This window comes from Bacteroides sp. ET489 (assembly GCF_030518095.1).
In the GTDB taxonomy this organism is placed as follows: domain Bacteria; phylum Bacteroidota; class Bacteroidia; order Bacteroidales; family Bacteroidaceae; genus Bacteroides; species Bacteroides ndongoniae.
Genome location: NZ_JAULLJ010000012.1, coordinates 1 through 57,671 on the forward strand (window position 1 = coordinate 1; position 57,671 = coordinate 57,671).

The following is a 57,671-nucleotide window of genomic DNA, read 5'->3' on the forward strand; positions in this document are numbered from 1 at the left end:
CTTAACGACCAGATGATAGCAGCCAAATTGTTTGCAAAAGGATTCACAACATCAGGAGGAAGAATAAAAGATGATTCATATACTCAACCTATTTATGTAGCAGAATCGTTGAATACAGTTTATGATATTCAGCAACTCATTGTCTATACTGATCCTTTGGGCAACCATATAAGATTGAAAGACATTGCTGATGTAAAAAGAGAGTATGCACCATTTGAAAGTTACATAACCAATAATGGTAAAAAATGTATTTTGCTTAGTGTAGAGATGAAGAAGGGGCAAAATATTGTCAAAATGGGTGAGGAGGTAAATCGAACATTGGATGCATATAAAAGTACTTTGCCATCGGATGTTGGCATTTATAGAATAACAGACCAAAGTGAAGTTGTGGATGATAGCGTACAGAATTTCTTGCGCGAACTGTTGATTGCTATCGTGGCTGTTGTCATTGTGGTTATGTTATTGTTGCCTATGAAAGTGGCTTTGGTCGCAGCTTCTACAATACCTATTACCATATTTATCTCGCTTGGGTTGTTTCATGCGTTTGGTGTGGAACTGAATACTGTGACATTGGCAGCCTTGATTGTAACTTTAGGAATGATTGTAGATAATTCTATTGTAATAATCGATAGTTATTTGGAACGTTTGTCCGAGGGTATGTCTCGTTGGCATGCTTCGATAGAGAGTACGATACATTTCTTTAAATCAATTTTATCGGCTACACTTGCTATCAGCATTACATTCTTTCCGTTTCTGATGATAACAGTTGGATTAGTACATGATTTTCTATTAAGCTTTCCTTGGGCTATCTCTTTGATTTTAGCAATATCACTATTGGTTGCGATGCTTTTGGTACCTTTCATGCAATTCTATTTTATTCGTAAGCCGATTGCGAAGAAGCAGGGTACTGAAAAACATTTTTCATTTCTTGATACTTTGCAGTCATTTTATGATAAGGTACTTGCATTATGTTTTGCATATCCCAAAACAGTTGTCGCTATCGGAATAATATCTGTTGTGATAGGAAGTGTTATGCTGGCCAGACAACCACAGAGTATGTTGCCTACAGCCGATCGTAATCAGTTTGCTGTGGAAATTTATATGCCGACAGGCACTTCAATCGAGAAAACCGCTATGGTGGCAGACAGTTTGGAACGTATCATTCGGAAAGATGAGAGGGTAGTATCAGTTACTTCGTTTAAGGGATGTAACTCTCCCCGATTCCATTCATCATATGCTCCTCAGATACCAGGAAGTAATTTCGCTCAATTCATAGTGAATACCAAAGGTGTGAAAGAAACTGTCGAAATATTGGATGAACTGGCTCCTAAATATACAAACTATTTTCCTGAGGCTACTATTAAATTTAAGCAATTGATATACAGTATGGCTACTTATCCTATTGAGATAAGGTTAAGTGGTGAAAACTCAGATTCGTTGAAATATTATGCACAACAGATAGTTGCATTGATGAAAAATATGCCTGAGATGCAACATGTACGTACAGATCGTAACGAACCTCTTGCCTGTACAGAGGTTAGGCTTAAGGAAGACGAAGCTTCGCGTTTGGGCATCAGCAACATGGTATTGGAGGGCACATTGGCATTGCGATATGGTAGTGGATTGCCTTTGGCAAATGTGTGGGAAGGAGATTATAATGTCCCAATCGTCGTGAAAAGTACCAAATCCGATAAGTCAACTAATGTAGACTTGATGAATGAGCAAATTCCGGCTTATGGTGGTATGAGTAATGTTCTCTTAAGGCAAGTGGCAGATATTGTTCCTATCTGGAAGGATGGTCAGATTGTACGTAGGAATGGAGTGGATATAGTTACAATACTTGGTGAGCCCTGTAGGGGATACAATACTTTATCTGTCAATGAAAAAGTAGATAAATTAATTAAAGGTTTGAATTTGCCTTCTACAATTCATGTTGAGTATGGTGGTGAATTGGAAGAGAATCAGGATAACATGCCTACTATCATGGTTGCTCTGCAGATTGCTGCTTTTATGATATTTTTTATCCTGTTAGCTCATTTCCATCGGATAAACATAGCATTATTGATATTTGGCAGTATGGGATTGTGTGTGTTTGGTACTGCTGTCGGATTAAGAATTATGGGGTTGGATTTTGGAGTAACTTGTGTTTTGGGTATCACGAGCCTTATGGGTATTATTGTACGTAATGAAATAATCATGGTCGATTATGCTGAAGAATTAAGAGATAAGGAAGGAATGCGTGTGAAGGATGCCATTTATTATTCAGCATCTCGGCGTATGCGCCCTATTTTTCTGACATCGGCTGCTGCTTCTATGGGAGTTATTCCAATGATTTTGGGAGGAAGTGGACTTTGGATGCCTATGGGGACAGTGATATTTTTCGGAACACTGATTACAATGATATTTCTGTTGACTGTGCTCCCCGTATGCTACTGGATGATATTCAGTGGAAGCAGTGAAAAGAGAAAAAGATTGTTACAGTTTGAAAACCAGTAATATAATGAAATGTTATGTTGGATATGAAAATTAGATTCTTGATATTAAGCATATTGTTTGTTGGAACAGTATCAGAGGTTATTGCACAGGAGAAACGCATTCTTACATTGGAAGAATGTAAGGGAATGGCTTTAAAGAACAATGTAGATATGCAAACTGGCCGGATAGATGTTGCTGCCGCCAAACAGACTCAAAAGGATGCTTTCACAAAATATTTTCCTAAGATTACGGCTGGGGCTGTTTCTTATAAGGCCGATGATAATTTGATTGAAGGTGTCATACCGCCAATTCCCTCTTTAGGATTGGAGACACCAATGGAAGTGGGTGTTTTGGAGGAAGGAAATTTGATAACGGCATCTGCCATACAACCTATTTTTGCAGGAGGGCAGATTGTAAACTCTAATAAATTGGCTAAAACGGCATTGGAGGCGTCACGTTTACAACTTAATATGACGGCCGACAAAGTGGAACTGGAAACAGAGACATACTTTTGGAAAATAGTGTCTTTGAAGGAAGCAGAAAAAACATTAGCCATACTTGATACGCTGTTACAGAATTTGCATAAAGATGTAAGCCTTGCTGTAAAAACAGGCATAACAACTCATAACGATTTGTTGACTGTACAGCTAAAACAGAATGAATTGCAGAGTACACGGTTGCAGGTAGAGAATGGAATGCAGCTTTCTAAAATGGCTTTGTGTCAGTATATAGGCATTCCGCTCGATTCCGCATCATATATTGATGTTCCTGAAATTGATGTTGAGATAAAAAATCCCGCAGAATATTTAGTGGATCATCAGTCCATGTTGCCTTCATTATCTGCTTATAAATTATTAGGTAAGAATGTGGAAGTATATGAGTTGAAACGAAAAATTGTTTTGGGTCAACAATTGCCTACGGTAGGAGTAGGAGTTACTTATGCATACGAAGATTGGATGTTTGATAGAAGCCGCAATCATTTTGTGATGATGGCTACGCTCAGTGTACCAATTTCTGATTGGTGGGGAGGAAGCCATAAGTTTAAGCGTTCAAAGTTAGAGGAAAAGAAGGCACTACAGCAGCAACAGGATGGCGGGGAGAAGTTACAGTTGAAAATGCAGCAGAGCTGGAATTTATTGACTGAGTCATATAAGCAGATTATACTTGCAGAATCAGCTGTCAGCGAATCGGAAGAGAATCTGAGGATGCAGACAAACAATTATCATTCGGGGATATGTTCATTGTCCGAGTTGCTTGATGCACAGGGACTATATCAGAAGAGCCGCAATAGATATACAGATGCTTGTATTGATTATAAGATAAAGGTAACTCAGTATCAGAAAGATACAGGACAATAAAACGGCGTTTGTCTGTTATTGGGCTATATAATTTTACTGTCAGATAATGTTTGAATACTTCAAATATTTATCTGATGGTTTTTATGACGTTTTTGTATTGTTTGCAATTATGAAGTGGAGAGCTGATTATGCGGAACAACCAGCGGTGATAATTATGCGAAAGTAAGATCATTTAAGTTCAAGATGTGGAATTTTATGGGATTGATAAAATATGATATAGTTATGATAAAGCAGACTTTGAGTAAGTACGCAATTTGTCTTGTTCTGTTATGTCTGTGTTTTACGAATGGGCTAATGGCGCAGGGCGAGGTGAGGCCCAAAGTGGGTTTGGTTCTCAGTGGAGGAGGAGCCAAAGGAGTGGCCCATATTGGAGTCCTTAAAGTATTGGAAGAAGCTGAAATACCTATAGATTTTATTAGCGGTACAAGCATGGGAGCAATAATAGGTGGTCTTTATTCCATTGGCTATACTGCCGAAGAGCTTGACAGTATGGTCAGGACACAAGATTGGATGTTCCTTTTAACCGACCAGATAGCACGTCCGTACAGTTCGTTTAATACGAAATATGAAAAAGAGCATTTCCTTGTAAATGTTTCTTTAGGGGCAGATAAAAAGATATCTGCTCCATCTGGCATCATTAAAGGGCAAGGCATACTGAATAAATTTACAGGGTTGACAGCAGGGTATCATCAGATAGAATCATTCGATTCTTTACCTATACCCTTTGCTTGTGTAGCAGGAGACTTGAAAAGTGGAAAAGAAATTGTGATCAGGAAAGGCAATTTGCCTTTGGCAATGCGGACCAGTATGGCAGTGCCCGGTGTTTTCGAGCCGGTATATAGGAATGACATGGTACTGGTGGATGGAGGAATTTTCAATAATTTCCCTGTTGATGTAGCAAAAGAAATGGGGGCTGATATAACTATTGGGATCGATTTAAGTACAGAAGCCTTTGTTGAACCAGACTACGGGAATGTAGTGAGTATTGCCAACAGGATAGCATTTTTATCAGGAGAAGAAAAATACAGGAAAAACAAGAAGGATGTTGACTTGTATATGAATCCGGGACTAAAAGGGTATACATCGGCAGATTTCAAGCAATCGGCTATAGATACAATGATAGCAATGGGCGAGAAAGTTGCTAGAGAGCATTGGGACGATATCATTGCTTTGAAAAAGAAGTTGGGTGATTATATTCCGCTACAAAAGACTGCTTTTAGGAAAAAAGCAAATCAGGTTTATATAAGCTCTATCCGTGTAGAAGGTTTGGAGACGTTGGATGAAATGAGTCTTTATAAGATGTTGAAGATTGATAAAGATATGACTATTTCTGCTGCCGATGCAGAGAGCGTAGTGTGGAGTTTACAGGGATTAGGATTATTTGACCGTGTTTCTTATTTGATAGTTCCAGACAATGGTGCCAATGAAAATACTCTGGTTATATCTGTGCACGAAAAGGGAAAAGGAAATATTGGTATAGGGGTGCATATTGATACGGAAGATATTGCATCGGTACTTCTGAAAGCTCAAGGTGCGATTGGTAAATGGAAGAAACATAATGTAACGGCTACCGCCAAAATCAATAAAAATGCCTGGCTGGATTTAGACTATAATTTCAGAATTAATAATATGAATAAATTGGGAGCTTCATATCGCATTGCATATAAAGACTTTATTTTAAAAATATATGGTGAAGACAAAGAACATTTGTCGTATTTGAATAATCATGTCGAAGTATACATGAAAAACGATTCGCATAGAAGATTCAATTATAAAACAGGTATTCAATATGACTGGTTCAGCAATGCGTCACAGTGGTATTCGGCATACAATGATGCTTTGCATCAGAAAATGGGAAACTATTTCTTATCGGGATATTTTGATGTAGAATATGATAATTTTGATGATAAAGAACTGCCTACCCGTGGCGTCAATGTTCGTCTGATTCCCGAATTGTATGTAGGCAGGATATTTGATGAAAGCCGCTATATGTTTTTCCCTTTTGTGTTTAGAATTAAAGGAGCGTATAGCATAAGCGATAAAATCTGTGTATTGCCGGAATTGTTTGGACGTTTTGTTTTCGGAGATAAAGTCCCCGGATATTATTCCAATTTTGTAGGGGGAGAATGTTATGATCGGTATATGTTTGGACAGCAATCATTTTATGGCATTCACTATACCGAGCATGTAGAGAATAAAGCGATAGGAACTCGGATTGACTTAAGGTTCAAGTTGGCAGAAAAACATTATTTGTCATGTGTGGGCAATTATATGTTGCATGCAGGCCAAATGGATGAAATACTGCATGGAGAAGATATGTGGGGAATGGGTATAAAATATTCTTATAACAGTTTCTGGGGACCTGTCAGTGCTACTATTGATTATTCGGATCGGGTGAAGAAAATAGGCTTTTATGCAAGTATCGGTTATTGCTTTTGATTTTAGAAATATCCTATTGCAACATGTTGGGATGCATGGAAATAGGAGTCGGGTATTTTACGGGAAGGATAAGTTTGCTGCATAATTTGTGGGGAATATATTGTTCGGTATTCAGAAAAATATTATTTTCGTATGTAAAATTCGTGTATACTGTTATGTCCTGTTTATGAAACGCTTGGATATCTTTTTTAGTCTGTTGCTGCTGGGTGTGCTTGTCGGATGTCGCGAGGCCGGCAAGCAGGTGACGCCTGCGTCGGAAACGTATAAGCCGGAAGTCATGACCTCGGAGATAGTCGATACGTTGGCGGCAGAGCCTCTTCCTGTTGAAGAAAAGCTGTTGAGGGCAGACGACATTCACCTGACCAAAGAACTGCTGTACGATAAATATACATTGGATGATACCTATCCTTATAAGGACACGGTGCGTTCGTTCAAGTGGGACGTCATCCGCAACTGCCTGGCCTATATCGAAAACATGCAGCGAGGTCAGGAGCGATGGGTAGTGCTCCAGAACTACAAGAACCTGAACCGCGAGGCTCCTTTGGTGCGCAAGTACGTGCGCAATGCCTACAAGCGGGTGGCCGATACGTTGGGAGTGGAGCGTTATCAGTCCGTGCCGATGTATTTGCCGGGTGATACGCTGGTGCCCGAACGCTATGGGCGCGACGGAACGCTGGCCTACTTGCGGGGGCAGGTAGGCAGTTTCTGCAGGGTCTATCCGGTGACGTGGGAGGAGGAGTGGCTGGTGCCCGAACGCTATCTGAAACAGTTGAGCGACAGTACGATTTTCAATCACGTTGTCTTCGTCGACCGCCTCGACCAGAACATTACAACTCTGGAGCGTACCGCCCCGGGCGAATGGGCCATCCGCAGCATGAATCCGGCAACTACCGGCCGCCATGCCCCGCCTTATGCGCAGGAAACACCCTTGGGCATGTATCTGCTGCAGCAGAAAAAGCAGAAGATGGTGTTTCTGAAAGACGGCTCCTCGGCAACGGGCGGCTATGCACCTTATGCCAGCCGTTTCACAAACGGTGCCTATATCCACGGCGTACCCGTCAACGTGCCACGGACGGCCATGATAGAGTACAGCTGGTCGTTGGGGACCATCCCCCGCTCGCACATGTGTGTGCGCAATGCCACGTCGCATTCGAAGTTTGTCTACGATTGGGCGCCGACCGAGAAATCACTGATTGTTGTCATCGAGTAGAGTTGCATCTGGCTTCCTTCTCAGGCAGGGAAGGGGATGAAATGTATAGCCTTTGGGTGCAATCATCCCGGATGATTCCTACAATCAACGGGGATGATTCATACAATCATCCGGGATGATTGGTGTCTCCCTCCTTATATCGGTGCGGCAAAGGCTGTGAAGAACAGGGGGAAACTTGTATTATTTAACTTTATGCGTAGTGAACGTATGGCAGAAAAGCAGTAATTTTGCGCAGTTTTTTTAGGGTAATCGAAAAGAATCGTATCGTATTGTGTTGAATAATAGGTTATTGTTGTTGATTGTTTTTCTGTGTCTGCCGCATGTGACTTGGGTGGAAGACAGAGAATGCATGCCTTCGCTTTCCGTCTCCGAGGGGATGGGGTGCGCAGCCCTGTATCGTTCGATGGACTTGGAAGGGGTTGTCGGCTGGGAGGCTTTCAGGCAGGCAGTAACCGGATATTATAAGGTGGCAGGACGCAAGCGCGACGTGCTGACGCTGATAGACTTTTCGCAACCATCGACCCGTGAGCGGCTTTTCGTATTCGACATGAAGGAACGTAAGATGCTGTTCTCGTCTCTGGTGGCTCACGGAAAGAATAGCGGAGAGATGTACGCCACTTCTTTTTCGAACGAAAACGGCTCACTGAAAAGTTCCTTAGGATTTTATCTGACCGAATCGACCTATCAGGGCAGCAATGGTTATTCGCTGATTCTGAACGGACTGGAGAAGGGCATCAACGACCACGCCCGCGAGCGTGCCATCGTGATGCACGGTGCCGACTATGCCGACCCTTCCGTCATCAGCGGTGGGCGGCGCCTGGGGCGCAGTTTCGGATGTCCGGCCGTTCCCCGTGCCCTTTCACGCCCCATTATCGACGCTATCAAGGGAGGGAGTGTGATGTTTATATACGCTGAAACGCCCGATTATCTGGCGCAAAGCAGTTTTTTCAGTTGAAAGGAAACCAATATGGCAAGCATTAAAGCAATGACGGAAGGCCGTTCCCTTCCATTGATATTTAATTTTGCTTTACCTCTTCTTTTAGGCAATCTGCTCCAGCAGACTTATTCGCTGGTAGATGCGGCCATTGTCGGACGCTTCTTGGGCATTGATGCGCTGGCATCGGTGGGTGCCAGCACGTCGGTCGTCTTTCTTATTCTGGGTTTTTGCAACGGATGTTGTGGCGGCTTCGGCATCCCCATCGCCCAGAAGTTCGGTGCATGCGACTATACGACGATGCGCCGTTATGTGTTCGTCAGTCTGCAGCTGGCAGCGGTGATGTCGGTCGTGATAGCCGTAGTTACCAGTCTGCTGTGCGGCAATATCCTGCACTGGATGCGTACGCCGGACAATATCTTCGAGGGAGCATATCGCTATCTGCTGTTCACTTTTATCGGTGTGCCCTGTACGTTCTTCTACAATCTGCTGTCCAGCATCATCCGTGCCTTGGGCGACAGTAAGACCCCGTTCTGGTTCCTGTTGCTTTCGACGGTGTTGAACATTGTGCTCGACCTTTTCTGCATCCTCGTCCTGGGGTGGGGAGTAGCCGGCGCGGCCATTGCCACGCTGGTATCGCAGGCAGTTTCGGCTGTCCTTTGCTACTTCTATATGGCGAAGAAGTTCGATATTCTTCGTACGACGCCTGCCGAACGTAAGTACGATGCTTCGTTGGCCCGCCGGCTGATGTATATCGGGGTGCCGATGGGACTTCAGTTCTCGATTACGGCCATTGGCAGTATCATGCTGCAGAGTGCCAACAATGCGTTGGGCACAGCCTGTGTGGCTGCCTTTACGGCTGCCATGCGCATCAAGATGTTCTTCATGTGCCCGTTTGAAAGTCTCGGCATAGCCATGGCTACGTATTCGGGACAGAATTACGGTGCGGGTAAGCCTGAACGTGTCTGGCAAGGGGTGAAGTCGAGTGCGTTGATGATGATGATCTATTGGGCCTTTACCTTCGTGGTACTGATGACCAGTGCACGTACGATTGCCTTGCTGTTTGTCGATGCTTCCGAGACCGAGATTCTGAAGGATACGGCCCTGTTCCTGCATGTTTCGGTATCGTTCTTTCCCGTACTGGGCCTGCTCTGCATCCTGCGCTACACCATTCAGGGAGTCGGATATACCAGTCTGGCCATGCTTTCCGGTGTGTCCGAGATGATAGCCAGAATCCTGGTCAGTGTGTTTGTCGTACCGGTATTCGGTTATCTGGCCGTCTGCTTTGGCGACCCTACGGCATGGGTGTTTGCAGATGCTTTCCTGATTCCTGCATTCATATACGTCTATCGGCGGATGAGGCGTAAGATGTAGATGAAAAGGTTGGGGCCGATACCTTTCTTTTCATGAGATTTTTTTCTGTTGTCGCATGCAAGGTCTTCTTGTATCCGACCGTCTGTTTCCTGTACCGGGCCGATGGCCGGAGGTAACAGATTTTGCCTGTTTTGCCTTCAGGTTTCGATATTTTCTCTTGCAGATGTCGATTAAATTGCCAATATTGCATGTACGTTTTACACGCAATAATAGACGAGGAGTTGCGGATGTATCCTTAACGGTTTGTCTATCAGTGATGTGTAAACATTGAGACAGATGTTTTTAATTTGCTGAAGCCTTGCAGAATATCAGCAAAAAGTATTCCTTAAAATTAATAATTTATGAAACTCAAGAGAAATGGACAAAAAAGAAGGCCAAGCACCTTCTTGTATGTAGCCGCACTTTCGCTGGCTGCTAGTGGATGGGCTTTTTCTTCGAAAACGGATGATGGCGGGGAAGCTGTTAAAGAGCCTGTGTTTGAAAGTATCGGTAACCCTTATCTCCCTTTGTGGGAACATGTGCCCGATGGAGAACCACGCGTGTTTGAGGACCCGGACAATCCCGGTAAGTACAGAGTGTACATCATCGGTTCGCACGATTTGCGCCTCGACAGCTATTGCGGACCGGATATCCGTGCTTGGTCTGCTCCGGTAGAGGACTTGCAGAACTGGCGTGACGAAGGCCCGATTTTCACCTATCACATTGACGGGCAATGGGACGTGATGTACGCTCCCGACCTCGTGGAGGTGAACCGTTGGGATGGTACTCGCGAGTACTACCTGTATCCGCACAGCCGTGGCCCGTTCCGCGAGGCAATGGTTGCAAAGAGCACTCGTCCGGACGGACCGTTTACTCCGGTGAATGTGACCGAAGACGGTCGGAAGGCATTGCCGGGCAGTATCATGGGCTTTGACCCTTCGGTTTATGTAGAGCAGATCACCGACTCGAACGATCCGGATTACAAAATCGGCTTCCGTGCCTACGGCTTCTGGGGATTCCAGCGCTCGTCGGCCGCCGAATTGGACCAGAACACCATGTATTCGGTACGTCCCGGTAAGGAGGTGATTCCGTTTAATATGCCGGCAGGACGTCGGTATGGCGTAGTTCGCGACCCGGCCGATGCCGTTTATCCTAACGTCTATCCGGGACAGGATTTGGGGGCTTTCAACTTCTTCGAAGCTTCCTCCATCCGTAAAGTAGGAAATAAGTATGTATCGGTTTATAGTGGATACTCTGGTCCCGACTATGGTATGGGAAGCAGTAACTCCACCCTGCGTTATGCTTATGGTGACACTCCGCTCGGACCGTGGAAAATCGGTGGCGTCGTTGTAGACTCGCGTGGTCCGGAAGTAAGCGAGGACGGTAAGTCGCTGGTGACTACCAACGGTGGACACAACACGCACGGCAGTATCGAGGAAATCAACGGTCAGTGGTATGTATTCTATCACCGTCCGCCCCGTAACTTCGGTTTTGCCCGTCAGGCCGTAGTGGCGCCCATCAAGATAGAGTGGGACGAGAAACCTGTTTCCGAAGGCGGCAAGGTGACCATTACCGGTTACGATGCTTATGCCGACGACCATAAGTGGACGGCCAAAGACAGCAACGGCCACGAATATACTGGAGCGGAAGTTACCTCCGAGGGATTCCACATCTTCGGTCTCGATCCGTATCGTTATTACTCGGCCGGTTATGCCTGCTACCTGTCCGATACCGGCGTTCAGCAGGATTCCTGGGATGTATGGGACAACCACATGCCAATAACAGGAGTACGCAACGGTGTCATCATCGGCTATAAGTACTTTGGTTTTGGCGGACTGGATAAGAACAAGAACGGCATCAAGGCTTTCGAAGGCACGAAGCCCGGAAACGGTACGGTGTTCAACCTTTTCATCACTCCGCGTACCGACAAGGCATTCAAGGTGAATGTATGGCTGGATGCTCCGTGGGACAATGCCGTATGGAAAGGCAAGAAGATTGGCGTGATCGAAGTTCCGGCAGGTGCTGCACAGAAAGAAACCAAGTTCACGCTGAATGTGGCTGATGTGGTAGATCATCTGGATAAGAAACATGCCATCTATCTGGTGGCCGAGGGCGAAGGCCAGGCTCCGCTGTTCGATATGTCCGGTTTGGGATTCAGCTCGGCCAAGCATCCGATTGTCCGTCCGGTAGTACCCGAAGTGACGGTGAAGGTAGGGGGCGAAGTAATCGAACTGCCCAAGACGCCGGTACGCTCGACAAACGAAAACGGTATTGCCGACTATTCGCACTACGAGGTAGTCTACGAAGTTGCCGCAGCTGGCAAGGCGTTCCCCAAAGTTACTGCCAAGGCATCGAATAAGAAAGTTGATATCAAGATCGACCAGGCCAAGGCAGACGAAGGCTTTGCTACCGTAACATGCCGTTATAACGGTATGCCTAAGATCTATAAGATTATTTTCAAGTCGAAATAATCGGTTATAAACTTCCTGTCCGCTCTTCACATGCATCCGGAGACGGGCAGGAAGTTCTTTTTTTATCCTTTCATTTTTTTCTCATCCCCTCCGTTGTATTTGACTTCCGTCATTCCTTTATTTCGTAAAAGTGCACTATATTTGTCCTTGCCTTGCCGAAAAAAGGAAAGCTGACAATGGAACGTAAAATCATACACATCGACATGGATGCCTTCTATGCATCCGTAGAACAGCGCGACCATCCCGAGTTGCGGGGCAAACCTATTGCCGTAGGTCGTGCCGAAGAGCGGGGAGTAGTGGCTACGGCCAGTTACGAGGCTCGCCGCTATGGAGTGCGGTCGGCCATGTCGTCGCAGAAGGCCAAACGTTTGTGCCCTTCCCTGATTTTCATTCCCGGCAGGATGGACGTGTACAAGGCAGTGTCGCGTCAGATACACGAGATATTCCACGAGTATACCGACCTGATAGAACCTCTTTCGCTGGATGAGGCTTTCCTGGATGTCACCCATAACAAGCCGGGCATGGAACTGGCTGTCGACATAGCCCGCGAGATAAAGCAGAAGATACGCAGCCAACTGAATCTGGTGGCCTCAGCCGGTGTTTCCTACAACAAATTTCTGGCTAAGATTGCTTCCGACTACCGCAAACCCGACGGACTGTGCACCATTCATCCCGACCAGGCACTCGACTTTATTGCCCGTTTGCCTATCGAAAGTTTCTGGGGAGTAGGGCCTGTCACAGCCAAGAAGATGCACCTGCTGGGCATACACAACGGCGAACAGCTTCGTACCCGTTCGCTTGCGATGCTGACGCAGGAATTTGGCAAGATGGGGAGCGTTTATTACGACTTTGCCCGAGGCATCGATTTGCGTCCTGTCGAGGCGGTGCGCATCCGTAAGTCGGTAGGTTGCGAGCATACGTTGGAGAAGGACATTTCCCGCCGTTCGTCGATAATCATCGAGCTGTATCATGTAGCGGTGGAACTGACAGGCAGGCTGGAGCGTCATAACTTCAAGGGGAATACGCTGACGTTGAAGATTAAGTTTCACGACTTCAGTCAGATAACCCGCAGCACGACCCGTCCACAGGAACTTCATACGCTCGACGAGATTCTGCCATTGGCCAAGCAACTGCTGAAGGAAGTCGATTACGAGCAGCATCCCATCCGGCTCATCGGCCTTTCCATCTCCAATCCGCACGAGGAAGAGGCGAAGAAAGGAGTATGGGAGCAGCTCAGTTTCGAGTTCAGCGACTGGGAGTAAGTGAATGTCGGGGCGAGGTTGGTAGTTGTTACCTTCTCCTTGGGCAGGGATAAAGAAAAAAGAGAATGTATCTTTTTGCGATACATCCTCTTCACTCATTTTATTTAAAGGGTTGTTTATTTACATCTTATCAGGCTTGCGGAGGCAAGCGCTTTTACATTCAGTTCCGATTACTGCTTGGCAAGCAGTTTCTGGAGTTTGCCACTAAGGGCTTGGCACATGGCACCGTTTCTCATCGACTGATAACGTTTGATACGGTACTGCAACATCATAATTTCATTTACGTCTTTTTTCATAATCATCTTCTTTTTGTGCTTCCCGCGTTTCGGAAAGCGGTTCTTACTTCTTTTTCTTTTCTCTAATAACACTGCAAAGATACAAATTGTTCGCAAGGTGTATGTTGTAGAACATAAAAATAATGCTTGCATATTCTATTTTCTTTTGAAGAAACCCTGTTTTGCTATCCGGATATTACAAATATATTGTATATCTTTGCCCGTCTTATATAAAAAGCAATGAAAAAGCTGATAAAACTTCTGCAAACTCCTTATCCGGCGCTGTGCAAACGTTGGAAAACGGTAGTGGTGCCTTCGCTGATCGTTTTTCTGATTATTTATCTGTTGCAGCCGTTCGGCATTTCGCGGATGGAGACCGGCAAGCTGCCTGTGCTGCTGGGCTATGCCGTGGTATCTTCCGCTGCACTGAGCATCATGGTCTATCTGTTGCCCTGGCTGTTTCCTGCCTATCACAAGGAACAGAACTGGACGGTGGGCAAGGAGTTGCTCCATACGCTGATTGTCTGTCTGCTGATAGGATTGTTCAACTGGCTGTATACGGCGTGGGTGTTCGGCTTGTCGCCCGATTGGCGTTTGCTGGGTATCAGCATGGTTTGGGTACTGTTGTTGGCGCCTTTCCCCATTGTTTTCTTTATTATGTGGAACCGCAACTTAGTGCTGGCGCGTAATCTGAGGGAGGCTACCGAGCTGAATGCCTGTCTGATGCACACGGGGCGGTCTGTTGTCGTGGCCGAAAAGAGGGGTACCGCCGCCGGGAGTTCGCACCTGTTTTTTGCTGGAACTACTAAGGAAGTGCTCGAAATGGAGGCGGCCGACTTCCTGTTTGCCGAAGCCGAAGGCAACTACGTGAAGATTACTTGTCGCCCTGCTGGGCAGCACAATGTTCCGGAGAGTGGGAGCGTAGAGAGAGAAGTGCGGAAGACGTTGCGCATCACCATGAAGCAGATGGAACAGGCGGTGGAAGGCTGTCCCTTCATCGTGCGTTGCCATCGGGCTTTTCTGGTCAACATCGGCAAGGTGACCGATGTGTCGGGCAATTCGCAGGGATACCGCTTGCGCCTGGAGGGTTGCCGGGACGAAGTACCGGTGTCGCGGGCGTATGCAAAGCAAGTTAAGACAATGATAGAGAAGGGGATAAACGCTTAGTCATTCGTCACAGAGGCAGGCCGTTCGTCACACGAGGACGTCTGCCGGTCACATATCCGGGCTGTCTGTCCCGGATATTTTTGTGCCTTGTTTTCTTCGTCTATGTTTGCTGTCGGAATCAAACAAAAACGATGAAGACAATGAGGAGAAAAGCTATTCTATGGATGGGATATTTCCTTGCTTTGGCATGCGTAGCTGTTGGCCGTGCGCAGACGACCGTGACCGATACGATACGCCTGCAACTGTTTACGGACAGTGTGGACTTGGGCGAAGTAGTGGTCAAAGGACACAGGACTCCGGCCGCCAACAGCCGGTGGAACGATTTGCAACCTGTCGGACTGGTAACCGTGGGCGGTGCGAACGGCGACCTGTACAAGGCCTTGCAGACATTGCCGGGGACGCAGGTCGAGGGCGAAAGCGGGCGTTTATTGGTGCGTGGAGGCAGCAGCTACGAGACACAGACGTACATTGACGGTATGCATGTGCTCAATCCTTATACCTCGGTCAGTCTGAACAGTGTGGCGCGCAGCCGTTATTCTACCTTTATGTTCAGTGGGGTCAATCTGGCTTCGGGCGGTGCGCCGCTGGAGTATGGTGAAGCTTTGTCGGCTGTGCTGCCGCTTGAGACGAAAGACCATAGCCCCGTCACCAAGTTGGGAATGAATGCTTCGGTGGTAGGAGCTGGGGGCGGAGGTACGCGTGCTTTCGCGAAAGGGTCGGTTTCGGTCGACCTTAACTATCAGAATCTGAGCCTTTACGACCGTATCTTCAGCGGACGGCGCGACTTCGAGAAGCCTTACCGGATGTATTCGGCCGCCTCGCAGGCACGTTATACGCCCGACGACCGTACGGTGCTGAAAGTTTATGCCCAGTACGACCGCACCGACTTCTCCCTGTACGAGGGAGACGAGCGGCGACAGTTTGCCTTGGGCGAGGATAATGTTTACTTCAACTCGACGTTTCGTCGCCGGGCAACCGACGGCTGGGAGTGGTTTGGCGGAGTGGCCTATTCGCGCTATTCGCGACAGATAGGCGGAGCAGCCGTGGCAGGCGACCACTGGCGAGAGCAACAGCAGGAGTGGCACCTGAAAGCGAAAACCGGAAAACGTTTCTTGCCGACACTCCGCATGGAGGCGGGCATGGAAGGATTCTTCCGGCACTACGAAGACGCTTATGTTTTAGCTCCGGCCGATGTAGACAGCCACAACCGCATCAGCCCCACCATAGGGGCGGGCTTCCTTTCGGCCGTTTACTATCCGTGGGAGTCGCTCAAGGCGGAGCTTTCCTGCCGGACGGAATATGTGTCGGCCGGTCGTACGTGGAACTTTTCACCCCGCGTGGCACTGAACTACTATCGCGACCGCTGGATGTTTTCGGCTACGGCGGGCCGCTACACGCAGTTGCCCGAGAATGTCTGGTTGGTACAGCAGTCCCGTCCGGCTTCAGAGGTCTGTGTGCAATACAACGTGGGTGCCCGCTACGACTGCAATGGCCGCCTGCTGAAGGCCGAATGCTACTACAAGGACTACAGCCGGCTGGCGCTGGCCGAGACCGACGGGGCAGGTGTCCGTCAGGTTACTTCGCACGGCTACGGCTATAGCAAGGGCTTCGACCTCTTCTTCTTCGACGACGTGTCGCTGCACAACTTCGAGTATTATCTTTCCTATACCTATAATATATCCCGCAGGAAGTATCGGGAGTATGCCGAACTGACGACGCCCCAATACGCCACCCGCCACAATGCGTCGCTCACACTGAAGTACTCCGTGCCACGCCTGCGCACCATTATCGGTGTGACCAATCGCTTCAGCAGCGGCCGTCCGTACCACAATGCGCAGCTGCCCGGCCTGATGAACGACGAAGTGAAGCCCTACAACAGCCTGGACTTGGGGCTGACGTTCCTCCCGAGTAAGAAAGTCATCGTCCACGCCTCGGCCACAAACATCCTGGGACGCCGCAACGAGTTCGGTCGGGTGGACGGGCAGCCCGTATGGGCGTCGGACGACCATTTCTTCTACGTCGGCGTTTTCATCACCTTGGGCAAGAAGGCGGCTTACGACGTCTCCAACTTCTGAGGCGGGGCAGCCCGGCTGTATGAGTCATATTATTCATTTTATATTATTCACATCACTATTTACACAGCTTATGAAAACATGGTTTATTTCCCTTGGATGCCTCCTGCTGGCCGAAGCATTTGCCGGCACGGCGGGCACACCGAATCTGACAATCGAAGTACGCGGCATCGAGCGGCCGGAGGGTTCCCTCTTCGTAGCCGTTTACGCGTCGGAAGAGACTTTTCTGAAGAAACCTTTGACCGGGTTTCAGGTCGAAGCAAAAGACAGCACCGTCCGCATTCCCTGTCAGGGACTTCCCGCAGGAAGTTACGCCATTTCCGTCTTTCACGATGCCAACGGAAACGGTCGGCTGGACACTGGCACTTACGGCATCCCGCTGGAGAAGTATGGCTTCAGCAACGATGCCGAAGGCGTGATGGGACCGCCGGCCTATAAGGATTGCCGCTTCGAGCTGAAGGCCGACACCACCTTGGTGCTGACGTTGAAGTGACGTTCCGCCGGTGCCGGAAGCAGTGCACGCCCGTTGCACTGTCGCTGCAAAGCGGTTTGCAGTGACGCTGCAACGCCTTTGCAGTGATGCTGCAACCTGTTTGCAGTGGCTGTGCAGCCAGCGTGCACTGTCCGACAGGCTTGGAGTTCTGTCCGAAGATGCCAGCCTTTTCCGTGATAAAAAGCAGTCTGCCGATTCGGAAACGGAAGGGGAGGGATGCGGTTCGGTAATAAAAAATAAGCAGGCTTCTTTTTGTATTGCGCTCATCATTCAGTATCTTTGTCCGAGTAACCAACATAAATTTAATCTTATGCGAACTCGTTTTCTTCCCCTTTACTTCTTATTGCTGTCGTGCTTGCTTGCAGCGTGCGGCAATTCCCATTTTATCAAAGATGCCGAATACCGTGCCAAGGTAGAACAAGACCTGGAACTGAAAAAGAAACAGATGCCGCAGGGCGACCTGTTTGCCGTGCTCGACACCGACCTTGACACGTACGAGCGCGAGGCACTGGAGTTTCTTTATGCCTACATGCCCCTGGCCGACATTACCGATTATCCGGGCGAATTCCACCTGATGAACGTACGTGCATCGCGTCAGGCAGCCGACGAAATGCCCTGGGGCGGCGATATTCCCGAAGAGCTGTTCCGTCACTTTGTGCTTCCGGCGCGGGTGAACAACGAGCATCTGGACAGTGCACGTGTCGTATTCTATAAGGAACTGAAAGACCGCGTGAAGCAACTTTCGCTGCACGACGCCATCCTCGAAGTGAACCACTGGTGTCACGAGAAGGCCGTCTATCAGCCAAGCGATGCCCGCACCAGTTCGCCTATGGCTACTGTCCGTACGGCTTATGGCCGTTGCGGCGAAGAGTCTACCTTGCTGGTGGCCGCTTTGCGTTCGGTAGGCATACCGGCGCGTCAGGTCTATACGCCCCGTTGGGCGCACACCGACGACAATCATGCCTGGGTAGAAGCGTGGGCCGACGGCAAGTGGCACTTCCTGGGAGCCTGCGAGCCCGAGCCCGTACTTGACCTGGGATGGTTCAACGCCCCAGCCAGCCGGGGAATGCTGATGCACACCAAGGTGTTCGGACGCTACGAAGGCCCCGAAGAAGTAATGTCCGTGACCAATTGCTATACGGAAATCAATGTGATAGACAATTACGCCCCGACAGCCCGTGCCGTGGTGCAGGTAGTAGACGCCGGAGGCAAGCCTGTGCCCGATGCCATTGTCGAGTTCAAACTCTATAACTATGCCGAATTCTATACCGTAGCCCGCAAGCAGACCGATGCCGAAGGCAAGGCCTCGCTGACTGCCGGCAAGGGCGATATGCTGGTGTGGGCATCGAAAGGCGGAAAGACAGGCTTTGCCAAACTTTCTTTCGGCAAGGACAGCGAGCTGCAAGTGAAGCTCGATAAAGAGTCGGGTGCTGCATTTGCCGTCGATCTGGACATCGTGCCTCCTGCCGAGAATGCCAACCTGCCCGAAGTAACGCCCGAGCAACGCGCCGAGAACGACCGCCGTCTGGCACACGAAGACTCTATCCGCAATGCCTATACCGCCACCTTCATGACCGACGAGAAGGCACGTGAGTTTGCCCGTCTGTATCGTCTGGACGAGGACGCTGCTGCCCGCATCCTGGTGGCTTCGCGTGGCAATCATGCCGTCATCACCAACTTTATGGCCCGTCTGCGTTCCGAGAAGTCGAAGGTAGGCGGTTTCGACCTGCTGCAACGCATTTCGGAGAAAGACCTGCGCGATGTTACCCTCGACGTATTGCTAGACCACATGTTGTCGCGTCTTTGCCCCAATGCCGACCTTTTCCGCCGCTATGTGCGCAATCCGCGTGTCAGCAACGAGGCACTGACGCCTTATAAAGCCTTCTTCAAGCAAGTGGTTTCCGAGGAAGAGTGCAAAGCTTACGTGGCCGAACCGATGAAACTTGTCGCTTGGGTGTCGGAAAACATCCGTGTGGACAAGAACTGTAATCTGGGTGCTTCGCCCATATCTCCGGCCGGTGTATGGAAAGCCCGTCTGGCCGATCCGCACAGTCGCGACATCTTCTTCGTATCGATGGCACGCAGCATGGGTATCCCCGCACGCATTCACGAAGTGACGGGTAAGGTTCAATTGCTGAACGACAACGGAGCCATTGATGTAGATTTCGAGAAAACAACTTCGGAAGTAGAAGAAGGAAAGAGTGGTAAACTGGTGGCAACTTATACTCCTATTAAGTTGTTGGACAATCCCAAATATTATTCGCACTTCACTTTGTCGAAACTTACCCCCGAAGGTATGCTGCAGTTGCTGACCTACGAAGAAGGCAATGCCAACAATGCGGAAGGCACTACCTGGGCCGGCTTGCTGAAGAACGGTACTTCGCTGGATGCCGGCAGCTATGTGTTGGTCACCGGCACCCGTCTGGCCAGTGGCGCTGTCCTTGCGCGGATGGTTTCATTCAGCATCGAACCGGGACAGACAACCCGCATCGATCTTGTGATGCGCGAAAGTCAGGATGAAGTACAGGTGATAGGTAACTTCAACTCCGAATCGCTCTTTACCCGTTGGGATGGCAAGGCAACGGACGGACAGCAAAGCCTGTTGCAGGCTTGCGGACGCGGTTACTTCGTAGTGGGTGTATTAGGTGTCAACCAGGAACCTACGAATCATGCTTTGCGCGACATAGCTGCCTTGAAAGCCGACCTGGAGAAGTGGGGACGCAAGATGGTGTTGCTGTTCCCCGACGAGAAGCAGGCTTCCAAGTTCACGCCTTCTTCCTTCCCGGCTCTTCCTTCGACGGTGATCTATGGTATCGACACCGACGGTATAGCCGAACAGATAGCCGAGAACATGAAGCTGAGGCGGTCAGGCAATTTGCCTGTCTTCATCATCGCCGATACGTTCAACCGTGTAGTCTTCGTCTCGCAGGGATATACCATCGGTCTTGGTGAGCAATTGATGAAGACCATAAAGGGGATTGAATAAGAAATGGATGAGTAGAAAAGAAGATAAGTCTGTCATTGGCAAAGCGACGTTTTGTTTGCTATTTTGACCGACCGATGATAAGTCAATCTGTCCTGTTAAGCAGAGAGCCTTAAAGAGGCTTTGCACGTAGAAATTGAGAGATTTCGGTTGCAAGATATTCTGCTTAGGGGGACAGATTGTTTGTTTTTTTATTATTTTTGCTGGCGCATTGAGGTGACATTAGATGCAATGATCGATAAAAAAGTTCTATTAATCAGAGTATTAACAAGTCGTATGTATACAGTTATCAAACGCATGGAGGTATCGGCTGCACACAGTCTGAGCCTTTCTTATCGTAGCAAATGCGAGAATTTGCATGGTCACAATTGGATTATCACAGTGTATTGCCGTTCGAAGGAGCTGAATGCCGACGGAATGGTAGTCGACTTCAGCCACATCAAGCAGGTGGTGAAAGAGAAACTCGATCACCGCAATCTGAACGAAGTACTTCCTTTTAATCCTACAGCCGAAAACATAGCCCGCTGGGTATGTGAGCAGATACCCACCTGTTTTAAAGTTGAAGTGCAGGAGTCTGAGTCAAACATGGCTGTCTATGAGAAAGATTAACGAGATATTCTATAGCCTGCAAGGCGAAGGATTTCACACGGGTACGCCTGCGGTATTTGTACGTTTTTCGGGCTGCAACCTGAAGTGCTCTTTTTGCGATACGCAGCACGAAAGCGGAGTGATGATGTCCGACGACGACATCGTGGCCGAAGTCAGCCGATATCCTTCTACGATGGTGATTTTGACGGGTGGCGAACCTTCGCTGTGGATCGACGAGGCGTTTGTCGACCGTTTGCACGAGGCAGGAAAATACGTCTGCATCGAAACCAACGGCACCCGTCCTCTTCCAGCGAACATCGACTGGGTGACTTGTTCGCCCAAGCAGGGTGGAGAGTTGAGGCTGACGCGTATGGACGAAGTAAAGGTGGTGTACGAAGGGCAGGATTTGGGCTGTTACGAGCAACTGCCTGCCAGACATTTCTTCCTTCAGCCTTGTTCGTGTCTGAACACGACCGAGACGGTGGCTTGCGTCCTGGAACATCCGCGTTGGAGGCTTAGCTTGCAGACGCATAAGCTGATCAATATTCAATAAATGATTAACAATACATTATAATCTGATGAACCCATGAAGGTAGGTTTGTTTATTCCATGTTATATCAACGCCATCTATCCGCAAGTGGGAGTGGCGTCTTACAAACTGCTGAAAAGCCTGGGTGTGGACGTCGATTATCCGCTCGACCAGACTTGTTGCGGCCAGCCGATGGCCAATGCGGGTTTCGAGGACAAAGCCTCGGAAATGGCCCGTCGATTCGAGGATTTGTTCAAGGCTTACGACTACATTGTCGGCCCTTCGGCTAGTTGTGTGGCCTTTGTGAAACTGAATCATCCCGGCATCTTAAAGCACGAAGGGCATCAGTGTCAAAGTGCAGGGAAAATATACGACCTGTGTGAGTTTGTACACGATGTACTGAAGCCTTCTTCGCTGAAAGCCAGCTTCCCCCACAAAGTGAGTATTCACAACAGCTGCCACGGCGTGCGCGAGTTGAATCTTTCATCGCCCAGCGAGCGCAACATTCCTTATTACAACAAACTCCGCGACCTGCTGTCGATGGTGCAGGGGATCGAAGTCTTCGAACCAGCTCATCCCGACGAGTGCTGCGGTTTTGGAGGTATGTTTGCCGTCGAAGAGCAGGCGGTATCCGTCTGCATGGCTCAGGATAAAATCAGACATCACATGGAGACGGGAGCCGAATATATCACCGGTGCCGACAGCTCTTGCCTGATGCACATGCAGGGTGTCATCGATCGTGAGCACTTGCCCGTGAAAACCATTCATATTGTCGAAATATTAGCTTCACAACTATGAGTACCAAGCATTCAAAAGCCGCCGAGAAGTTCCTTCAGAATAAGGACATGGTGGCATGGCACAACGAAACCCTCTGGATGGTGCGTGCCAAACGAGATAAGATAAGCCGTGAGCTGCCCGAATGGGAGGACTTGCGCGAGAAGGCCTGCCAGCTGAAACTATACTCCAACAGCCACCTGGACGAGTTGTTGGTAGAGTTTGAAAAGAATGCAACAGCCAACGGCGCCATTGTGCATTGGGCTAAAGATGCCGAAGAATATCGTCAGATCATCTACGACCTGCTTAGCAGCCATGGTGTGAAGCGCTTTGTAAAGAGTAAGTCCATGCTTTCCGAAGAGTGCGAACTCGATCCCTTCCTGATATCGAAAGGTATCGATACTGTAGAGACCGACTTGGGCGAGCGCATTCTACAACTGATGCACCTGCCGCCCAGCCATGTAGTGTTGCCCGCTATCCACATCAAGCGGCAGCAGGTGGGCGAGCTCTTCGAAAAAGAGATGGGAGCCGAAAAAGGCAACTATGATCCTACTTATCTGACGCACGTAGCCCGCAAGAATCTGCGTAATATCTTTCTGAATGCGGATGCAGCCATGACAGGGGCTAACTTCGCAGTAGCCTCGACGGGCGATGTGGTGGTGTGCACCAACGAAGGCAATGCCGACATGGGCATGTCCTGTCCTAAGCTGAACATATCGGCTTTCGGGCTCGAAAAGATTGTGCCCGACATGGATGCGTTGGGTGTTTTCACTCGTTTGCTGGCACGTTCGGGCACCGGACAACCCAGCACTACCTATACTTCACATTTCCGCTCGCCTCGTCAGGGTGGTGAGTATCACATTATCATCGTAGATAACGGACGTACAGAGATGTTGGCCAATGCCGACCACATCCGCCTGCTGAACTGCATCCGATGCGGAGCGTGTATGAATACCTGCCCTGTCTACCGGCGGAGTGGGGGATATTCGTACACCTACTTCATCCCCGGTCCCATCGGCATCAATCTGGGCATGGCTCACGACCCGCAGAAGTACTACGACAACCTGTCGGCTTGTTCGCTTTGCTTGTCTTGCTCCAACGTTTGCCCGGCCAAGGTTGACCTGGGCGAGCAGATATACAAATGGCGTCAGGGTCTGAAAGCCATCGGCAAGGCCAGTACCGAGAAACAATACATGTCGGAAGGTATGGAATTCCTGATGGAGCGTCCGCACCTGTTTAATGCTGCTTTGTGGGCAGCTCCGATGGTGAATGCCTTGCCTCGGTTTATGAAGTACAACGGACTGAACGACTGGGGAAAGGGACGTGAATTGCCCAAGTTTGCTTCCGAGTCGTTCAACGAAATGTGGAAGAAGAATAAAGTTCAAGGAAAGGAGGAGAAATAACCATGAGCAGCCGTGATGAAATTTTAAACAAGATACGCCTCAACACCCGCCAGCGTTTCGATTATCCTCAGTGGGCGGTGAAGGCAACGACTTATGCAGACAAGATCAGTCAGTTTTGCGATGTCAGCCGTCAGGTGGGAGGCAATGCCGTTTTGTGGCAAGAGGGCGACACCCTCGACTCGCTGATTCGTACTTACTTCCCCGAGGCGCGGAGCATTGCTTCGAACCTGCCCGAAGTAACATGTGCTACGCTCAATCCTGACGATTTGGAACGTGCGCAGGAGCTGAACGGCATTGATCTGGCTGTTGTTCCGGGTGAGATAGGAGTGGCCGAAAACGGCGCTGTGTGGATACCTCAGGCCGTGAAGCATAAGCTGCTCTATTTCATAGCCGAGGCCTTGCTCATCGTTGTCGACCGCAACCGCCTTGTCAACAACATGCACGAAGCCTATGCTGCTCTGAAGTCGGAGACCTATCCTTATGGGGTTTTCATTTCGGGTCCTTCGAAGACGGCCGACATCGAGCAGGCATTGGTGATGGGGGCCCACGGAGCCCGCAAGGTGCTGGTGGTGCTGAAGTAATGCTGCACACACAAGGGGGCTTAGAAGCAAGAAAACGAGAGCGGAAACTGAAAGAAAAACTATTTCAGCGTCTTGTACGACAGGATGTGCCAGCTGATGCCCGCGGCCAACGCCAGCAGCAACAGCTTCAGCCATACTTGCGGAAGCAGAAAGACTACGCAGTAGAGGATGGTGAGCCACGTCAGGCCTACGGAGACGATTTTGGCATGAAGCGGTATGGCCTTATGTTCGCGGAAGTTGCGGATGTAAGGGCCCAGCCGCTTTTGTCGTAGCAGCCAGTCGTACAGGCGTGGCGAGCCACGGAAGTAGAAAGCTGCCGTCAGTAGCAGAAAGGGGGTGGTGGGCAGTATCGGCAGGAAGATGCCGGCTACTCCCAGCCCGAGCGACAGGCTTCCGAGGATGATGTAGAGGGTCTTCATGGTGCGCAAAGATAATGTATTAGCAGTGATTGGAGGAGTGCTGTCGAGAATTTTTTTATGTTTGCCGATTTTTCATTGATTAAAGTCTGCTCTGTTTCGCTTGTCATGATTGGATAATAGGTGTTCTTTTATACTATAGATTGACATATTTTCACTTCCTTTTAGTTTTAATTTGTAAGTTCGTTTAATGCTTAACAATTATACGAGAATATGTATATGAGAAAAAAAACAGAATTACCATTGTCTATGGGGGAAAAGGACTTCTTTCAATTGGTCGCTGAACGTATTAAAAACTTTAGCAGGAAGGGAAAATATAAAACAGCGGCTAATTATCGTTGTGCATTGAAGCAATTTATGGCTTTTCGTCAGGGATTGCCTATCTCTATTATGGATATTTCAACTTGTATTATGAAGGATTTTCAGGATTTCTTGGTTCAGAAAGGGTTGAAAATGAATACCATTTCATTGTATATGCGTATGTTGCGTGCTGCTTATAACTATGCTTGGGATGATGATTTTATCGAAAACGAGAGACGTCCGTTTCGTAAGGTTTTTACAGGGCAGGAAAAAACGCGAAAACGAGCTTTGTCGCAGAAAGTTGTTAGGCAGATTGTTAATATTCATTTGAACGATCCGGCATTGGAGTTTGTACGTGATCTTTTTCTGTTTAGTATTTATATGCAGGGAATGCCGTTCGTTGACATGGCTTATTTGAAGAAATGTCAGTTACAGAATGGATACATTGTTTATCGACGTCGGAAAACCAATCAAACATTAAAGGTGAAAATAGTTCCTTTAGCTCAGAAAATAATAGATCGGTACGAAACAAAGGGAGGAGAATTTTCTTATTTGTTTCCAATTCTTTCTGACGGTCATAGAGATACTCCTATAGTATATGCCAGTGCTTTGCGGCTTTACAACAAACGTCTTGAACGTATATCCAAGCTTATAAATTTGAATGAGCCTTTGACTTCTTATGTTAGCCGCCATACGTGGGCTTCGTTGGCCAGGGCATGTGGCATTAGCGATACTATAATTAGCGAGGCCATGGGGCATACCAATATAGAAACAACGACTATTTATCTTGCAGCATTGGATACCGACATCATTGCTACGGCTAACGAAAAGCTCATTAAGTCACTGATGCGATAGTATATATGGTGTTTTTTATTTTCTAACAAAGTTGGGGCATTTCATGCAAAAGAAGTAATTTTGCAGAGGAAATGCAGTTCTTCCTCTTTGTAAGAGGAAGAATTACATAGAAGGGTCATCTTGTTTTCGGCTGCAAAATTAGAAATAATATGAAGAAAGAGACCTATAATAATGGACTAAAAATCTACGAAAAACGTCCATTTCCTAAAATGTTACAACAGCCGTTGATATATAAATAGGATTCGAGATTAGATTCCCTGCTTATTTCATATCCTTATTATATAATATGTAATATGTCATAAACTGGAGTCTTTATCCGCATTCCTTTTTATTTCGTTTGAGCATTCCGCACGTAGTTCCGTGGGGGCTTTCCCAAAATGCTCTTTGCAGAATGAGGTCAAGTAATTTGCCGTAAAATTGTATTTCTCTGCTAATTCTGCAATAGACATCTTACTCATTATAATATCACGCAGTAGCTTTACTTTCTTTTTCTGAATCATCCATTGTTTGGCTGAAGTGCCAAATGAATCATAAAACTTACGTTTGAAACATGAGGGAGACATATTAAGAACTTTGCTTAATTCACTTACAGTATTCACATGAGAATACACTTGCATCACTTTACTTTTAAAATCATCATCTTTTCCAAGCATTGGTGCAAACATTGCTGCAAGATCTTCCCGACAGTATAGTCCACGTAATTCTATGAAAATCATATCCATTTTTATGCGTTGATAATGAATACATGACAGACCGATATTAAGTATATCACGGGTAGCCTCAAGCTCTTTTAATAATAGTGGGTGGATGGGTAATGAAGCAATACTAGAATTCATGTTTGCATTTGGCTGTATGTAATTTTGTAATTGTTCTATTGAAAATTTGTTGCATAAAGCTATGTTTCTGGTAAAAGAACAACGCAGCATTATCGTATCTTCTAATACATGACCATAAAAATTGCCCCCAATAGGAATTAAAAACATTTTTGAGGCTTCGACTTTTTGTTTTAAAACAGAATCTGTTGCTATTTCCAACTTTCCGGTTAATACAAATAAAAGTGTGGAACGTTCTAAAGCTTCTTTAAGAATCATTTGGTTTTTGCTCAATTCGATTACTTCCCAAATAGCTCGTTCATCAGATATGTAGTTCTCACATATTAGATGTTCTGCTTTGTACTTTATCCCATCAAATTTGTTTTGTATAACTTTCATTGCACTTTATGTTTAAATTTAATATTTATTTTTAACTGATTATCAGATATATACACTATGGATTTCAGGCGATTCTTCCTCTTACAAAGAGGAGGAATGATAGATGGTGCGTTATGCAATAAAACAAATAAAATAAATATGAAGCGTATTTTTTTACTTCTATTATTAGGGGTAATGTATATGGTGCAGAGTGTTCGTGCACAAGATGTGGCGTTGAAGACTAATGCCCTATATTGGGCGGCGACTACTCCAAATCTGGGTGTGGAAGTAGCTTTGAGCCCGAAATATACACTCGAATTATCAGCTGCTTATAACCCCTGGACATTCAAGGATGACAAAAAAATGAGGTTCTGGTTGGTGCAGCCCGAAGTGAAATATTGGTTATGTGAAAAGTTTGAGGGACATTTCTTCGGATTGCATCTGCACGGCGCACAATTTTATGGAGGATTCAGTGAGAAACGTTATGACGGATATTTGGCCGGTGGGGGAGTGACCTATGGCTATAACTGGATTCTTTCGCCTCACTGGAACCTGGAAGCTGCCTTCGGAATAGGTTATGCGCGTTTGTGGTTTAAGGAAACCCCGCGCATACATTGTATCAAGTGTGAGACAGACCGGAGGAAAAACTACTTTGGCCCTACCAAGGCTGCCGTTTCGTTCATTTATATCTTCTAAGTAAGAGAAATATTCTTTGAGTATGAGACAACACTTTTGTTATATTATTGTAGCTGCTGCTTGCCTGTGTGCATCGTGTAACACGCAGAGGAAAGTAGCTGAAACTGCTATTACTGTTACCCCGGCTTATTGCCAGTTGACTTCCGGTACAGACAACCGGGCTGAAATGGAACTGAATTTCCATATTCCCGAAAAGACATTGTCGAAACGATCGCGGCTGGTCATTACACCTCAGCTGATGGTTGGCGACAGTGTATATGATGAGTATGATCCGGTTGTGGTGGAAGCTGGGATTTATGCCGATAAACTTCGACGTAAGGAGGTTCTGGAAGGTTATCATGACCCTTATAAAGAGCAGAAACGGCAAGTGGACGATGCTACCGCTGCTTTTACCTTATCTTATCATGAGTCGGTTGTTTTGCCTGCTTCGGCGGATACGGCGCGGATTGTTGCTGTGGTTTCGACAGACGGATGCGGACAGTGTACGGGTATTGATACGCTTGAAATGGCTTCCATTGTGCGGGCATTGGCCTATGTGGAGTGGATTGAGCCTGTTTTCACCATCCGTCCTAAAATTGTTGAGGGAAAGGGAGAAGCACGTTTGCAGTTTGCCATCAACCTTTATGACATAGACTTGGATATGGGCAACAACCGTGCCGAACTGGACAGCATGTTGCAGGCACTTACCCCTGTGCTGACCGATACGCTGGCTACGGTAAACAGCTTTACTGTCTATGGTATGGCTTCGGCCGACGGTTCGCTGAAGTTCAATACTGCACTGGCGCGCAATCGTGCCAACGCCGCTATGCAGTACGTGGCTCATCGGTTGGGGCTGACCGACAGACAGATGGAGCGTATCCATATAGATTCGCGTCCGGAGGGCTGGCAGCCTGTGCTTCGGGCCATGAAACTCGACTCGCATCCCGATACGGCCCGTGTGGCCGATATTCTGCAACGCCTGGCCGACAAAGACGATGATGCGCAGGAGCGGCTGATCAGGCGTCTGGCCTGCTGGCAGGACATCCGTGAGAAATATCTGGCCAAAGACCGCAAGGTAGAATATACTTATTCTTATACTATACGTAGTTTTACTACCGACCGTGAGGTGCTTGACATGTATGCCAAACGGCCCGATGCTTTCAACGAGGAGGAGTTGCTGCGTGCTGCCACGTTGATGAAGACCGATGCCGAGAAAATAGAGGTATATCGTACTTTGCTCGCGCGTTTCCCTCGCTGTGAGACGGCTATCAACAATCTGGCTTATCTTTATCTGCGTGCCGGTATGGAGGCCGAGGCACGTACGCTGTTGCAGAAGTTGCCGGAACGTTACCCCGACTTGGAAAGCAAACAGCTTAAAATCAGAGAGGAGGCGGCACGATGAAACGATGGAAACATACCTCCATGCTGCTGGTCCTGATGGCGGGGTTGCTTTTGGCATCGTGTATTCGCGACGACTTGCAGCCTTGTCCGCCTCTCAGTGTCAGAATCGGCATCAAGGACATCAACTACTTCAATATCGATGCCGTAGAGAATGTTACGGGGCTGGATCATCGGCTGGACGAGAACTTGCCTTTCCGTTCCTATATACAGAAGCTGTTCTATGTGCTTTACGACATCGACCGCCAGCAGACGGTCAGCGTACAGCATTTGCACGAGGTGCAGGGCGATGCGCGTCTGGCTACGGCCTATTTGCCCGAGGATTTGCCTTTCGGCCGGTATGTCCTGCTGGTATGGGCCAACATTGAGAGCGAGGAAGGTATCCTGGCCGACGGGAAGCTGGGTACTTATAGTCTGCATCATAACAATGTGGAAGGTTACGATGTCTATATGACCTGCGACACGTTGCTTTACGACGAGTGGAACTATGACTATACTGTCCGGTTGGAGCGCATCAAGGGTAAGTTGCTTATCGAGGGTGTGAACCTGCCAACCGATATCAACTGGAGCCGTAAGGCCATTACCAACCTTTGTGGTAAGGTGGATTATCATTTTTCTTACGAGCCAGACTCTACCGAGTATGTGGTGGTAGAGTCCGACTGGTCGGATCATCCCTCCAGCCGGGTGGTGACGGATACGTATTTGTCGCCCACTGCGGTTAACGGTGAGAAGAGTACCGTTTATGTGCGCTTCTTCGACGACCCTTCCATGAGTGTGCCTGTGACTGTGCCGGCCAATGTGGACATCACCATGAGGCGCAACGAGATTACCGTGTTGCGTTATGTGTACGATGCCGATTCGGGTGGCTTTGTCATTTCTACTTTGGTCGATGATTCCTGGCAGGTGATACACGATATGGGACTGGAGTAAGTGGTGCGGAGTATTGGGTCCGGAATGTGTCGATATAACGATTGAATGATTGAAGTTTATTAACCTATATTATTAACTAAATTCTTAAAACAATGAAGAAGAATTATTTAATGATGGCTGCATTCGCCACAGCTTTGGCGTTTACGGCATGTAGCAGTGAGGAAGAAATTCCGGCTGCAGGTAGTGAAAACGGGACTATGGGTCTCACAGAAGATGTAATCGAGATTGCCATCTCGAATACGGGTGTAGGTTCTACAAGGGTTGCACGTCCGGTGGGCAGTTCGCAGGCCGGTAACAATGTGAACAAAGTAGTATTGCATTTTTATTCGTCAACGGATGGAAGTAGTTGGACTAAAGCTTCTGGGATCTCTCTTACTAAGGTAGATGGAGATTATACCGTAAGTGACATGACATTATCCTATACTGGCACTGAGAGTGCCCTTGGTACGCCGGGTGATGTAGATCGTCAGGAAAAAGTAGCTAAAATCAAAGTTTCCGGCCTTAGTGCAACTGCAAAGAAGTATCGCATTGTAGCGGAAGGATATAATACGTCATTCCCGTATGCAACTGCCTCTGAGGAATCCATCAAAGGTCTGTTTAAAACATCTGGCAATAGTGCTAAAGGTACTTTCGAGAGAGAAGAGGTCTTTGCCGGTTATAAGGACGTGGATATTGTAGTAACAGGTCAAGAGGGGAAGAATCAAAGTGTCAAATTTGCTTCTTCGGTTTCTATCGAGCTGACCCGTCAGGTTGCCGGTATGTTAGGCTATTTTAAGAATGTACCTGCCTATATTTCATCCGAAACTTATGGATCTGAAATTGAAGGGTATGAAGGTAAATGGGCCAAAGTAACGAAAATTGTAGTGAAGGCTAATAAAAAAGCCGAAGGTTTCCAGTTCCCGAATACTTTATTGGCTTCTAACGAGAGCTATAATGGTGTGAAAGGTGACGGTTATGATAACGGTGAAGACTTGCTGACCTTCGAATTCACTTCAGAAAATACTTCTAATCTCAGCACTGTAAAACCTGGTGATACTTATACATTTAGTAAGGATGGTAAGAGTTACCTTACAGCTACAGGTTATACAGCTCCTGAAAGTTTTGTCGCACTTAATAATACTCTTTTCGGTGGTTGCTATATATTGCCTTATAGCGAACATGCTACGGATGCAGGTGCGGTGACTTTATCTGTTATTTTCTATGATGAATCGGCCAATGTTTTAGCTACTAAGAACGTTACTACCAATAATTTTGCATCTCCTCAGACTAAAACGAATTATGATATTCTTTGCAACAACTTCTATTCTATCGGAAAGAAGTTGAAAGTTGATTCAGCACCTGAAACTGGTGGTGATGATGAAGACAAACCTATCGACCTCAGTTCTACAGACGAGATTACAGTCCTCATCAACGACGCTTGGGAAGTGATCCACGACATGGGTCTGGAATAAATATCTCCTTTTATATCTTTAATCAATGGAGTAGGGTGCGAGCAATGCGCATCCTACTTTATCAATAATCTATTAATCCTTAAAACAAGAATAACCATGGCAGAAGACATCAAATATCAGATTAATGCACAGTTGGCTGATAATGCGTTGACTCCCGACAATGCAGAAGACAAGATTGCTGTACCCGTTTCGCTGGGTTCGGCAGGTCAGGAACGCATTCTGGCAGAGATGAAGGCCGAAGATTCCGGTCTGCGTCCCGAAACCATCCTCCATGTGTTCGAACTGGAGAAGCGTGTCATCAAGCGTCTGCTGATGACCGGCTATAATGTCAATACCGGCCTTTATCATGCTTCGGTCGATTTTCGCGGCATTGTGACCGGCGGTCTGTGGAATCCGGAGGAGAATTCTATTGTGGTGAACTTCAACGTGGGTGCCGATCTGCGCGAAGCTATCAGAAATACGACTGTCAACATCATCGGCAATAAAGAAGCTGCCATTTCTGTCAGCGGCATGCAGGACGTTGCCACTCGTGCTACCGATGCCAGTGCCACTCCGGGACGGGCCTTTACTCTCAGCGGAAAGAATATCCAGCTGGCAGGCAAGGATCCCGCAGTGGGACTGGTCTTGGTCGATGCCGACGGCACCGAGACGCAGGTGACGACCGACCTTTGGGTGGTGAACAAGCCTTCTACGGTGACTTTCATTGTTCCTGCCGAGCTGGCAGCTGGTACCTATACCTTGCGGCTTACTACGCAGTACAGCGGCAACTCTTCGTCGCCGCTGAAGAATCCGCGTAGCGTGGAGAAGACACTCTACGTAGGCACCAAGCCTCCTACATCGGGTGGCTCTGCCGGCGGCGACAGCCAGGAAGGTGGAGGCGAAGACCCGCTGGGCTAAGCTTCCTTTTTCCGGAAGGCTGCGGCAACCGTTTCCCTTGCAGGTATGGCAAGGGCTCCCTTGCCGGTGCGATAAAGGTCCCCTTGCCCCTGTGGCAAGAGCTCCTTTGCCCCCGTGGCAATAAGCTATGAATGAATGAGAGCGCGTCTGTGCGAAATCGCAGACAGAATATGATAACGAAAAAAAATAAAGTAATGAAAATCATCTCCCGACTTATCACCGCCATTGTGTTAGTTGCAACGCTTGTCCTGAGTGCTTGTCAGGACGAGGAGTTTGCACCGTTCCCTTCCGCTTCCGTGCCCGATGCTTCCGGAGTGACCCGTGCCCTGAATGCCACTTCTTCGCTGAAGCAGAATGCTGACGGCACATGGACGGCCAACTGTCGCGTACCGCTGGTGGGCGAGGGCAGGGTGGTGGACGACATTGCCAACCAGCTTGTCAGTGCTGTCGATTTGAGTGGCAAAAGCAGCATGGACAATCTGGTGGATACGGATCTCACCAATCCGGCTGTGATGGGTAAAAATGTGGCAGGCGTGCAGCTGATAGCCAATCAGATAGTTTCCGTACGCGATCTGGAACGGACCTATGCCGGTGGGCAGACTGTTGGCTTTACTTATAAGATGAGCAATCCTACGTTGCTCAACGTTGACTTATTGAAAGGTTTTTGGATACAGACTTATTATAAGGGTGAAAAAACTTTGGATTACATGGTGGGCGGAAGCGGGGATACGAATGTGCTGAATCTGAACCTGCTTAGTACGCTTAACAACGATGGCATTCAAAGCCTGTCGTTCCAGACCACCGAACCTTTTGATGAAGTGGCGATAGGTTTCAGCGGAGTAGATGCAGATGTGCTGGATGTGCTGGGAAACCTTGAATTGTATTATTTCTTTGTGGGTGACAACGAGGTAAAACCTGTTTACAACGGGAGCGTTTACTTTCCCGACGCTTCTTTGAATACCAAACTTACCAGTACTCTGCTTCAGGATTACGGAGAGAAACTGGTGGATGCGAATACGTCGGACGGGGTGACCATGGAACTGATAATAAAATTGCTCGGCGGTTTGGGCGATCTGTTGGGAGACACTCCCCGCATGACGGTCAACCTGGGGAAGACGGTGGAAGCAGGAACTGAAATCGGATTTTACATGAATGAAGTCAATGTGCTGCAGGTGGGATTGCTGAACGGCATTGAGTTTCGTACGTATGACGAGGAGGGTAAAGAAGTAGAACGAATTGTGGTCGATGCTACCGGGTTGTTAGGTGTCTCGGCCATTGGAGGCGGAAAAAGCCTGATGGGCATCACGGTGAAGGAGCCCTGTTCGCAGATACAGATTCGTTTTACCGGATTGGATCTTAATATTGGAGGGACAACTCTCTATTATGCTTATGTCCGTGATGCTGTAAAGCCGGATATTTCGTCTTATTTTTCCACGGGCGACGTAACCATCAACGGTAATTCTTATCACTTGCCGCAACCGTCGGAAGGCAGTGTGTCATGGTCGCTTGCGACGGCTCCTTCGGGAAGTGCCCCTTCTATTGACCTCGAACAGAACAAGATTATCGGCATGACTGTGGACGGCGATTATGTATTGAACGGGACCTATACTTATACGGATGCCTCGGGCCAGCAACAAAGTCAGGCCGTGAGCTTCACCATCCACCGCCTTACAGCTTCTGTTGGAGACAATTGCAATCAGTTGATCGGGGAAGCTCTGAATGCCGAAGCCTATATTCCCCAAGGAGGAGGAAGCCTTATCAGTACGCAGGATGTAGAAGGTATAGGTAATGTGGTGAACGATAATCCGAATGATTATGCCACATACCGTAAGGAACTGAGCATAGCCAATAATATCGGTCTTATCGGCGTCCGACTGGGCGAAGGTAAGGAAATCGTAGCCAGTGAATCGCATCCCATGCGGGTAGGTTTCACTATGCAGACGCAGAGTACGTTTCTGGGAGTCGGTGCACTGCAGTTTTTCCGCATAGTCCTTTATAAGGGTGATGCAGAAGTCGATCGTAGTGTTGCGGATGCGAATAATCTTATATCGGCCGATCTGATTGGCAGCCAGGGAAACAAAGTACGGATGGGGTTCACTACCACAAAGACGTTCGACCGCATTGAGTTATGGTCGTCCGGCGTACTCGAACTTGACTTGGGCAATGCCTGGCGTGTTTACAATGCTTTCTATGAGGATGGCAGCGAGGACGGCGGATGTTCGGGGTACGACGCTTCGGATGCCTGCATCGAAATGCTGACCACCGTTCACGGTGCCGAAATTAATTATGAGGAGACAAAGATCGGCGGAGGAGCCACCGTAGCTGGTTCGTTCAATAACCTGAGTTACATCATCGATGACGATAAAAACAGTTATGCAACAATATCTGCTACCACTCTGCTGGGCGGTACGACAGTAGCGGTGAAGTTTGACAAAATGCAGCCGGGCACACAAGTCGGTTTCATCGTGAGCGATCCGGCTTTTGTGCTGAATGACATCAGCGTCCTGAGCGGAACCAAATTGGAAGTATATAATCAGGGAGTTCGAGTGGGGCTTGCAGGCGGGACGACTTCGGGCGAAGTTCTTGGTCTGGACCTGATAGGCTATGATGGGAAAGCTTATGTGGAGACTACCCCTACTACAGAGTTTGATGAGGTACGGATTATTTTCCCGGCTGTGCTTGACCTACTTGACATTATCCACATTTATGGTGCTTACATTCGTCGTGATACCGACGGTGACGGCATTCCGGACTGTGCCGAGGACGAAGAGAATCCGACGCCGCCGGTCATTGACTTTACGATTGATGAGGCTAAGGCCGAGACTGAGCACGGGTGCGGAACATCTACCATCCGGATAGACATTACCCGGATTAGTGGAGGAGGTGACGAGGTGTGGAACACTGTGGTGGGCAAAGGGTTTACGCTTGTTTGTTATGATGCTTTCAGAGGAGGCAGTGTCAGACGCGATGTCGTATTGGACGAGAATCATGGATTCACCTTATACGATATGGAACCGGGAGATTATTACATTAGTATCCGTAAGGATGGAGTGACTTTGTATAATGGCGTGCATGCCGCTTTGCATCCCACCCAGACCACTTGGAAACAGGCTCCCGACGATACCGACTGGAACAATTGGAACAACTGGACCGACGGTGCCCCCTGGACCTGTACCAACGTGATTATCCCCGGCAACTGTGTCCGATATCCGGAACTGGCCGAAGCGGATGAAAACTATTGTGCCAACCTGCACATAGCCGATGGCGGCGAAATTGTCCATACGCAGTATCTGGATAGGTACGATTATGCCTGGGTAGAACATTCGCTGCAGCCGGGCAGTTACTACATGCTGTCGGCCCCATTGAAGCAGATGGTGACGGGCGATCTGTTTGTCCCCGCACGTTTTGGCGGCGATCACAGCACCGAGGCCTATTTCACTTCCCTCACCCCTATGACTTCGCCGGAGAGCCGATTCACTCCCCGTGTATTCCAGCGCTTCTGGAGCAGCACGGCTCCGGGCAAAATTGTAGGTCAGGACGGCAGTCTGCAGACTGTCGAAGTGGGTGTGGACCAGACGAACTGGACTGCTCCCTTCAATGCCGTGGCCGAGCCTTATCGTCCGGGTATGGGCTTTTCTGTGCGTACCGACGGAGCTGCGACTTTCCGCTTTCCTAAGACTCATACCCAATATACTTACTTCGATGCTGCTGGTCACAGTACGGGACTGACAGAACCCGTGGTTCGTACCACTTCCGAAATCGGACGTTTGCTGACCGACGACATGACAGGAAAAGCAGATTATCAGGTCAGCGTGAACAATCAGAAAGCAGGTAATACGTTTGTGGTGGGCAATCCCTTCCTGACGCACATTGATATTGCGAAGTTTCTGCAAGCCAATCCGGGCCTTTCGGCAGTGACGCTGAACGATGGAGTCAGCAACATTACCATTTCGAAGGCCGAGGGGGGAGTGATAGCGACAGAAGAGGGTTATACCCACATTGCTCCCATGCAGGCATTTTACGTCACAACCACGACGTCTGGCACAGGACTGACGGTTACTTTCACAGCCGACATGCAGCAGCAGATGCCAGGTTACAATATATCCCGTTCGTCGGCTTCTGCTACCCGTGCCCTGACGCGAAGCCTCCCTACCGGCCATAACAGCCTGCGGCTTACGGCTACCTGCGGCGGGCACAGCAGTTCGTGCCTTGTGCGCATTTCCGCGTCGGCGGCAGATGCTTACCGTACGGGCGAGGATACAAAGCTCCTGGTCGATGCCGACATGCAGCCAGCCGTGACCGTATTTACTACGGCCGACGGGCAGGCACTCAGCATCCAACAGCGCCGTGGAGGAACGAAGATTCCCGTCGGCTTGCATCTGAAGCAAAAGGCTAAAGTTACTCTTGCCCTGGCCCACGCGGCGGGCGACGCGTGGAGCGACTGGGTGTTGTTGGATTGCCTGACGGGGCGTCGCTATCCGCTGAGCGGGTCCTTTACTTATCTGGATCTCGGCCTGGTGGACACACAATCGGGAAGATTATGCCTGATAAGAAAATGATGGAAACAAAGAATGAATAATAAGAAGCTTACAGCTTGCTTGTAGTGATAATAAATTGCGAAGAAAGAAGAAACTCATGATGAAAAGACTTTTATATATCGGAATAATTCTTTTCGTACTGACTGCCTGTGCAGGCACTGAGGAACCTGCATCGGAAGCTTGTGTCGGACAAGGCCGTGTCACGCTGATGCTGACAGTGAGCAACCGTTCGCTTACAGCCGACGGCAGTACGGGAAACATCACTTATCCGGTTGAGAGCGAAGACGGCAAACTGATAGGTACGCAACATGCCGAGACGGTCTTCTTGTATATCTTCCTCGGCGAAGGCACCAGGGCACAATATGTGGCTTGTGAAAATATAGGTTGGAAAGAGTATTTCGAACGTCAGGGGACGTTGCCCGATCACACGGCTCAGATGCCTTATACGCTGAAGTATAAAGGATTCAGGGTAGGTCAGACCTATACGTTTCTGGCCATAGGGCTGAGTGGGGGGGCAGACGTTGCCTTTGGCTTTCCCGATGCCTTGGCCGAAGGTTCCACACTGGGCAGTGCGCTGGCTTCTTTGTCCGAAGGGCAGTCCAGTGCCTCCATACGTACTTCTGAGATTTATGTCGGAACAGAGCCCTTTATCCCGACGGGCAACGACACACAAACAACCATCGAACTTTGGCGGCGTGTGGCTGGTGTGATGGGCTTTTTCAGGAACGTGCCTTCGGCCATCGACGGCCAGCCGGTTGACGCACTGCGTCTTTCGCTTTATACAAAGCAGAATACGAAGATGCCATTGGTAGAGCGTCAGCAGACCCCTGTATTCTTGGATTATATTGATAGCCCGTCCGTTGATGCCGATGGACAGGTATTGTTCAGTCTTCCCTTGTCTGATGCGAACCCTGGTGTCGATGAAAAAATATCGGGAGGAGGTTATGTGCTGCCGGCTGCTGCTCCTCCCGGCATTGATGATTACACCCTGCGCATTGAGGCAGTGGATGCTGCCGGCAATGTGTTGCACTACTGGCGGGCCAAGTTGCCCGAGGATGACGATCTGGATCAGGGCAATACGGGTGGAGGTACCGGCATCATAGACACCGAGAGTGCATTTCGCTTTCCTATCGTAGCCAATCATTTCTATGCCATAGGCAGTCCGGAAAATTATGTGGATCTGGAAGGGAGTGGCATTGATGTGGATATTACTATTGATCCGAGCTGGGCAGGCGAAGAGGATTTGGAAATAAAGGAACAACAATAACAGATAACAGTGTATAATACGCATTTTGCAACTATGGACAGAATAAGGACTTTATGTATGTTGGCCGTTATGGCTCTGTTGGCTGTTTCGTGTATCAAGGACGAGCCGGTTTGCGGCACTTGCGAGGACAATCCGGACGGGAAGGGGATTCTTCTTTCGTTCAGCGCCGGGACAGATACCCGCAGCAATCTTTACAGCAGCGAAGTGGATTACCGTGATGTGAAGGCTGTCTGTTTGTATGTTTTTCAAGGTACGGATGCCAATGCTAAGTGTATCCTTTCTGAAGATGTGGATTGGCAGGGTGACATCTCGCAGACCTACTGGATCAGTACCGACCTCAGTGCGGGAAGTTATACTTTCCTGGCAATAGGGACAGACGACAATGCCGGCAGTGTGTATGGACTGACGGCTGACTATCGGGGCACTTTGGGAGATTGTATGGCCCGACTTGCCGCAGGTAAGGGAAAGGCGGATATGGCTACTGCACAGTTCTTTGCAGGCTATGTCACACGCACTGTGGCCGAGGAAGAAGATGTAGTGGATGTGGAAGTGACTTTGACCCGAAAGGTGGCCGGTGTGCTGGCATATCTGAAGAATATTCCCTGTTGGGTGGACTTTGGCAGTGCAAATGAAGGAAAGGCAACGGTGACGGACCTGCGCATCAGTCTGGGTAGTAGCCAGAATACGCAGATGGCTCTATGGAACGTTTCTGCGGGTAATGCCGTGTATGGTTCCGGGCCTTTGGTAAATGATGATAAGGTGCTGTTTGAAGTTGACCTTACAGCAGACAGTTATACGCCGGATGCTGAAGGACGCTATTATACGAAAGCGGGTATAAAGACCGATGAGTTGCAGACCGTGGACAATTCTCTGCTGAGGGGAGCTTTCCTTCTTCCTCTTGCGGAAAGCAAGGAAAGTACCTTGAAACTGGAATTACTGGGTTCTTATACCACCGGAGATGGTACGAAGTATCAGGATGTGGTTGTCAAGACTTACACCATTCAAAACAGTGAGGGGAAGCAAATCTTTTCCATCGATGAAAACAAACTTTATTGCATCGGCAAGAAACTGTCCGACGCTTCTACTGACGGTGATAAGCCGGCCGACCTGAGTGGAAACATACTGCAGGTAAATGTCATCAAGTGGAATGACATTAAGGTTGACAATTCTTTTCCTACGGTGATAGGACCTGCCCGTATCGAGAGTGACTACAATCAGAACGTTTACATTTTCGATGCGCCCGAAACGGAATTTCCGGTTTATTTGCAGGCCTCATCGCCTGTAAAAGAATGGCGTTTGAAGGTGTGCTATTACAATGAGACAAATAAGGCATCCTTTTCTGGTGTAGAGGTCGGTGCGTATGAGGCAGAAACTCCTCAAGAAAACTGGATTCATTTTGCCGTAACAGATGCTGAGGGGAAACCTACAGGGGGATATGAAAGCGAGATAACCGATCCGAATGGGGATGACAGGATACTTACTGTGGTATTGAATGACTTTGCCGTGCAGAGAACGCTGGAAGGCTCGGGTAAATACTATATTGAAACAGCAGATATGGTGGAAAAGTTGAAAAAAGACTATCGTACGGCCTATATTGAAATCTATACATCGGGAACGGTTGAACCATACAGGCTTCTGGTGCGGCAATATAATGCGCTTACTATCTATGCGGGGGCTACCAAGGATGTTCCTAACGGTTTCCGTGCCGCTGCCCGCCTGGACTACGGATGTCATTTCGATAAAGAGACTGGAGCTATGGTAAGGACCGATACTGCGGCTGTGGGATGGGGGTATTGGAGTTCTATACCATTAAATATTACCGGCGACCTGACGGAAACCGATTACTGGGTCGGAGCGGTAAATACCATAAATGCTTACAACCGATATAAGAAAGGCTCGTTGGGAGGTGAAAACTATGTGGAATCCATTTTACAGAAGCTGCGGAAAGAAGTGATTGAGATTGCGGCGGATGGGACTTATACGTCCGATGAGAACAAAATCTGGTGTCTGCCTGCCTATCACGAAATGTGGGGAGTGGCAGATTATATCAACCCGTATAGAGCAACCGGAGAAGCATGTCAGGATTTGTTTAATATGAAAGTGGGAGATAAATATTGGTGTTCGACCATTAAAGACAATGACATCAACGAGTCGCTCTATATTCCGGCCGGTACGACCAATTACTTGCAGGAAGCCGATAGGGATGATAAATTGTATGCACGCCCGATACGTCAATTCTATACAAACTAAAAAGAAGGAGGAACGAATATGATGAGATATCTGACAAGTCTGGCTGTTTGCCTGTTGCTGTTTGCCGCATGCACCAGGGAGTGGGAAGATCTACCCTCATCCGATGCACAAGGAGAAGGCATACGCATCGTGCTCAGTGCCGAAAGCATGGAATTGGTGGAGACACGTGCGGAAGACGCAAGTTATACGGAAGAGACTTCGACCGAGGCGGACAGTCGGGTGGAGCATGTCATTATCTATGCTTTTAACAGCGACGGAACTTCATTGTTGGCCCGTTATCAGCAGGATCTGGAATATCCCGACAAGGAAGTTCGCATGATGTTGCCTGTCGATAAGGGTTCTGTACTGCTGCATGCTGTCTGCAATTACGAGAAATTATGGGATGAGAATATCGGCAGCGTGCAGGATCTGGAGAATAAACTTGTCAGCATCACTCAGCCCGACGGTGCATTCAACGGCAGTATGGTGATGCATGGAACGTTGGGAATCGGGCAAGCTGATCTTTCGGATAAGGCAAAAGTGAACGTAATATGGGTGAAGCGCATGGCCGCCAGAGTAGATTTTGCGCTTAAATTTGACCCGGAGGATGAAACGGATAAATTCTATCTGGGAAATGTAAAGGTGTATAATATCCCCAATAGAGCTTACCTGGTGGAGCGGGTGCAGGATGATCCGACTGCGGCTGGTACAGATGCTGCCACAGCTGCCGGAGACGGCAACGGTTTCTGGGGAGGATCCTTGTTGCTTCAGACAGAAGGAGAGGATCTGGCCGCTGGAGTCTCTGCTCGGTTTTATCTGTTTGAAAATCGGCAAGGTCGGGAATCGGATGAGGTTTACCGGTTGAAATTTGCAGATAATGAAGAGATGTGGCAAACGATGAAAGGCGAAGTGGGCAGAACATATCCACAAGCTACCTACATACAGGTAAGCGGGACATACGTCAGCGATGAAGGCCGTACGACGCAGTCGGCTACCTACGACATTTACCTGGGTGAAAACAATTATAGTGACTTCAATGTGGTGCGCAACAGTCATTATAACATAACAGCAACAATCAAAACCTGCAACAAGCTGGATACCCGTGTCAGTGCCACCATACTGAACGGAGCACAAATCACTCCGGCCTTTAACAATCCGCTGGATGCACACTGCAACGCGGTGCGATGCCTGGGCTATACCCGCAATACTGCCGGATGGGAAGTTTACGTGGAAAATCCTGACGAGCATCCCTGGCTGGAAGTGTCGCTTTCGTCGCAATATCGTCCTCGCATTGCCGGGAAAACCTATATGGGAACTGATGGCAATGAGCTGGATCCGAATATGATTGCTTCCAGCCGTATGGAAGGACAGGGAGCCATGGCAGGGTATTTCTATATACATACGGATGAATATATACCGGAGAACCTGACGGCAGATGAAAGTCTGAACAATACGACCGATCCTGCTTCGTGGCGCACAGGCTATGTGGTGCTGAGGGATAAAGGCAACAACAGTACGTATCGTCTGGAAGTAAAACAACGTCCGGCGCAGGTGGTGCGCATGCCTGTCAAGAATCTGTTGGGGCAGGTTACGTCTTATAATGAATACTTTGTGGAGTATGAGCTGGAAGAGAAAAACCTTACGTGGGGTTTTCTGATGTATGGTGCCAATCCGGTGATGACCGGTATGATCAACGATCGCTGGGACGGATTGTCCAATACCCGCAAGCTCTATCAGGAAGCTGTGAAGATTCCGCAGGACCCTGATGATGACAGTACCGATTCCGGCATTTATTGGGGAGCCTATAACGGCTATTATACGGTGGCCGACCAATATCCCCGATCTACCGATCTGGAAACGGTTGTCAACCGTATCCCCGATGACCACATGATTAAATATGTGCTTGGTAAGAATCGCGACCGAAACGGAAACGGATACATCGACTACGAGGAAATAGTGTGGTATGTGCCGGCTCTTGACGAACTGGCTGAGCTTTACAGTGCCATGCACGATGCCGGACGGGGCAATGTGTTCTTTCAGAACAGTGAAGATAAGTTTCACTCTTCCACTCCTTATTTGGCAGGCTATACGGCCGAAGTGCCCGGACGTGCCTTTTATGTGAAGATGGGCAGTGGTGAAAAGTCGTTTGCCATGCGCGACCGTCAATATAACGTGATCTGTTGCCGGCGTAAGGGAGCTTGGACAGGAAATGAGGATGCCGGCTATGAAGGCGGGGTTACGGTGGACGATGAGTGGAATGAGGACGATGTGGATGTAATGCCTAAACAATAAATGATGTGATGATTATGAATTTGAGATATCTGTATTTGGGAGCCTGCCTATGCACATTGCTGGCGGCAGGTTGTACTGATGATGCAGCTTCTGTCGGACAGGTGGAAGAACCGGCGGCTGTCTTTCGCCTCAGTACGCGTGCAGAAGTCAGCGACGGGACGCAACTGTTTCGCCTCTATCTGGGTGAACGCAAACCTGAACATGCCGCTGATGAACTGCATTGCAATCGTATTGTTGACATCACGGGTGGGCAAGTGGAATTGACCGGCTTGAAGCCTCAGTGGTATAAGTTTGTCTTTCTCGGTGTGCCCCGACTGGAAGGTGTCGGGACAGCACTCTTTACCGAGGAAACACCCGGACAAGGATCGTGCGACCTTAACAAACAGATGATAGACTATCTGCCCATCTTGCGACAGGAACCCGGCACGAAGATGCCCGACAGGGAAGTCCCCGATGGGGACATTTTCCGCAAAGTCATCAACCGATGGGTGGTAAGCGGCGAAACCGTCAGTGAGGACGTTCAGCTGGAGCGTCTCAATGGAAGGCTTGTCATCGATATGGGGGTGCTGGAAGACCAGTTTGAGGGAACTGTAGAAGACATTACTCTGCAGGTGGACGACACTCCGACCCGTATTTACCTGACGGATAACGATAGGGGCGAGATAAAGATGGCCGATCCGCAGACACTAACCTGGCTGACTGAGCCTGTTGCGAATGCGATGACCGATGGAAACGGGCAGCCTATTGACCCGACCGGGCATCATGTTATTACCATCAACCTTTTGCCTGGGGCACTGAACGGCAGCATCGTCGTACGTACCACCACTGGTACTTTTACCTATCCGTTAAAAGGAAGTTATAACGGTGATCAGCTGTATATTAAGCAAAATACGCAGACACAACTGGAATTTAATGGTGTCATTCAGGGATACTTTCAAGTGAAGTATGCGGGATATACCGATACCGGCATCAATGTGGACGACGATTCCTGGGACGGATGGCAAATAAAATGATTTGAATGTTGAGACTATATATATATGTTATTATGAGATTATATCTATATATGTTATGTGGGGCTATGCTGGCCCTTGCTTCTTGCACCAACGACACGCTGCAGGAAATGAAACCTGACTATACGGGCAAGCCTGAAACTTCTGCCATGCCCGATGGTACTTACCTGGTAGATTATACAGTGGACAACGGTGCATCGACCCGTGCCGGAGGAAAACTGCCTGTTTCTTCTCTGGATTATTATGTCTATTATAAGGAAGGGGGCGTACTGTTGAAACACCGTCGTATTTCCATTCCAGCCAACCAGCAGTGGCCCCTTACGCGCGACAACATGACGTGGGAGCAGCGTCAGGCTTTGCAAGACACTCTGATATGCGGTGTTGACTATCGCATACTTTTCATTGCCAATGTTGATTCTGCATTGTTCAATTACGACGGTTATAGTGCCGAAAACCCTCATCCTGCAGTAGTGAAGGGGGATACGCTCTATCAGAATGCCCGTATTCTGCTGCCTAATGTTCCCTTCCACGACGACAATATGTATTGCCTGTGGGAAGGCGCATTGAATTGCACCGAGTCCAAGGGAGTGGTGAACCGGAATGATATCCTGTTGCAGCGTATTGTGACGCGGACGGATGTGAGTAGAACGGAGAATCCGACTGACTTATATACAGCTATTGAAAATGGGTTCTATGAAACGAATTGTAAAACAAATGTGGAAGAAGCTGTGTCTAAATGGATAGATGATTTTTGTGATCGGATTAATAAATGTGCACACGGTGGTGATACAGGCTTGGGACATCCATTTTATAAAATACGAGGCTTTGAAGATGAGATCAACAGTCTTACCGCTCTTATCCAAAGTAATTTATCAGAAATTCAAGCCAGTTATAAGCAACTAGTTATTCAACGTTATGTGGAGATAGTACAAAGTAGTAACATATATACAGTCAGGATGGGAAATTGGTATTCGCCTGAAAGAACATCCCGTGCAGGTTATATTAAAGGTACCAGAGCAAATGCCATAGGGTTTGATAGAACTTCTTGCTACGAACAGGATAATGGGGATGAGGCATTATGTGGTATGGTAACAGAAGATGGAATTGTGCGTATCATAGGATTTGCGGGAGGTGAAATGTGTACTAATACTGTTTCTGCTCTATATTTTTATGATGCTTCAGAGAGTCCGATTTTCAGTATAAGCGGTACAGGGACTTCTTTCTCAATACAGCAAGGTATTAATTTATGGTATAAGGTTGAATGTGATCCGGTAAATAAGGTATGGTTTGTAAGTGATTCCTTTTCAGATAAAGAAGATACTATTAATTTGGATGAAATTATGAGTAATAGCGCTGAAGTTGCAACGCAATGGAAGGAGTATATGGAAAATACTGACCTTATGGATGCTATCAATGATGATTTTTTTGGGGGATGTAATTTAAATCATGCAGGTCCTTTTGAAGGTTATAGCTTTACGAATTTCCCCATTCATGTTTCCCTTCCTGACATCACATCAGAAAATGTGGATGATCGCATAGAACTGATTCCTTCCTGGTCTGATCCTAAACAAGTTGTGGAAGAGTGACTTGGATGCTTTATCTGATCCCTTGTCGAGCCGTTAGTTATTCACTTGTCAAGCCGTTAGTTATCCATTCGGAACGGGCAATACAGAGGCACTAAAGGCCCGTCAATTGGGAAAGGAAGAGGGGGAGAAGAGAAGGGATAGATACAAATAAAAAGAAGCCGTAACTTTATCAGTTACAGCTTCTTATCTATGCACGGGAAGAGAGGCTCGAACTCCCGACACTCGGTTTTGGAGACCGATGCTCTACCAACTGAGCTATTCCCGTGTTTGCGGCTGCAAAGGTAATGGAAAGTTTTGAATATGCAAGCACTTCAACAAATAAAAGTTTGTCAAAGCATCTGCAAGTCCTGATACATAAGGCGATAGACGGCCGCTTTTTTTTCCAGCGCCAGCGGATAGGCCCGCGAGGATGAGGGCATCCGATACAGACGCATGGGGCGTCCGTCGAAGACGAACTCGCCGAAGTCACCTACCTTGGGGGCTTCGATGCCGAACAGTGTACAGAGGGTATCGGTAGCCTTTTCGCCTGTGGTGACGACGGCGCGGCACACTGGCAGACGGCGGAGCAGAGCAGAAACGTCGGTGGGCTGCACTACTTCGAGGTACTTGTCCGACGCATTGTCTTGCAGGCGGCGTACGGCGGTTGCGGTGTCGAACAGGGCAATCCCCTTCTGACGCAGGAAGCTGACGAGGCGTTCGCGGTCGAAGCGTTTCTGCTGTTTGTCTACGAAGTGCTCCTTATCGCCGAAGAAGATGAGGCCTGTGATTCGCCACATATCGTTGTTCCAGTTGGGGTAATAGAACTCCATCGACCACCGCTTACGTTGCGGCGGAAAGCTTCCCAGCATCAGCACTTGGGCGTTTTCGGGCAGGAAAGGTTCCAGGGGATGTTGCTCTATGTTCATTGGCCTTTTGTTTAGTCAACTCATTTCTCAGTCTCTTCCTTCTTCTTTCCAGCTTCTTTCTTGGCCAGCATCACGATGTTGTAGACGTATTCTGTCATCCATTGTTCGGAGTAGCCCAGGCGTTCTTTGTATTGGCGTACGGATGCGGCTGTCTTGTGCACGTCGTCTTTCTTCCACACGGTTTTGGTGCATACTTCGTGTACGGTCTTCTCGGTCATGGTGCGCAGGGCTCCTTTGAAGATGGAGGGCATGCGGAATTTCCATTGCATCAGGTTGCCCATCAGCATCATCAGGTCGTTCGAAAATCCCTGATACATAAAGAGGTAGGACTGTACGTCGTTCTGCGTACGGCAGTGCTTCTTAACGGATGAGTCGATTTCCTTGAAGAAGTTTTCGCTCAGGCCGTAGTCTTGCATCAGCATCTTCTTCGAAGCTGTTTTTTCGGCTTGTCCCAGCCGTCCGCCCTGGGTAGGGATCTTGAACAGGCGCTTAAAGTTGGCCACGTCGGGCACAAAGCGTATGTTGGTGATGCCCAGGTTGGCAGCGATGACCGACTGAAAATATACGCGGGTCAGCGACACGAAGTCTTCTACGTTTTTTGAAGAATTCTCTTCAGTATTTTTTTTGAATAAGTTGGTAAATATTCCCATATCGTTTGATGAATAGTATTGAAATTGTGCTACAAAAGTACGAAATAAGTCGGTTTACACCAATATTGTGCATGGCTTATTTCTTAATTTTTCTTCGGCCAGCATTCCAGATCGTCTTCTATGCCTCCAGCCGGTCGGCAATCAGGGGGGAGGGAGGAGAGAACCTTGCCTCAGCTCAGCTTCAGGCGGAAGTGAAACTTATGCCCTTCGAACACGGTCTCTACAATGCCGTAGCGGATGAACTTGGCCAGCAGATGCTCGGCGGCGTGGCGCGAGAGGCGGGCCATGCGGCAGTAGCGGTTCAGCGACAGAAGCTCGTTCTCGCGCAACAGGTCGAGCAGCAGCTGTTCGCGCTGGGTGTACTCGATGAGTTCGCCTTGCGGATTGCCGCTTTGCTGCCACACGCGCAGGTGTACGGGCGTGGCCAGTATGTTTTCGTCCTTGATGCGCAGATAGGCCAGGTTCTTGCCCGATTCGTCGCGGGCGTAGACGGGTTTCTGCCGGCTTTCTTCTACTTCGACCACGAGGACACTCCGTCCTTCGGCCAGGTAGGTGTGCATGCGATAGTCCACTTGCGGCGAGCAATACAGCTGTGCGGCGGCCTCTATCATATATTGCTCTTCGTCCGAGCGTACGCCGGCTATTTTTCCGTTGTCTTTCACGCCGATCAGCAGCCGTCCGCCGTCGGTGTTGGCAAATGCCGAAAGGGTTTTGGCTATCTTGCGCGCATCGGATATTTCGAACTTGAAGTCCTGTTGCTGATGTTCGCCTTCGGCTATCAAGGCGTGTATATATTCTGTATCAGTAAACGTTTTCATGGCTGCAAAAGTAGGGAAAAAACGCGGATATGCCCGTTTTTTGAATAAAATCAGTTTTTATTTCAAAAAAAAATCTTTTTTTCTGCATTTATTCCAGGAAAGAATGTATTTTTGCTAAACATTATTAACAGAGTAATTTTAAAGGATTATGAAAGAATTAGTTGAAAAGGTTGCTGAATTGTATGCAGCGTTCGAAAAAGATGCGAAGGCACAGATTGAAACTGGTAATAAGGCCGCTGGAACCCGTGCCCGTAAGGCTTCTTTGGAAATCGAAAAAGCAATGAAAGCTTTCCGTAAAGCATCTTTGGAAGCCGCTAAATAAGTATAGCATTCTGAAGAAGAATTGAAGACTGCCCCGATAGGTTTGGCAGTCTTTTTTTGTATAGAAAAGCGAATGATGCGATTGTCGTGAAAGCTGAGTGGGCGAAAAGAGGAAATTCTGCCTCCTGCATATCAGATTGCAGAGATTTTTGTATTTTTGTCTGGCCGATTCCGACCGATTCGGCAAATGCTTATGAATGAAAATGTATTAAATAAATTGAAAATACTGGCCGAGTCGGCCAAGTACGACGTCTCGTGCTCGAGCAGCGGAACGGTACGCTCCAACCGAGCCGGCACGCTGGGCAACACCGTGGGCGGCGTGGGCATCTGCCACAGCTTTGCCGAGGACGGGCGCTGCATCTCCCTGCTGAAGGTGATGCTGACCAACTATTGCATCTACGACTGTGCCTACTGCATCAACCGCCGCAGCAACGACCTACCGCGCGCCACGCTGTCGGTCAGCGAGTTGGTGGACCTGACCATCGAGTTCTACCGCCGCAACTACATCGAGGGCCTCTTCCTGAGCAGCGGCGTGGTGCGCAACCCCGACTATACGATGGAGCGCTTGGTGCGCGTGGCCAAGGACCTGCGCTTGGTGCACCGCTTCAACGGCTACATCCACCTGAAGAGCATCCCCGGAGCCAGCCGCGAGCTGGTGAACGAGGCCGGCCTCTACGCCGACCGACTGAGCGTCAACATCGAGATTCCCCGCGAGGAGAACCTGAAGCTGCTGGCGCCCGAGAAGGACCACCGGAGCGTCTTCGCCCCCATGCGATACATCCAGCAGGGTGTGCTCGAAAGCGCCGAAGAGCGCAAGAAGCATCGCCACGCGCCCCGCTTCGCCCCCGCCGGGCAGAGCACGCAGATGATTGTGGGCGCCACGTCGGAGACCGACCGCGACATCCTTACGCTATCGTCCGCCCTGTACAGCCGCCCCACGATGCGCCGCGTCTATTACTCGGGCTACGTCTCGGTGAACACCTACGACAAGCGCCTGCCCGCCCTGAAACAGCCTCCGCTGGTGCGCGAAAACCGCCTCTATCAGGCCGACTGGCTGCTGCGCTTCTATCAGTTCAAGGTCGATGAGATTGTCGATGACACCTGCCCCGACCTCGACCTCGAAGTCGATCCCAAGCTGGCGTGGGCCCTGCGACATCCCGAGCAGTTCCCCATCGACGTCAACCGTGCCGACTACGAACAGCTGCTGCGCATCCCCGGCGTGGGTGTGAAGTCCGCCCGCCTCATCGTGGCCTCGCGCCGCTTCTCGCGCCTGGGCTTCTACGAGCTGAAGAAGATGGGCGTGGTGATGAAAAAGGCGCAATACTTCCTGACGTGCAACGAACTGCCCGCCCGCACCATCCACGAGCTGACCCCGCCAGGCGTCCGCCGCCTGCTGGTGGCCAAGCCCAAGAAACAGACGGACGAGCGGCAGCTGAGTATAGAGTGGGGAGAGAGCCTGAACACTTGAAAATGAAGAATGAAGAATGTCGGCTACGCCTCCGAATGAAGAATTTTTTTTCGCCCGCAGTCGATTCCTCATTCCTCATTTTTCAGTCGATTCTTCATTCTTCATTCTTAATTTTTAATTCTTCATTCTTCATTCTTCATTCTTCATTCTTCATTTTATCATGACCGTCTTCCACTTCGACACCACCTTCCCCGGCCTTCTGACCGCCGTTTTCGAGGCCTACGCCCGCCGCACCTTCCCCGACGCGTTGCAGGGTAGGGACGAGCCTTTGCCGCTGTTTTGCGACGCAGTGTTCGACGTGCAGACGGACGAAGCCAAGGCCGACCGCGTGTGGCGCGGCTTGCAGAAGAAGCTGTCGCCCTCTGCCATGACCTGCCTGGCGCAGTGCTGGCTGGCCGAGGAGGCAGAGACGCCCATGCTCCTCTTCCGCTACATCCGCAAGGCCATCGACGCCCCGCGCTCCATCGAGACCAACTTTGCCGACCCCGACGTGCTGGCCTTCACCCGCATGTGGAGGCGGGTTCATCAGGAGGCCCACCGGCTGATGCAGTTCGTCCGCTTCCAGAAGACGGCCGACGGCACCTACTTTGCCGCCGTCGAACCGCAGAAGAACGCCCTGCCGCTGATTGTCGCCCACTTCCGCGACCGCTTTGCCGACCAGCGCTGGCTGATCTACGACGTGGGCCGTGCCTATGGCTTCTACTACGACCTGACGGACCTTCGCCGCGTCACCTTCGACGAGGCGGACAACCTGCCACACCTTGCCTCCGGCCGCCTGGACGACAGTCTGCTGGACAAGGACGAACGCCTCTTTCAGCAGCTGTGGCAAACTTACTTCAAGGCCATCTGCATCAAGGAGCGCCTCAATCCGCGTAAGCACCGGCAGGACATGCCCGTGCGCTATTGGAAGTATCTGACCGAAAAGCAGCAGTAGTACATGTTGTTGGGGCTGTTTCGTGTCGGCCTCTACCTGCTGATTTCTGATTTTTACTTAACTGTAACTGTAATACTGTAACGCGGCTGGGGTGCTGCATTGCTGGTGGGGATGCTGGGCTGTAGTTTCTGCAAGTTGTGTCTCTGTCTTTGTGTTATACAAATTTTTCTTGCATCTTAATTTGTTTGTTTTTATTTTTGCTTTAAGTTCGTTTTAATGTTTGTAAATGTATATATATTTTCTGAATGCTCGGAGTGAGAAGGAATATCCTAATATTATCTTGTCGTCTTTGTTCACTGAGTTTTTGCATTACTAATTCAGCAAATAGTTATGGAGTTGAGAAGATGGTTTTATTTTCTTGTTTTGCCTTGACTATGTTTATGAATGAGGATAATGTTTCTATTTCAGCTTGGAACTCTTTATCAAAAGAGCTCAGATAAAGAGCTGGTACAACCAATTTCAAATGTTCATGTTTCATTTCTCGCAATTGATTTTTGGAAATACCCTGTTGTAACGTAAATAAATATTTAGTTTCGATACGGTTAGCTTCATTCAGAACTTGACGCCAACGGTCTTTGCAGGTAGTTTTTGCTCCTAAGAAGACCAGTTTGTCTGCCGGAAATAATAGGTTGTGATATGCTTCTCCATTCGGAAACAAGAAATCAGGTTTTTTATTGTCTTCTGTTACGGCCTGTTCTTCGTATTCTAATTTTGCGGCCGTAAAAATGGTGGCTAGATGATGTTCCAAAGATTTTCCTGCACGGGATTTACGACGATTAAGTATGATATTAGAGAATTTAATCAATTCTTGGCAATTGGGGAATGCCGTACTGTAAATGGGAGCATATATTTTTTCTTCAAAATTGCGGAATAGGGTATATTCCGTGTCAATCCATTTCAATAATTGGTTATCGGGATTTTTGCAAATGTCATCATTGGTAATATGGTGCGCTTCATTATAAATTTCTCTGGCAAGCTTTGCCATTTGACTTGTTTCTGGAAAATCAGTGTACAAAGTAACAATCCTTTGAATGCTTGTTTCCAGTTGCTTTTCTGGAGTTTTCGCTTGAGAAATGTCAATCAATTGATTGGTCATTTCTGGTGATAAATTGAAGAAAGCGAAGAAATCATCTATGTCTTGGTCGGCTTGTAAAACGAAACCATAATAATAGTCTTCACTTTGTTTGGCAATAATGAGTAAATCACCTACGTTATCTTCTTCAAAGAAAGGAAAACCTTTCCCAAAGCGAGTAATTCTGTATTCATTACGTGTTCCCTGCCCATAATAGATAAAACGACTGTCCGTAGTAAAGTCGTCTTGCCATTTTACTTTTACCAGTTTATCTTTATTTTCACCCTTCACTCCCGGGGTGTCAAATAAAAGTGCGGCTGCGCATTTGGGTATGTAGAAACCTGCTTGATGCGAACCGTTTTTTCCTGTATCGTTGGCTGTGATAAAGCGACAAAATGCATATTTGGCGTTTTGTACTTTGTTTATGGCACTGTTCAATATTTCACTCATAATTATTCAGTTAACATTGTTTTCACCAATTGTTCAGAAACTGCAGTAATAAGAGGTACCACAACAGAATTTCCACATTGTCTGTAAGCTTGCACATCAGAAACTTGATTGAGGCGATATTCATCAGGATATCCCATCAATCGAGCGCATTCACGAGGTGAAAGTCTGCGAGGATTTTTACCTTCACCTTGTGGTATTAAAATTTCTGAACCATCTTTATAATATCGTGCGCTAAGTGTTCTTGAAATGCCATTGAGATCTGTCAATCCGTAACCAAAGCCATTGCCTTTTGCACGGTGTTTTTCGGCATAGTTCTGTAAGTAGTTCCATAATTTATCACTCAACGTGTATTTTCCATCGATGTTAGGGTCAAGTATTTCTTTAATACTTCGAGTGGCTTGTTCTTGTTTAGGAAAAGTAAATTGTTCTTCTCCATGAAATACGTCGCGATTAAAACCTACAATCATGATACGTTCTCTATGTTGGGGCACGTACGTTTGCCCATCCATCACGAGGTAATGTATTGAATAGCGCAATTCCTCCAAAGTGCCTTTTATGACTTTAAACGTATTGCCCTTGTCATGCGACATCAGATTTTTTACGTTTTCTAGGAAAAAGGCTTTGGGACGGTGGCGGCTGATAATATCAGCTACATCGAAAAACAAAGTGCCTTGTGTCTTGTCTTTGAAACCCGTTTCGCGTCCAAGACTTTTTTTCTTTGAAACACCTGCAATGGAAAACGGTTGGCAAGGAAAACCTGCACAGAGTACATCAAATTCTTGGGGAATATAGCTTTTGGTTATCTCTTTCGTAATATCGCCAAAGGGCATTTCTCCAAAGTTTGCCATATAGGTTTTTTGGGCATACTTATTCCATTCAGAGGAAAAGACACACTTGCCACCTTGCGCTTGCATTGCCAAACGGAAACCTCCCATGCCAGCAAATAAATCTATGAAAGTAAATTTAGGATCGTTCGGGTCGGGAAATGGCACATTGAAAAAATCCGCAAATAAATCATAGGCAATAGGGTCTTCTGCCACTTTGATTGCGTATTCTTCTGTTATTTCATCATCCTTGTTTTCTTTTTTTCGTTCTAAAAACTCACGGATAGCGGTTATCACCTCCCTTTTATAATCATTATCTTCAAGGTCGCGGTTGTTATGCAAATAATGGCTGAGTACGGCAAGCTGATTTTCCCAACTGATTTCTCCGTACAATTTTATACCGTTTTGCTCATCTATTTCCTCTGGAAAATCGCTGAGTTTGACATCTCGTATATTTGTCTTTTTTGCTATCATTCAATTTGTTAGTCGATTAATTTTTGCAAAAATACAGTTTTTTATTGAGAATAGCGAGTGGTGAATTTATAAATTTTCATCCCCCTTCATTAGCTCCATATTGCTCCTGCTCTTCTGCCGCCATCAGTATGGGCGTTTCTTCATCTTCGTAAAGCTTGGGGGATTTCCGGCGGAAGCGATCCAGATACGTGTGGTTTATCCAATACTCCATTTCCAATAACGTCTGTTCGCGAACGGCAGGTTTCAGTTGGCATTCCCATATTGTCATCACTTTCCATCCCATTTTTAGCAAAATTGCCTTGTTGCGCTCGTCCCGCAACTTATTCCGCCCAATCTTTTTTCTCCAGAAATCGCTGTTCGAGTGGGGCATGTGTCCATCCACCTCATGACCATGCCAGAAACACCCATGTATGAAGATTACAATGCCGTATTTGCGTAATACAATATCAGGTGTACCCGGCAGTCCCTTTACGTTTTTCCGATAACGATAACCGCGGGAATATAAGTAGCGACGGACTATCCATTCAGGCTTGGTGTCTCTACTTTTAATTTTGGCCATTACTGCCGAACGTTTTTCTTTGCTCCAAATATCCATAAGCAAGATTTTGATACAAAAATACTCTTTTTTTGTAATTGATTTACAAAACAGTTTTTGTATTTACCAGATCAGGAGTAGCCCGTCATTTTTCCCCAGTTAGGGAAATATTTTTTCTTAACTAGGCAATAATTTTTTCCTAACTGGACAAAATGTTTGCAAAATGACATACCTGTTTCATGGATTTCCGGGCGCATCAACGTGCTGACGACGACGGGGAGGGAGAAACGCCCGCAGGCGTTTCAGTCGATCACCCACTCTCGCCGATGAGGCACCGTCTGCCGCGGGTCGTAGTTCATGCCCGCCTGTGTAGGAATCTTCAGCACGTAAGTGCGGCGGCTTTTGTTGGCCAGCGAGCGTTCGCGCAGCCAGGGGTTGGCATCCTTCAGCTGGGCGTAGGTGATGCCCTCGCGGCGGGCAAAGACGGCCAGCGAGTCGATGCCGGTGTCGACGGTCACTTCGCGGTAGGGGATGGGCGGATAGAGGTGTTCGCGTTTCAGCAGGAAGCCGTAGCGCTGCGGCTCGCTGATGACGGCCTTGGCGGCCAGCAGGCGGAACATGTAGCGCGAGGTTTCTTCCACGAGCCACAGGTCAACCGCCTGGTCGGCCAGCTGCTTCTTCATCTCGGACGAAATGCGCCCCTGTCCGGCGTTGTACGAGGCGGCCACGCACAGCCAGTTGCCGAAGCGCTCGTAGGCATCCTTCAGGTAGCGGCAGGCGGCTCGCGTCTCCTTCTCCACGTGGTAGCGCTCGTCGATGTTGGCATTCACCTCCAGCCCGTATTCGCGCCCCGTGGCGGGCATGAATTGCCACAGGCCTGCGGCTCCGGCCGGACTTCGCGCCAAGGTGTTGAGGCTGCTCTCGATGACGGCCAGGTACTTGAAGTCGTCGGGCACGCCGTTCTCCTTCAGGATGGGCTCGATGATGGGAAAGTAGCGGTTGGCGCGCTTGATGGTGAGCATGGTGCTGGAGTGCATGTAGGTGAACGACATCAGTTCGCGATCCATCCGCTCGCGGTGGTCGTAGCGCTTCAGGTCGATGGTTTGTCCGGCAAAGACAATCTGATCGGGCACGCTGGGCGGTGCCACGCAGTAGGGCACTTCGGACTTCACCGAGTCGCGCGTCGGGTCGAACGGGCTTCCCCCCGTCAGCAGGGGCAAGGCGGCACCGATGCACAGGGCGATGCCGGCGGTCAGTATGATGGGTATGGGTTTTTGTTTCATTTTAATGGTAAATGGTTAATTCTTCATTCTTCATTCTTCATTCTTCATTTTTTCTCCCTACCGGCATTCGCTTCCATATCGTCCGTGGAATGAGCCTCCAGAAGAACACCAGCAGCCGATAGCGAACGTCGATGATGGCCACCCGTTTGCGTTGCTCCAGCGCCCTTACGATGTGCTGTGCTACGCGCTCAGGACGCATCAGCATGGGGTAGTTGCCACCTCGCAGCAGGTCGGTCGCTACGAAGCCCGGACGGATGTCGGTGAAGCAGATGCGCAGGTGCTGCATGCGGGCCAGCTGCTCCAGAGCGTCGATGTAGGTGTTCTGAAAGCGTTTGGTGGCCGAGTAAGCCGGTGCGGCTCCCAGCCCCTTGGTGCCTGCGATGGAGCTGATGACGGCGATGTGTCCGCCCTCGCTCGGCAGTCGGCCCTCGGTCTGCTGTTGCCTGAAGTAGTCGAAAGCAGCCGTCGTCATGCGGGTGAAGCCCTCGACGTTGGTGCGCGCCGTGCGTAGTTCGATGTCGGGGTCGAGCGTCGGATTCTGATAGCCGATGCCCGAGCTGAGGAAGAACAGGTCCATGCCGCCCAGCCGGTCGATGAGCGCCCTCAGACGTTCGGGAGCATCGTCGCGGGTGACGTCGATGCGTGCCGTTTCCACCCGTTCGGGCGCCGTGCTACGCAGCGCTTGTAAAGCCTCTTCGCGCCGTCCGGCCACGCCGATACGCCATCCCTGCCGAAGCAGCAGGCGAGCCACTTCGAGCCCTATGCCGGATGTGGCTCCGATAATAATAGCTTTCTTCATTGTTTAGTTACGAATTACAAGCTACGAGCTACAAGCTACGAGCTACGAGTTATGGGTTATGAGTTATGAGTTACGAGTGGTTGTCGCAGGTCGGTTATTCGTTAGAAATTCTTCATTCTTCATTTTTTCATTTATCCAACGACCGTCGCCACAATCCGCCTTCCTCCGCCTCGGTTTCGGAACTCGCACAGGTAGATGCCCTGCCAGATGCCCATGTTCAGGCGTCCGTGGCTGATGGGGATGGTGAGCGAGGCCCCCACCAGCGTCGATTTGGCGTGCGCTGGCATGTCGTCGTCGCCCTCGCAGGTATGTTGATAGTAAGGTTCGCGTTCGCGCACCAGGCGGTCGAAAATGGCTGTCATGTCCGTCTGCACGTCGGGGTCGGCATTCTCGTTGATGCTCAGCGCGGCCGATGTGTGCTTGATGAACAGATGCAGCAGCCCCGCTTCGGGCAGGGGCGGCAGATTGCGCACTATTTCGTCGGTCACCAGGTGGAAGCCCCTCCGGTGGGGCGTCAGGGTAAATTCTTTTTGCGTTATCATTTTTTCGGTTCTTCAGAAGTTTGGCGTCCGCCGGCTTTCATCTCCTTTCGTGGGCGGACTTTGTGCAAATATACGCCAAAATTGGCTTTTATCGGGCATATCCTTGCGCTTATCTTTTGCCTTTTGGCGAAAAAAGGCGATATTTGCTGGCCGTTATAAATCTAAAAAGAAATTTATGGAAAAAGTTGTTATCAATTCGTACGAGGATTTTGAAAAATTAGTAGGACAGCGCATCGGCGTGTCCGACTATGTAGAATTGCCGCAGGAGCGCATCAATCTGTTTGCCGACGCTACGCTCGACCATCAGTGGATTCACGTCGACACCGAGCGTGCTAAGGTGGAGAGCCCCTTCCACAGCACCATCGCGCACGGGTATCTCACCCTTTCGATGCTGCCTTACTTGTGGGGCCAGATCATCGAGGTGAACAACCTGAAGATGATGATCAACTATGGCATGGAGAAGATGAAGTTCGGACAGGCTGTTCTTTCGGGTCAGCGCATCCGTCTGGTGGCCGATCTGCAATCGCTGGCCAATCTGCGCGGTGTGGCCAAAGCCGAAATCAAGTTTGCCATCGAGATTGAGGGCGAGAAGAAGAAAGCCCTCGAAGGTGTGGCTGTTTTCTTGTACTACTTCAATTAAGCCTCTCGCTACGGCGTTTTTCGATATTCACCACGGATTATTCAGAATGTTGCATATTTTTATCTTATTCTATGCAAATCTGTATAATTTGTGGTGATTTATTTTACCATCAAGCGAGCGGCGTCTATTTCGAAAAATACTCTCTCCACAAATGTCGGACAGCCGCTATCGGATGATAGAGCAGCATCCGCGGACCGGCATAGCGCATCACCTTCTTCATCCGCTCCTTCATCTGCGGTTTGTAGCAATGCACGGTGCAGAGGCGGCAGGTGGGCTTCTCCTCGCCAAAAGGGCAGTGCGACAGGCGTTTGCAAGCATACTCCTCCAGCTCGCGGCAAGCTGCGCACAGGCTTTTGTTCTTCTCCTTCCGCCGGCAGTAAAGGCGTATCATCTGGCGGACGGTCTGCTGTTCTTCTTCGATGCGTGAACTCATATCAGTTACATTTCTTCGTTTTCGTTTTCCTTGTTCTTCCAACTCTCCAGCCAGAAGTCGATTTTCCGACGGAGGTGCATCTGCTTGCCCGTAATGGGGTGGACAAACTCCAGCGATTCGGC

Annotated in this window: 47 protein-coding genes and 1 tRNA gene (1 of these 48 running past the window's edge); 33 read left to right on the forward strand and 15 right to left on the reverse strand. The window is 48.6% G+C overall.

Annotated features, from left to right (window positions below; translation table 11 throughout):
• The 8 genes from Q3C19_RS08595 to dinB form a co-directional block, all read left to right on the forward strand.
• A partial coding sequence (locus tag Q3C19_RS08595) for an efflux RND transporter permease subunit (RefSeq protein WP_302728629.1) occupies nt 1–2,496 on the forward strand: 2,496 nt, incomplete at its 5' end.
• Nucleotides 2,497–2,519: 23 nt separating this feature from the next.
• On the forward strand, nt 2,520–3,833 hold the full coding sequence (locus Q3C19_RS08600; RefSeq protein ID WP_302728631.1) for a TolC family protein: 1,314 nt from the start codon (nt 2,520–2,522) through the stop codon (nt 3,831–3,833).
• A gap of 195 nt (nt 3,834–4,028) precedes the next feature.
• Nucleotides 4,029–6,272 (forward strand): patatin-like phospholipase family protein, encoded by a 2,244-nt coding sequence (locus Q3C19_RS08605; RefSeq protein WP_302728633.1) that lies wholly within the window; start codon nt 4,029–4,031, stop codon nt 6,270–6,272.
• 166 nt (nt 6,273–6,438) lie between these two features.
• Nucleotides 6,439–7,482, forward strand: coding sequence for a L,D-transpeptidase (locus Q3C19_RS08610; RefSeq protein WP_302728635.1), 1,044 nt, complete (start codon nt 6,439–6,441; stop codon nt 7,480–7,482).
• Nucleotides 7,483–7,831: 349 nt separating this feature from the next.
• Nucleotides 7,832–8,437: a murein L,D-transpeptidase catalytic domain family protein gene (locus Q3C19_RS08615; RefSeq protein ID WP_235817131.1), complete on the forward strand. Its 606-nt coding sequence runs from the start codon at nt 7,832–7,834 to the stop codon at nt 8,435–8,437.
• A 12-nt stretch (nt 8,438–8,449) separates the two neighbouring features.
• A complete protein-coding gene (locus Q3C19_RS08620; RefSeq protein ID WP_302728637.1) occupies nt 8,450–9,790 on the forward strand; it encodes an MATE family efflux transporter in 1,341 nt (446 codons plus the stop codon).
• A 341-nt stretch (nt 9,791–10,131) separates the two neighbouring features.
• Nucleotides 10,132–12,240, forward strand: a complete 2,109-nt coding sequence (locus tag Q3C19_RS08625) for a hypothetical protein (protein ID WP_302728639.1) — start codon at nt 10,132–10,134, stop codon at nt 12,238–12,240.
• A gap of 176 nt (nt 12,241–12,416) precedes the next feature.
• Nucleotides 12,417–13,502 carry a DNA polymerase IV gene (dinB, locus tag Q3C19_RS08630; RefSeq protein ID WP_302728641.1) on the forward strand — a complete coding sequence of 362 codons (1,086 nt, stop codon included), beginning with the start codon at nt 12,417–12,419 and terminating at the stop codon, nt 13,500–13,502.
• A gap of 170 nt (nt 13,503–13,672) precedes the next feature.
• Here dinB and Q3C19_RS08635 read toward each other — a convergent pair whose 3' ends face one another.
• Nucleotides 13,673–13,798 carry a hypothetical protein gene (locus tag Q3C19_RS08635; protein ID WP_262483118.1) on the reverse strand — a complete coding sequence of 42 codons (126 nt, stop codon included), beginning with the start codon at nt 13,796–13,798 and terminating at the stop codon, nt 13,673–13,675.
• A gap of 219 nt (nt 13,799–14,017) precedes the next feature.
• Here Q3C19_RS08635 and Q3C19_RS08640 point away from each other — a divergent pair, with 219 nt between their 5' ends.
• From Q3C19_RS08640 to Q3C19_RS08680, 9 genes are all read left to right on the forward strand, one after another.
• A complete protein-coding gene (locus Q3C19_RS08640) occupies nt 14,018–14,944 on the forward strand; it encodes a LytTR family DNA-binding domain-containing protein (RefSeq protein ID WP_302728643.1) in 927 nt (308 codons plus the stop codon).
• Between the two features lie 164 nt (nt 14,945–15,108).
• Nucleotides 15,109–17,019, forward strand: a complete 1,911-nt coding sequence (locus tag Q3C19_RS08645) for a TonB-dependent siderophore receptor (protein WP_302728803.1) — start codon at nt 15,109–15,111, stop codon at nt 17,017–17,019.
• A gap of 70 nt (nt 17,020–17,089) precedes the next feature.
• Nucleotides 17,090–17,509 carry a DUF2141 domain-containing protein gene (locus Q3C19_RS08650; protein ID WP_302728645.1) on the forward strand — a complete coding sequence of 140 codons (420 nt, stop codon included), beginning with the start codon at nt 17,090–17,092 and terminating at the stop codon, nt 17,507–17,509.
• Between the two features lie 310 nt (nt 17,510–17,819).
• Nucleotides 17,820–20,495 carry a transglutaminase domain-containing protein gene (locus tag Q3C19_RS08655; RefSeq protein ID WP_302728805.1) on the forward strand — a complete coding sequence of 892 codons (2,676 nt, stop codon included), beginning with the start codon at nt 17,820–17,822 and terminating at the stop codon, nt 20,493–20,495.
• Nucleotides 20,496–20,768: 273 nt separating this feature from the next.
• Nucleotides 20,769–21,101 (forward strand): 6-carboxytetrahydropterin synthase QueD, encoded by a 333-nt coding sequence (gene queD / locus Q3C19_RS08660; protein ID WP_022162108.1) that lies wholly within the window; start codon nt 20,769–20,771, stop codon nt 21,099–21,101.
• Nucleotides 21,088–21,633 carry a radical SAM protein gene (locus Q3C19_RS08665; RefSeq protein WP_288912037.1) on the forward strand — a complete coding sequence of 182 codons (546 nt, stop codon included), beginning with the start codon at nt 21,088–21,090 and terminating at the stop codon, nt 21,631–21,633. Before queD ends, Q3C19_RS08665 begins: the two co-directional genes overlap by 14 nt.
• A gap of 33 nt (nt 21,634–21,666) precedes the next feature.
• Nucleotides 21,667–22,407 (forward strand): (Fe-S)-binding protein, encoded by a 741-nt coding sequence (locus Q3C19_RS08670; protein WP_071149909.1) that lies wholly within the window; start codon nt 21,667–21,669, stop codon nt 22,405–22,407.
• Complete coding sequence (locus Q3C19_RS08675) at nt 22,404–23,786, forward strand: lactate utilization protein B (RefSeq protein ID WP_277121206.1); 1,383 nt, start codon at nt 22,404–22,406, stop codon at nt 23,784–23,786. Before Q3C19_RS08670 ends, Q3C19_RS08675 begins: the two co-directional genes overlap by 4 nt.
• Before the next feature lie 2 nt (nt 23,787–23,788).
• Nucleotides 23,789–24,367: an LUD domain-containing protein gene (locus Q3C19_RS08680; RefSeq protein WP_302728652.1), complete on the forward strand. Its 579-nt coding sequence runs from the start codon at nt 23,789–23,791 to the stop codon at nt 24,365–24,367.
• Nucleotides 24,368–24,426: 59 nt separating this feature from the next.
• Here Q3C19_RS08680 and Q3C19_RS08685 read toward each other — a convergent pair whose 3' ends face one another.
• The gene (locus Q3C19_RS08685; protein ID WP_302728654.1) at nt 24,427–24,786 is read right to left on the reverse strand and encodes a YbaN family protein; all 360 of its coding nucleotides are present in this window, start codon (nt 24,784–24,786) and stop codon (nt 24,427–24,429) included.
• Between the two features lie 216 nt (nt 24,787–25,002).
• On the opposite strand from Q3C19_RS08685, the gene Q3C19_RS08690 reads away from it, so the two are divergent.
• Nucleotides 25,003–25,938 (forward strand): site-specific integrase, encoded by a 936-nt coding sequence (locus Q3C19_RS08690; RefSeq protein ID WP_288179845.1) that lies wholly within the window; start codon nt 25,003–25,005, stop codon nt 25,936–25,938.
• 296 nt (nt 25,939–26,234) lie between these two features.
• Here Q3C19_RS08690 and Q3C19_RS08695 read toward each other — a convergent pair whose 3' ends face one another.
• Entirely contained in the window at nt 26,235–27,149 is a 915-nt protein-coding gene (locus tag Q3C19_RS08695; RefSeq protein WP_302728657.1) for a helix-turn-helix transcriptional regulator, read from the reverse strand.
• 138 nt (nt 27,150–27,287) lie between these two features.
• On the opposite strand from Q3C19_RS08695, the gene Q3C19_RS08700 reads away from it, so the two are divergent.
• The 11 genes from Q3C19_RS08700 to Q3C19_RS08750 all read left to right on the forward strand — a co-directional run bounded on the left by Q3C19_RS08700 (nt 27,288) and on the right by Q3C19_RS08750 (nt 45,401).
• The gene (locus Q3C19_RS08700; protein ID WP_302728659.1) at nt 27,288–27,824 is read left to right on the forward strand and encodes a DUF3575 domain-containing protein; all 537 of its coding nucleotides are present in this window, start codon (nt 27,288–27,290) and stop codon (nt 27,822–27,824) included.
• A 22-nt stretch (nt 27,825–27,846) separates the two neighbouring features.
• Entirely contained in the window at nt 27,847–29,205 is a 1,359-nt protein-coding gene (locus Q3C19_RS08705; protein WP_302728661.1) for a tetratricopeptide repeat protein, read from the forward strand.
• Complete coding sequence (locus Q3C19_RS08710) at nt 29,202–30,131, forward strand: hypothetical protein (RefSeq protein ID WP_302728663.1); 930 nt, start codon at nt 29,202–29,204, stop codon at nt 30,129–30,131. The genes Q3C19_RS08705 and Q3C19_RS08710 overlap by 4 nt, the downstream gene beginning before the upstream one ends.
• 92 nt (nt 30,132–30,223) lie before the next feature.
• A complete protein-coding gene (locus Q3C19_RS08715; protein ID WP_302728665.1) occupies nt 30,224–31,582 on the forward strand; it encodes a hypothetical protein in 1,359 nt (452 codons plus the stop codon).
• Nucleotides 31,583–31,678: 96 nt separating this feature from the next.
• Nucleotides 31,679–32,479 (forward strand): DUF4469 domain-containing protein, encoded by an 801-nt coding sequence (locus tag Q3C19_RS08720; protein ID WP_302728667.1) that lies wholly within the window; start codon nt 31,679–31,681, stop codon nt 32,477–32,479.
• A 170-nt stretch (nt 32,480–32,649) separates the two neighbouring features.
• The gene (locus Q3C19_RS08725; RefSeq protein ID WP_302728669.1) at nt 32,650–37,038 is read left to right on the forward strand and encodes a hypothetical protein; all 4,389 of its coding nucleotides are present in this window, start codon (nt 32,650–32,652) and stop codon (nt 37,036–37,038) included.
• A gap of 76 nt (nt 37,039–37,114) precedes the next feature.
• Complete coding sequence (locus tag Q3C19_RS08730; protein WP_302728671.1) at nt 37,115–38,284, forward strand: FimB/Mfa2 family fimbrial subunit; 1,170 nt, start codon at nt 37,115–37,117, stop codon at nt 38,282–38,284.
• Nucleotides 38,285–38,317: 33 nt separating this feature from the next.
• Nucleotides 38,318–40,534, forward strand: a complete 2,217-nt coding sequence (locus tag Q3C19_RS08735; protein ID WP_302728673.1) for a FimB/Mfa2 family fimbrial subunit — start codon at nt 38,318–38,320, stop codon at nt 40,532–40,534.
• An 18-nt stretch (nt 40,535–40,552) separates the two neighbouring features.
• A complete protein-coding gene (locus Q3C19_RS08740; RefSeq protein WP_302728675.1) occupies nt 40,553–42,805 on the forward strand; it encodes a DUF4906 domain-containing protein in 2,253 nt (750 codons plus the stop codon).
• 14 nt (nt 42,806–42,819) lie between these two features.
• Nucleotides 42,820–43,818, forward strand: a complete 999-nt coding sequence (locus Q3C19_RS08745; protein WP_302728677.1) for a hypothetical protein — start codon at nt 42,820–42,822, stop codon at nt 43,816–43,818.
• A gap of 32 nt (nt 43,819–43,850) precedes the next feature.
• A complete protein-coding gene (locus Q3C19_RS08750) occupies nt 43,851–45,401 on the forward strand; it encodes a hypothetical protein (RefSeq protein WP_302728679.1) in 1,551 nt (516 codons plus the stop codon).
• 192 nt (nt 45,402–45,593) lie between these two features.
• On the opposite strand, the gene Q3C19_RS08755 is transcribed toward Q3C19_RS08750, so the two are convergent.
• The 4 genes from Q3C19_RS08755 to Q3C19_RS08770 all read right to left on the reverse strand — a co-directional run bounded on the left by Q3C19_RS08755 (nt 45,594) and on the right by Q3C19_RS08770 (nt 47,774).
• A tRNA-Trp gene (locus tag Q3C19_RS08755) sits at nt 45,594–45,666 on the reverse strand.
• A 64-nt stretch (nt 45,667–45,730) separates the two neighbouring features.
• Nucleotides 45,731–46,306, reverse strand: a complete 576-nt coding sequence (locus Q3C19_RS08760) for a uracil-DNA glycosylase family protein (protein WP_288912034.1) — start codon at nt 46,304–46,306, stop codon at nt 45,731–45,733.
• A 20-nt stretch (nt 46,307–46,326) separates the two neighbouring features.
• Nucleotides 46,327–46,956, reverse strand: a complete 630-nt coding sequence (locus tag Q3C19_RS08765; protein ID WP_071149907.1) for a hypothetical protein — start codon at nt 46,954–46,956, stop codon at nt 46,327–46,329.
• A 170-nt stretch (nt 46,957–47,126) separates the two neighbouring features.
• A complete protein-coding gene (locus tag Q3C19_RS08770) occupies nt 47,127–47,774 on the reverse strand; it encodes a helix-turn-helix domain-containing protein (protein ID WP_071149906.1) in 648 nt (215 codons plus the stop codon).
• A 148-nt stretch (nt 47,775–47,922) separates the two neighbouring features.
• Here Q3C19_RS08770 and Q3C19_RS08775 point away from each other — a divergent pair, with 148 nt between their 5' ends.
• The 3 genes from Q3C19_RS08775 to Q3C19_RS08785 all read left to right on the forward strand — a co-directional run bounded on the left by Q3C19_RS08775 (nt 47,923) and on the right by Q3C19_RS08785 (nt 50,497).
• The gene (locus Q3C19_RS08775) at nt 47,923–48,096 is read left to right on the forward strand and encodes a hypothetical protein (RefSeq protein WP_022162130.1); all 174 of its coding nucleotides are present in this window, start codon (nt 47,923–47,925) and stop codon (nt 48,094–48,096) included.
• Between the two features lie 192 nt (nt 48,097–48,288).
• Nucleotides 48,289–49,563: a putative DNA modification/repair radical SAM protein gene (locus Q3C19_RS08780; RefSeq protein ID WP_302728683.1), complete on the forward strand. Its 1,275-nt coding sequence runs from the start codon at nt 48,289–48,291 to the stop codon at nt 49,561–49,563.
• Nucleotides 49,564–49,723: 160 nt separating this feature from the next.
• Complete coding sequence (locus Q3C19_RS08785; protein ID WP_302728685.1) at nt 49,724–50,497, forward strand: TIGR03915 family putative DNA repair protein; 774 nt, start codon at nt 49,724–49,726, stop codon at nt 50,495–50,497.
• A 328-nt stretch (nt 50,498–50,825) separates the two neighbouring features.
• On the opposite strand, the gene Q3C19_RS08790 is transcribed toward Q3C19_RS08785, so the two are convergent.
• From Q3C19_RS08790 to Q3C19_RS08815, 6 genes are all read right to left on the reverse strand, one after another.
• Nucleotides 50,826–52,019, reverse strand: coding sequence for a type II restriction endonuclease (locus tag Q3C19_RS08790; protein ID WP_302728687.1), 1,194 nt, complete (start codon nt 52,017–52,019; stop codon nt 50,826–50,828).
• 2 nt (nt 52,020–52,021) lie between these two features.
• Entirely contained in the window at nt 52,022–53,317 is a 1,296-nt protein-coding gene (dcm, locus tag Q3C19_RS08795; protein WP_302728689.1) for a DNA (cytosine-5-)-methyltransferase, read from the reverse strand.
• A 76-nt stretch (nt 53,318–53,393) separates the two neighbouring features.
• Nucleotides 53,394–53,912 (reverse strand): very short patch repair endonuclease, encoded by a 519-nt coding sequence (locus Q3C19_RS08800; RefSeq protein WP_302728691.1) that lies wholly within the window; start codon nt 53,910–53,912, stop codon nt 53,394–53,396.
• A gap of 242 nt (nt 53,913–54,154) precedes the next feature.
• Nucleotides 54,155–55,135 carry a lytic transglycosylase domain-containing protein gene (locus tag Q3C19_RS08805; protein ID WP_302728693.1) on the reverse strand — a complete coding sequence of 327 codons (981 nt, stop codon included), beginning with the start codon at nt 55,133–55,135 and terminating at the stop codon, nt 54,155–54,157.
• A gap of 37 nt (nt 55,136–55,172) precedes the next feature.
• The gene (locus Q3C19_RS08810; RefSeq protein WP_302728695.1) at nt 55,173–55,934 is read right to left on the reverse strand and encodes an SDR family oxidoreductase; all 762 of its coding nucleotides are present in this window, start codon (nt 55,932–55,934) and stop codon (nt 55,173–55,175) included.
• 131 nt (nt 55,935–56,065) lie between these two features.
• The gene (locus tag Q3C19_RS08815) at nt 56,066–56,476 is read right to left on the reverse strand and encodes a secondary thiamine-phosphate synthase enzyme YjbQ (protein ID WP_288912027.1); all 411 of its coding nucleotides are present in this window, start codon (nt 56,474–56,476) and stop codon (nt 56,066–56,068) included.
• A 175-nt stretch (nt 56,477–56,651) separates the two neighbouring features.
• Here Q3C19_RS08815 and Q3C19_RS08820 point away from each other — a divergent pair, with 175 nt between their 5' ends.
• Complete coding sequence (locus Q3C19_RS08820) at nt 56,652–57,116, forward strand: MaoC family dehydratase (RefSeq protein ID WP_022164086.1); 465 nt, start codon at nt 56,652–56,654, stop codon at nt 57,114–57,116.
• 124 nt (nt 57,117–57,240) lie between these two features.
• On the opposite strand, the gene Q3C19_RS08825 is transcribed toward Q3C19_RS08820, so the two are convergent.
• Both Q3C19_RS08825 and Q3C19_RS08830 read right to left on the reverse strand, forming a co-directional pair.
• On the reverse strand, nt 57,241–57,549 hold the full coding sequence (locus tag Q3C19_RS08825; protein WP_287641834.1) for a nitrous oxide-stimulated promoter family protein: 309 nt from the start codon (nt 57,547–57,549) through the stop codon (nt 57,241–57,243).
• 5 nt (nt 57,550–57,554) lie between these two features.
• On the reverse strand, nt 57,555–57,671 hold the 3' portion of the coding sequence (locus tag Q3C19_RS08830; protein WP_302728698.1) for an RluA family pseudouridine synthase. Its footprint extends 1,572 nt past the window's final position; the window shows 117 of its 1,689 coding nt (coding positions 1,573–1,689); its start codon lies beyond the right edge, outside the window; the stop codon is at nt 57,555–57,557.

Coding starts and splice junctions, on each gene's coding strand:
- Q3C19_RS08600 (WP_302728631.1), top strand. CDS start 2,520: ATGAAAATTAGATTCTTGATATTAAGCATATTGTTTGTTGGAACAGTA.
- Q3C19_RS08605 (WP_302728633.1), top strand. CDS start 4,029: ATGGGATTGATAAAATATGATATAGTTATGATAAAGCAGACTTTGAGT.
- Q3C19_RS08610 (WP_302728635.1), top strand. CDS start 6,439: ATGAAACGCTTGGATATCTTTTTTAGTCTGTTGCTGCTGGGTGTGCTT.
- Q3C19_RS08615 (WP_235817131.1), top strand. CDS start 7,832: ATGCCTTCGCTTTCCGTCTCCGAGGGGATGGGGTGCGCAGCCCTGTAT.
- Q3C19_RS08620 (WP_302728637.1), top strand. CDS start 8,450: ATGGCAAGCATTAAAGCAATGACGGAAGGCCGTTCCCTTCCATTGATA.
- Q3C19_RS08625 (WP_302728639.1), top strand. CDS start 10,132: ATGAAACTCAAGAGAAATGGACAAAAAAGAAGGCCAAGCACCTTCTTG.
- dinB (WP_302728641.1), top strand. CDS start 12,417: ATGGAACGTAAAATCATACACATCGACATGGATGCCTTCTATGCATCC.
- Q3C19_RS08635 (WP_262483118.1), bottom strand. CDS start 13,798: ATGAAAAAAGACGTAAATGAAATTATGATGTTGCAGTACCGTATCAAA.
- Q3C19_RS08640 (WP_302728643.1), top strand. CDS start 14,018: ATGAAAAAGCTGATAAAACTTCTGCAAACTCCTTATCCGGCGCTGTGC.
- Q3C19_RS08645 (WP_302728803.1), top strand. CDS start 15,109: ATGGGATATTTCCTTGCTTTGGCATGCGTAGCTGTTGGCCGTGCGCAG.
- Q3C19_RS08650 (WP_302728645.1), top strand. CDS start 17,090: ATGAAAACATGGTTTATTTCCCTTGGATGCCTCCTGCTGGCCGAAGCA.
- Q3C19_RS08655 (WP_302728805.1), top strand. CDS start 17,820: ATGCGAACTCGTTTTCTTCCCCTTTACTTCTTATTGCTGTCGTGCTTG.
- queD (WP_022162108.1), top strand. CDS start 20,769: ATGTATACAGTTATCAAACGCATGGAGGTATCGGCTGCACACAGTCTG.
- Q3C19_RS08665 (WP_288912037.1), top strand. CDS start 21,088: ATGAGAAAGATTAACGAGATATTCTATAGCCTGCAAGGCGAAGGATTT.
- Q3C19_RS08670 (WP_071149909.1), top strand. CDS start 21,667: ATGAAGGTAGGTTTGTTTATTCCATGTTATATCAACGCCATCTATCCG.
- Q3C19_RS08675 (WP_277121206.1), top strand. CDS start 22,404: ATGAGTACCAAGCATTCAAAAGCCGCCGAGAAGTTCCTTCAGAATAAG.
- Q3C19_RS08680 (WP_302728652.1), top strand. CDS start 23,789: ATGAGCAGCCGTGATGAAATTTTAAACAAGATACGCCTCAACACCCGC.
- Q3C19_RS08685 (WP_302728654.1), bottom strand. CDS start 24,786: ATGAAGACCCTCTACATCATCCTCGGAAGCCTGTCGCTCGGGCTGGGA.
- Q3C19_RS08690 (WP_288179845.1), top strand. CDS start 25,003: ATGAGAAAAAAAACAGAATTACCATTGTCTATGGGGGAAAAGGACTTC.
- Q3C19_RS08695 (WP_302728657.1), bottom strand. CDS start 27,149: ATGAAAGTTATACAAAACAAATTTGATGGGATAAAGTACAAAGCAGAA.
- Q3C19_RS08700 (WP_302728659.1), top strand. CDS start 27,288: ATGAAGCGTATTTTTTTACTTCTATTATTAGGGGTAATGTATATGGTG.
- Q3C19_RS08705 (WP_302728661.1), top strand. CDS start 27,847: ATGAGACAACACTTTTGTTATATTATTGTAGCTGCTGCTTGCCTGTGT.
- Q3C19_RS08710 (WP_302728663.1), top strand. CDS start 29,202: ATGAAACGATGGAAACATACCTCCATGCTGCTGGTCCTGATGGCGGGG.
- Q3C19_RS08715 (WP_302728665.1), top strand. CDS start 30,224: ATGAAGAAGAATTATTTAATGATGGCTGCATTCGCCACAGCTTTGGCG.
- Q3C19_RS08720 (WP_302728667.1), top strand. CDS start 31,679: ATGGCAGAAGACATCAAATATCAGATTAATGCACAGTTGGCTGATAAT.
- Q3C19_RS08725 (WP_302728669.1), top strand. CDS start 32,650: ATGATAACGAAAAAAAATAAAGTAATGAAAATCATCTCCCGACTTATC.
- Q3C19_RS08730 (WP_302728671.1), top strand. CDS start 37,115: ATGATGAAAAGACTTTTATATATCGGAATAATTCTTTTCGTACTGACT.
- Q3C19_RS08735 (WP_302728673.1), top strand. CDS start 38,318: ATGGACAGAATAAGGACTTTATGTATGTTGGCCGTTATGGCTCTGTTG.
- Q3C19_RS08740 (WP_302728675.1), top strand. CDS start 40,553: ATGATGAGATATCTGACAAGTCTGGCTGTTTGCCTGTTGCTGTTTGCC.
- Q3C19_RS08745 (WP_302728677.1), top strand. CDS start 42,820: ATGAATTTGAGATATCTGTATTTGGGAGCCTGCCTATGCACATTGCTG.
- Q3C19_RS08750 (WP_302728679.1), top strand. CDS start 43,851: ATGAGATTATATCTATATATGTTATGTGGGGCTATGCTGGCCCTTGCT.
- Q3C19_RS08760 (WP_288912034.1), bottom strand. CDS start 46,306: ATGAACATAGAGCAACATCCCCTGGAACCTTTCCTGCCCGAAAACGCC.
- Q3C19_RS08765 (WP_071149907.1), bottom strand. CDS start 46,956: ATGGGAATATTTACCAACTTATTCAAAAAAAATACTGAAGAGAATTCT.
- Q3C19_RS08770 (WP_071149906.1), bottom strand. CDS start 47,774: ATGAAAACGTTTACTGATACAGAATATATACACGCCTTGATAGCCGAA.
- Q3C19_RS08775 (WP_022162130.1), top strand. CDS start 47,923: ATGAAAGAATTAGTTGAAAAGGTTGCTGAATTGTATGCAGCGTTCGAA.
- Q3C19_RS08780 (WP_302728683.1), top strand. CDS start 48,289: ATGAATGAAAATGTATTAAATAAATTGAAAATACTGGCCGAGTCGGCC.
- Q3C19_RS08785 (WP_302728685.1), top strand. CDS start 49,724: ATGACCGTCTTCCACTTCGACACCACCTTCCCCGGCCTTCTGACCGCC.
- Q3C19_RS08790 (WP_302728687.1), bottom strand. CDS start 52,019: ATGAGTGAAATATTGAACAGTGCCATAAACAAAGTACAAAACGCCAAA.
- dcm (WP_302728689.1), bottom strand. CDS start 53,317: ATGATAGCAAAAAAGACAAATATACGAGATGTCAAACTCAGCGATTTT.
- Q3C19_RS08800 (WP_302728691.1), bottom strand. CDS start 53,912: ATGGATATTTGGAGCAAAGAAAAACGTTCGGCAGTAATGGCCAAAATT.
- Q3C19_RS08805 (WP_302728693.1), bottom strand. CDS start 55,135: ATGAAACAAAAACCCATACCCATCATACTGACCGCCGGCATCGCCCTG.
- Q3C19_RS08810 (WP_302728695.1), bottom strand. CDS start 55,934: ATGAAGAAAGCTATTATTATCGGAGCCACATCCGGCATAGGGCTCGAA.
- Q3C19_RS08815 (WP_288912027.1), bottom strand. CDS start 56,476: ATGATAACGCAAAAAGAATTTACCCTGACGCCCCACCGGAGGGGCTTC.
- Q3C19_RS08820 (WP_022164086.1), top strand. CDS start 56,652: ATGGAAAAAGTTGTTATCAATTCGTACGAGGATTTTGAAAAATTAGTA.
- Q3C19_RS08825 (WP_287641834.1), bottom strand. CDS start 57,549: ATGAGTTCACGCATCGAAGAAGAACAGCAGACCGTCCGCCAGATGATA.